The sequence below is a fragment of the Bradyrhizobium sp. 31Argb genome, assembly GCF_043638955.1.
Classification (GTDB): domain Bacteria; phylum Pseudomonadota; class Alphaproteobacteria; order Rhizobiales; family Xanthobacteraceae; genus Bradyrhizobium.
The window spans coordinates 1-57,671 of record NZ_JBEGDB010000012.1 but is presented as its reverse complement, the minus strand read 5'-3'; the positions used below and the strand labels follow the sequence as shown (position 1 = coordinate 57,671).

Here is a 57,671-nt window from a genome sequence, read left to right as displayed (position 1 = left end):
ACCTGTTACGGGGCAACGGCCCGCGCTTCCGCAAGGAATGGCTGGAGTGCCGGATTGAGATTGCTTGGCCGCCAGGCGACTACGTGCTCGATGGTCGGTGCTTTTTCAAGCTTGCGGTGGACCAAATTCGCAATGCCGAACTGCCCCATGGATTGCGGCACCAGGGCAATGCCAAGGTTCTCCGCTACGAGATTCACGATTGTCTGCTGAAGTGCGACTTCGAGCCTGAACGTGGGCTCAAACCCGCCGGAACGACAATAGGCGGCGATCGCCTCGCGCAGCTTCGGTGCGACGTCGGTGGGGACAGCTATCAGGGGCTCGCCATTGAGTTGCTTGGCCCGGACGACCTCATGGTCGGCGAGAGGGTGGCTGACGTGCACCGCCAAGCACAGCCGCTCGCGATAAATCGTCTGCGTCTCGAGGCCGCGAATGGGGCCCGGGTTGAACATGATGGCTGCATCGAACTGCCCGGCCAGCACAGCATCGACCAAAGTGGCGGGAACGACCTCCCGCAATTCGACGCGCACTCCCGGGTGATTGGCCATGTAACGCCGCGCCAGCCCCGGCAGGACGGTGTAGGCCGCGTGCATCATGAAGCCGATGGAAAGCTCGCCCAATTCGCCGCGCTCGGCCAGACGCGCGTTACGACAGGCCTGGTCGAAGCTGATCAGCACCGCGCGTGCGTCTTCCAGGAAGCGCCGGCCGGCATGGGTCAGCGTCGCGCGCCGTGAGTGACGCTCGAACAGGCGGACCCCGAGTTCCTTTTCCAGGGCTGCGATCTGCCGGCTCAGCGGCGGTTGGCTGATGTGGAGGCGCTCGGCTGCGCGCCCGAAGTGGAGCGTCTCGGCCAAGGCCACGAAGTAACGCATCTGCCTGATATCGATCATGATGCCGAAAAGGTATGGATGGGGGCGTCAATCGGTATTGGATGATATCAGAACGGCCGGATAGAGCTAACCGGCAATTTTGAAGTCAGGCTCTCCGATGCTCTCGACCCTCACCACCGTCCTCCCCATTTTTGCGCTCATCTTCGCAGGCTGGCTCACTCGCCGGCTCGGCGTCCTCGGCTCCCACGCGTCGGCGGAACTGAACCGCTTCGTGGTGTATCTTGCGCTCCCGGCCCTACTCTTTGACGTCATCGCGCACGCGCAATGGACCGACGTCTGGCAGCCGGGCTTCATCGCGGCATTCGGCATCGGCGCGGCGCTGGTTTTCTGCCTGACAATTGCCGTTCGTCTGCGCCGCCCGCGACACCTGGCCGATGCCGCGATCGACGGCCTGAATGCAGGCTACGCGAATGTTGGCTTTGTCGGTTTTCCGCTGGCGCTGGTGGCGCTTGGCCGCGACGCATTGGCCCCGACCCTCATCGCCACGATCATCACGGTCTGCATCCTGTTTGCGATCGCCATCGTGCTGATTGAGGCCGGCCTGCAAACCGAAAAGCGACGCAAGCACCTTCTCATCAAGGTGGGCGGCTCGCTGCTTCGCAATCCCTTGCTTGTCGCGCCTGCGCTGGGGGCGATCGTTCCGCTCGCCGGGCTCAGTGTTCCCGCCCCAGCAGAAAGTTTCCTGAAACTGTTGGGTGGCGCAGCCTCGCCCTGTGCGCTTGTTGCGCTCGGACTGTTCCTTGCAGCCAAGCGCGAGACCACGGAGCAGGACATCGGATCGGCAGCTCTCCTCGTCAGCTTCAAGCTTGTCCTGCAGCCGGCCGTCACCTGGGTCATGGCGACCGCCGTGTTCGGCCTGTCACCGCTGCTCACCCATGTTGCGGTTCTGCTGGCCGCTCTCCCGACCGGGACAGGCCCTTTCATGCTGGCGGAGTTCTACCAGCGCGAGGCTGATATCACTTCCAATGTCATCCTTGTTTCCACTGCTGCATCGGTTCTGACCGTGAGCGGGTATCTCGCTTGGGCCGCTAGGGTGTACTCATAACGGCGCAGATGTCGGCTTTTGACGGCTAAGCAGACATCTTCGGCTCGATGGGCGCATTGCCGGTTTTGACTCTTTGCGGACAATCTGGGCTATCGAAGTGCAAGCACCAGCAGGACGTGGTCACGCCGCCCTACCCACGTCGTTCGATCCGGTGCAACCAGCAGCGCCGCTATCTCCTCAGCGTCAAGGAACGTCAGGCTCCGCTTCACGTAACGCTTGTGCGGCATTGAGAGAATGCGCTGGCAATGATATCCGCAGCATAATCGGGAGATACCACAATGCTCGCTTCGGCCCTCGATCTTATCGGGCGTACGCCATTGGTTGCGCTGGATCGGGTGCATTCCGGACCAGGTCGGATAGTTGCCAAGGCGGAGTTCCTGCAACCTGGTGGAAGCGTGAAGGACCGCGCCGCCAAGGCAATCGTGCTGGCAGCGCGGGAAGATGGGAGACTTAAGCCCGGCATGCCCGTAGTCGAGATGACCAGCGGCAACATGGGTGCGGGCCTCGCCGTGGTGTGCGCCGCGCTCGGGCATCCTTTCATTGCAACTATGTCAGCCGGGAATAGCACCGCACGCGCGCGGATGATGGAGGGATTGGGGGCAAGGGTTGTACTCGTCCCCCAGGTCGATGGGACACCGGGACAGGTGACGGGAGCTGATGTCGCCGCCGCCGCCGATGTGGCAGCACAAATCGCCCGTGATGGCGGCGGGTACTATGTCGACCAATTCAATGCATCTGAAGGTATCGTCGCGCACGAGACCACCACCGGTCCCGAGATACTGGAACAGTTCGGCGGACCCGTGGACGGCTGGGTCGCGGCCGTTGGCACTGGCTGCACCTTCATCGGCGTTGCTCGGGCGCTGAAGGCTGCCAATCCAGCAACCTTGTGTGCGGCGGTCGAACCGGAAGGGAGCGAACCCTTAGCGGGGAAGAAGGTCGAAAAAGCGCGACATATCGTGCAGGGCACCGGCTACGGCCTAGTTCCACCGCATTGGGACACCGGACTTATGGACCTGAGCCTGACGGTAACGGACGCCGAGGTCGAGTATTGGCACCGTCAGCTTGCGGTCATGGAGGGACTTTACGTCGGCTACTCTGCTGCCGCCAATGTCTGCGCCGCAGCGAAGCTACTTAGATCTGGTCGATTGAAGGTCGATGCGACCGTTGCCACTGTGCTGTGCGATACCGGCCTAAAATACTGACGCCGCCATGTCCACAAGTCAGCCGCTCGCTCGCTTTCAGGCCTTGCCGATTATGCCGACTACTAACAGGACAATCATGAGCAATTTCAATCGACCCTTTCAAGGATTCGGCATAATCGAGCTTACGGCACAATGAACTGGTCCGCCTTACAGCTTCGCAGATGACTTTGCTCGGCTTGCTGACTGCTTCCGGACCCGAAGCTGACGGCTCGATGACTCAGAGCGAACGTACCATGTCACTTTAATAGAATGGCGCCCAGAGCTCCCGCTCCGTATGGTGGGTTACTCCGCTAAGGAGCGGCTGCTGCAATCGCCTCAATCTCGATCACGAACTCCGGCCGGACCAATCCGGCCACCATGATCAGCGTGGTCGTTGGCGGCGCACCCGGAAATCGCCGGTCGCGCGCCCGTCGGTAGCCCTCCATATGCTCGCGTGCTGTAACGTACACGCTCAGGCGGACGACGTTAGCCATTGTCATTCCGTCTTCCGCCAAGATGGCCTCAATGTTCTTGAAGCAGATTTCAGCCTGTCCCTCGCTATCCGCGGGAATCTTACCATCAAGCTCGATGCCAAGCTGGCCCGCTGTGATGGTAAGCCGGTGGCCCGCTGGCACGGAATACCCGTGGCTATATCGCGCCAAAGGGGGATGGATGGTTGAGGGGGATAGTGTGCGCACGACGGTGATTCCTGGTTTTGGGATCGGCGCGTCCAGAGGTACTCGACGCTGAGGCGTTATGCCAGCGCCCAGCATTCATACCAGGCACGACGGTCCGCTTCTGGCCCGACTCGGACCTCCGGCGATGTCCGCTTTCGCGCCGCTCTTGGTGGCATAGCAGACCTCAAGCGTGCCCTGATCCGCAGCTTCCCGATTTATGAGTACACGCCCCTAGTCGTAAGCATCGGGCAGCGCGACTGTGAGGCCATTCGTATCAGCCCTTGCGCGTCACCGCTTCGTACGCGAGCCGTTTGAACTCGACGACAAATGGATGCCCCATCTCACGCTGTGCCATGATCAAGCCTGCGGTATTCGTTTTAGGCGAAATCCACCATTGGGTGCCACCACGCCCGCCCCAAAAGAGCTCGCCTCCCGCGTCCGGATGGTCGAACGCGGAAGGCTCCAGGATCAGCGCTCCCGCGAGCCCGTGCCCCTTGCCTTGAAGTTCTCCATAACCAGCAAAGCGTAGCCACACACCCTCAGGTAGCTGGTTGCTCATCATCAGCTTGATCGTGTCCGGCTTCAGCAAAGTCGGACCACCCGGCAGCAGGCTTCGAATGAGCTTTACCATGTCCGGCAAGATCGAGACCAACCCACTGCCGCCGCTCTGCCTCGGGAAAGCACGCAGATAAGCCCCCGGATATGGCGCGTCATCTGCGCGAGTAAGTCCCGGCTTCCTGGGGTCGACCAGGTCGGCACCGGCATAATAGGCGACGAGGCGATCGCGATCCGACACCACAAATCCGGTGTCCGCCATGCCAAGCGGGCCCAGAATACGCGATTGAATGAACGCATCGAAGCGCTGGCCGCTGATCACTTCGACAAGACGTGCCAGGACGTCGGTGGCCACCGAGTATTCCCATGACGTTCCGGGATGAAAAACCAGCGGCAGCTCGGCCAATACGTCCATCATTTCCGCAAGCGTGGTCGCCGGATTGAGTACTTTTCGCTCCTTGTACGCATTAAAAATCAAGGTGCCCGGGTCAAGAAGACCGTAGCTCAGCCCCGAACTGTGACTCAACAGATGGCGAATGGTGATCGGCCTGACAGCAGGCTCGGTCTGGTCCAATGACGTCGCGCCGGGGCGCAGCACGCGACGGTCCGCGAGCTGCGGAATGAACCGCTCGATCGGATCATCCAGTTGGAAGCGGCCTTCTTCGAACAAGAGAAGCGCGGCGCAGGATGTGATCAGCTTTGTGTTGGAGAAGACGCGGAATATGTGGTCGACCCGCAATGGTATCTGAGCTTCCTTGTCGGCCCAGCCAATGCATTGCACGTCTACCAAATCTCTGCCGACGAGCACTGCGGAAGAGAATCCAGCAAGAAGATTCTCGTCAACGTACCGCTGCATGGCAGCGTGGGCAGTCCGAAAGTCGTACCCGGTGGCTGTGACTTTCATGTCTTCCATGATTTCACCTCTATGGAGCCTGCAGCCGCCTCGAACGCTTCTTCGACAGGATCAAGCAGTGCCGTCGCTTTGCGGCGTCAAAACGACCCGAACGCGGTGCCGATTGCGATCACAGCGGCGAGAGCGATAACGGAGCTCACGATGCCGACCATCACAATGTCGAGGTAGCTTTTGCGATGCGTCAGGCCGCAGATCGCGAGCAGGCTCACGACGGCGCCGTTGTGGGGCAGAATGTCCAGCGTTCCGGCACCGATCACTGCGACGCGATGTAGAATTCCGGGATCAATCCCCGCCTGCGCGGCAATGCCCATGTAGGTTTGACCGAGCGCATCGAGAGCGATCGTCAAGCCGCCGGAAGCCGACCCTGTCAACGCCGCAAGCATATTTGTGGCGACCGCAAGCGACACCAGCGGGCCGCCCTCTATGCCCAACACCCAATCCCGCACCATGTCGAAGGCGGGGAGGGAGGCAACGACGGCGCCGAAGCCCACGAGACTAGCGACGCTCAATGCGGGCAGGACGGACGCATTGGCCCCGGCATCCATGGTTTGCCGCAGTGCGGGCAGTCGCATCCAGTTGCAGAGGATGACTGTCGCAATTGCGGCCGCCAACGCGACGATGACTGACCAGACGCCGGCAACGGCTGATAGCGAGGTGTTCCCCCAGCGCTGCTCGGCCAGGAAAGAAAAGTCGAGCCGCGGCAGGACGAGGAGCGACATCACGAGATTGACGACGACAACAACGATCAAGGGAAGCATGGCGTTGAAAACCGGCGCCGCCTCTTCGCTGTGGTGCCCGTGGCGGATCTCCGCCGGATCGAATTCCCGCGCGGTCGCAGCCCGCCCGCGCAATCGTTCATCCTCGGCTGCAGATTCGGGAGGTGGCGATGGGGTGTCGCCGTAGCCCTCATTTGCGCGTCGCGCTGCTTTCTCGGCGCGATGAAGCCACCATAGCCCGATGCCGAGCATGATCATCGACGCGATAATTCCGAGGCCCGGAGCGGCGAAGGGCGTCGTGCCGAAGAAGGGCATGGGGATGGCGTTCTGAATCGACGGTGTGCCAGGCATCGCCGACATGGTGAAAGTCGAGGTGCCGAGAATGACCGCGGCAGGCACGAGGCGATGCGGAATCGCCGCCTTGCGAAAAAGCGACTGGGCCATCGGAACGATCACGAAGAACGCGACGAAGAGGCTGACGCCGCCGTAAGTGACCAATGCGCCCGCGAGCACGACGGCAAGGATGACCCGGCGCTCGCCGAGAGCGCGGGTAATGAAGTTCGCGACCGCGACGACCGCACCGCTGTCGTCCATCAGCTTCCCGAAGACGGCGCCAAGCAGAAAGATCGGGAAGAATTGTGCGAGAAATTCCGCCGCGCTGCTCATGAACGTCTGCGTCCAGTTGGCGAGCAGCGGCTGACGATCGAAGGCTGCGGCGATCAGCGCGGCGATCGGCGCGAGCAGGAGGACACTCCAGCCGCGGAAAGCAAGCCAGATCAGCAGACCAAGCCCGACAAGAATGCCGAGAAGCCCCATGGCCTCAGCACTCCGTCAGCAAGATGTCGAGATCGGCAGTCGAACGCACGCCGAGATCGGCGCCGTGCGTGTCGAGGAATTCATTGGCGGCTCGCCGCCCTTCCTCACGCAGCTTGGATGTGAACGCCCATTCGGCGTTGAGCTTTGATGACGCGCCGAACGCCGCAAGCATGTCGCTCTTGATCCGGTGCGTCTTCATCTGTGCCCAACGGGCGCCCTCGCCAGTACCGGGGTCGGCGACCTGACGAAGAAGCGCGATCATCCGCAGTTCCTTCGCCAGCGGCGAATTGAACGAAATCTCGTTGAGGCGGTTGAGGATCTCAGCGGCGGTGCGTGGCTGCTCCGGTCGCTCGGTCGGGTTGATCTGCACGAGGATGGTGTCGCGCGCATCGGTCTCGCGAACAAGCGGCGTGATCGTAGGGTTGCCTGCGTAACCGCCGTCCCAATAGGGCTCGCCGTCGATCTCGATGGCGCGGAACATCGTTGGCAGGCAGGCCGACGCCAGCAGGACATCCGCATTTATCTCCGCATTGCGGAAGATCCGTCCGCGACCGGTCCGCACCCGCGTGGCGGTGACGAAGAGCTTTATGGGCGCGCGAGCAAGACGCTCGAAATCGATGGCCCCGGCCAGTATCTCTCGCAGTGGATTGAAGCCGAGCGGATTGAGGTCGTAGGGCGACAGCACCCGCGACATCAAATCGGTGAAGAGATAGGCGGGAGAGGTGTCGAGCGACCATCGTCCCATGAGATGGTCGAGCGGCGAGCGTTGCAGCGGACTGAATGCAGCGGCTCGCGAGACGCTCCGCCAATATTTGTCCAAGGCGTCGCGTGCCCCGGCAGCGCCGCCCTCCGTCCAGCCATCCGCCAGGACAGCGGCGTTCATCGCCCCGGCGGATGTCCCGGATATGCCCGCAATCTCAATCCAGGGCTCTTCAAGCAGCCGGTCGAGGACACCCCAGGTGAACGCACCATGCGAGCCTCCGCCCTGGAGGGCCAGGTCTATCAGCACCGGGCTTCGGTTCATGAGCCCTCACTTCCGCGGCGTACGGGAGGCTCACTATGTCTTAGGTAGCGGGAACATGCGAGACAAACTTGTGGTCGATGTTTCCAGACCGAATTCGGTTGGCTGCAGATCGGGCTCTGTCAGCACGCAACTTCGGTAGCGCAGTCCAAGGCCAGGCCGCGCTCGCCCCACGGGCGCTAGTTTGGCCCAGTCCATTTGCGCCATTGGGTCGGATGAATGTCGGCGTGCATTCCGCCCGAACGATCGACCCAGTTGGCTCCGTCCCTGCGGCAAGGAAAAGGAAGCGCACGGACCATGCCATCATAATTCAATGTACAGATTTCCAGATCCTCGTCAGAGGGAGCTGTTGAAGCGGATTGCCATTCGGCTGAAACGGAATGCATGGTCAACCTCCAGCAATGTTGCAGGCGAGCACGTCACCATTTTCGCTCGGTCACGATGGCCAGATGCAGCTTCGCCCCTTCAAGCAGCAGTCGCCCGATCCTCCGTCCGGCTGCGATATATGAACGTAGCATGACAGAGCCGACGTTGAATGTGAACCAGTTCGCTATAATGCAACCGAGCTTTCAGAAAAACCGTCGCAACTGATCCCTGGATCGGACCAGGGGAAGATTTATTCCGCCGGGCGAGGTAATGAATCGGCCGACGGCTGCGCCGAAGCCGCTCTGACCTGGCGCGGCGGTCCCATCAGGACCGGCTGGAACAGCACGGCGGCGGCCATTGTGCATAGCAGCGCGAGCGCCATCATCTTGCCCATGCTCGACATGCCCGGATAGCTCGATGCCCACATGCTTCCGAACGCCACCCCGGTGGTCATGGCGCTGAAGATCACCGCGCGCGTCAGGCTGGATTGTAGCAGGCCTGTCTGCCCTTCGCGCCAGGCCATGATGTAGTAGATCTTGAACGCGACGCCGACCCCTAGTAGCAAGGGCAAGGCGATGATGTTTGCAAAGTTCATCGCCGTGCCGGTCAGCGTGCAGATCTCCAGCGTGACTGCGCCGGCCAGCAGCAACGGTATCAGCGTCAACAGCACATCCGTGACACGGCGCAACGCGATCAGCAGCAGGATCGCGATGGCGCCAAGCGCTAGCGCGCCCGCTTCGATGAAAGCGTCGATGACTATCCTGCCCGATTGATAGAGGCTGATCGCGGGGCCGGTGGCCGAAGGCTCCGCGGCCATGACCGCCGTCGCGAAGCCACGCATGACGCTGTTATCCTGGGCATTGCCTTTCGGCAGCGCCTCAACGCGGGCCCTGCCGTCGGGCAACAGCCAGTCGCGAACAAGACTGGCCGGAAGGTTCTGGATGGTCACCGTTTGCGGATCGAGGCTGTTCCGCAACTGGTTGAGATCGTGGTTCAACGGCTGGACGAACGCCAATTCGGCGCTTGCTCGCGTTGCGGTGTCGGCTTGCGCCAGGCGCGTCAGCAAATCGGAAACGTGTCGCGCCGCCTCAGCGCCCGGGCCGGTCGCGGTGCCCGCGACTTTCGAGAGATGTTGCGCGGTCGAGCGGATGGCATCCACGGTGTCCTTGTCCGTCGGCGCCGGATCGCGCGGCGGATTGAGCGCGCCATGGAGGCGTGGGGCGGCGGCCTTGATGACGGCAATCTTCTGATCCTGATCATCAGGAACAAAGCTGTTGAGCGTCATGGTGCGCGAGACCTCGGGGAGCGCCGCCAGCCGCTTGGCGATGCCGTCAGCTTCGCTCAGCGATGATGCCAGCACTTCGGCATCGTCGCCAGAGGTCAGCGGATTGCCCTGCAACTCGCGATAGGTCACGACCGATGCGGCGTGCGGGTTTTGCAGGTTGATCGGGTTGAAATCAAACGGAAGGTGACGGAGCAGCGGCGTTCCGGCGAGGACCACAAGGATGGTGCCGGCGATCACCGCGATGCGATGCCGCTGCAGGAAATCATCCAGCGGCGCGAGGCTGCTGAAACCGACCGGCGCCAGTTCTCCTGGCGGTTTCAGCAGCGCCAGCATCGCCGGGACAAGCGTGATGCTGCAGAGGAAGGCAATCAACATTCCGCATCCGGCAATGAGACCCAGTTCGAACAGGCCGCGATAGCTGGTCGGCAGGAACGAGAAGAACGCCACCGCGGTGGCCGCAGCAGCCAGCGAGAGAGGGGCTCCCACCTTGCGCGCGGCCCGTCGCAGCGATTCCCGCAGATCGCCGCACTCATGCCGTGCGGAGCGGTAACGGACGCTGAACTGGATGCCAAAGTCCACGCCCAGCCCGACAAACAGGACGAAGAATGCAATCGAGATCAGGTTGAACGCCCCGACCATGACGATGCCAAGTGCAGCGGTGACGGCGAGGCCAACGATCACGCTGAAAAACACCGCGGTGACGATCTTCCACGAACGCAGCGCCAGCCACAATATGATCAGCGTTCCGAACAAGGCCGTCAACGTGTCGCGCAGCGCGCTTTGCCGGATCACCGAGAACTGGTCGTCGTTCATGGGCACCGTGCCGGTGAGCTGCACGTTGGCGCCGAACTTCTCGCCCAGTTTCAAATCGGCTGCGGCACGACGGATTCCGTCCGTCGCCTTGCGGCCCGGCTGCAACGCGGAGAAATCCAGGATCGGCTCGACCTCGATGAAGTGGCGCAATTGGTCCGCCTGCGGCTCAGAGCCCTGCACCAGCGCCCGCCACGAAAATGTCGCCGGCTCGCCGGCCAGCACGTCACTCAGGGTCTTGTCGGCAAGCGAGAGCGGCCACGTGAGCTGGTCAAGCTTGATGTCTCCGCCCTCGACGCCGTCGAGCGCATAGCCGAGCGCTTTCGCCACGCCGCGCAGGGTCGGATCGGCCGCCAGCGAGCCGATCAGAAAGTCGGCGCTCGACAATCCCGTGATCGACTTCTTGACGCTGGGCAGCGGTTCGAACAGGAGCCCGTTGCGCTGAAAGAACTCGCCTCCGTCCGGCTGGACAACCGCGCGGAACAAATCCGGATGCTTGGCGAGTTCCTGCGTCAGCGCGCTTGTCGCCGCTTCAGCGTTTTCCGGCGTCGGTGCCGAGACCACCACCAGGATTCCCTTGTCCGGAAATGCCTCGGAAAATGCCGACTGACGCTGACGCCAGGCAAGGTTGTTCGAGATCAGGTTGTCCGTGTCTGTCGTGATCGCGAAGCGCGTGACGTCATAGGCGAGAGCTGCGACCGCGAGCAGGATTCCGATGATGAGAACCCACCAGCGCCGCTGCGCACAAAAATCCACGACTCCGACGATTGCTGATTTCAACATGATGAATCGGCTTTCCCAACGCGCGTATCGCCCTCGGTCACGAACTACGCGTCAATGCTGGATTGATCTTTGGCAGAAACTCGTTCGTGAAATGGTGCGGCTTCGGGCGAAGCGTGTACTGAAGGTTGCGCGGCCAACTGAAATCCTGTCTTCCGAGGTTCGCATGAGCGTTTCAAATTCGCACGGTGCCCGCGGATGCGGCTCGAGCTCCCAGGTACAGACAAAACAGGGGAACGAGAATTCAAACCTAGGTATGATCATTCTTGCGGCCAGACACGATAAAAGTCGGCTCTGGAACGCGGCCTGATGAGGGATGACATGGCGGCCAACACTGGTCCAAAGCAGGGTAGTTTCAAGGCGATCCGCAGCCGGAGAGGGCAGTTCGCACTTGCCGCGGCTGTCGTTGCGTCGGCGCTGATTTTCCTGGCGGATGCGTTGAGCCCGATCGATGGCGCCGTCGCGGTCCTGTACACGGGCGTGGTGCTGACGCTAGCGCCGCTCGGCCGCAGGTTCGTGATCGGCAGCGGCTGTGTCACGGCCGTGCTCACGACGATCGCGTTCCTTATCGGGCATGCGGACGATCCCCTCGGAGGGGCGCACCTGCGCTACGCCGTCAGTCTCGTCGCTATCGCGATCACGGTGCTGCTGTCGCTCAGGGACAGGTCCGCGAGAACCACCTTGGCTGAGCAGGCAAGGATTCTCGAACTCTCGCACGACACCGTCGTCGTTCGGGACCGATCAGACATCATCCGGTACTGGAATGAAGGCGCAGAGAGGCTCTATGGCTGGACGCGTGGCGAGGCGCTGGGCAGGCGCTGCAGCGACCTCCTCGAGCCGATCGTTTCGGCAGAGGAAGTAAATGCCTCTCTTGAGCAGAATGGAACCTGGTCGGGCGAAATCATCCGAACGCGGCGAGATGGCACGCGGCTCATTCTGGCCAGCCGCTGGCTCGAGCGACGAGATCCGGACGGTCGACCCGTCGGCATCATCGAGACCAGCGCCGATCTGACCGAGAGCCGCCGTGCCCTGGCGGAAAGACGGAGCTCCGAGCAGCGTTACAGCACCATCTTCAACTCGGCGGGTTTTGCCGCCCTGGAATGCGACTTGAGCAAGGCCATGCGGCTGATTTTGGACAGCAAAGCGCCGGACCAAGACTGCAAATCGTGGTTATTGTCGAATCCGCAGATTTCGCGCGCGGCGGCCAACGAAATCGGGATTTACAACGCCAATAGCGCCGCGCTCGCAATGTTTGAAGCCGATACGGTGGCCGATCTGGCCGATAGCAATGTCATGCTTGGACAATTGCCGGATTCCGAACCGGCCCTCGCGCACATCTTTGCTTTGCTGGCCGCCGGTTCTTCGCTTGCGGAGATCGAGACGCGGTGCGCCACCCTGCACGGGCGCATCATCGATGCGGTACTGCGCGTATCCGTCCTGCCGGACGGACAGGACTGGTCCAGGGTGCTGCTCATGGCCTTCGATGTCACCGAGCGAAACGAAGCTCGGGCGAAGATCGAGCAGACCTCCGTCGAACTCGCTCACTCCGGGCGCGTGGCCCTGCTGGGCCAGCTTGCGGGTTCGATCGTGCATGAGGTCAACCAGCCCCTTGCGGCCATCATCAACTACGGCAAATCGGGCAAGCGTTGGCTTACCCGGCCCGATCCCAACCTCACGGAGGTGAGCGACTGCCTGGACAAGATCGTCTCGAACGGCAACCGCGCCGCGGAGGTGGTTGGAAGGGTGCGCGCGCTCGCCAAGAAGACCGCGCCACAGGTCAGCTCCGTCGATATGGGCGCCCTTGTCCAGGATGCGGTTTCCCTGCTGGCGCGGGAAACGCGCGCCGCGGCGGCGACCATCCGCGTCGAGGAAGCCAATATCGGGGGCCCGATCGTCTGTGACCGGGTGCAGGTGCAGCAGGTTATCGTGAACCTCTTGATGAACGCGCTCCATGCTACCAGGGGAATCGCCGACCGCCCGCACGAGATCCGTGTCAAGATCGACGGCACTGCCGAGAATTTCATCAAAGTGGCCGTCGAGGACAGCGGCACCGGGATCGAGGGCAACCCTGAGCGTATCTTTGAGCCGTTTTTCACCACCAAGTCCGATGGAATGGGCCTTGGGCTATCCATTTGCAGGACGATCATAGAAGGGCAGGGAGGGCGCGTTTCGGCCTCCAACAATGACGGATGGGGGGCAACCGTGGGGTTCACGCTCCCATTGAACATCCCGGCGGAGGCGCGTTGGTCGAAACCTAATATCTTGATATGATGGGAAAATGGACAGAATCCGGTCATACCGACGGAAACACCGGGCGAATTGCCCGGGAGGAGCTGTCTAGTGCCACAAGGATCCACGATCTGCATCGTTGACGATGACGACGACGTGCGGGAAAGCATATCGAGCTTTTTTCGCTCGGTAGGCCTGCGCGTGGAGAGTTTTGGCGCGGCCGAGAACTTCCTGGAGTCGTCCTCGGTCGCGAACGTCGATTGCGTCATCACCGATTTGCACATGCCGGGGATGGATGGTCTCGGCCTGCACCGGGAACTGCGGCGCCGGGGAGTAGGCGTCCCCGTGATCGTCATGACGGCCTATTCGACGCCGGAAGCGCGCGCCGAGGCAAAGAGCCTCGGAGCCGCGGCTTTCGTTGACAAGCCCGTCGATCCCGAGATTCTGCTCCACGATGTGGAAGCAATCCTGGGCGACCCTTCGCAAGGACCTCCCCCGACATTCCAATGACCCGGTCCTGGACAGCATGAGTGCATCACAGAGCTCGATCAGCACCGCCCTCATTTGCGTCGTCGACGACGACACCGACGTGCGCAATTCGCTCAGCAGCCTGCTGCGTGCCGTTGGCTACTCCGTCGAGACGTTCGCGGGGCCCAGCGAGTTCCTGGCATCCGATGCCATCAACTCCGCGTCCTGCCTGATCCTGGATATCCGGTTGGGAGAAGCCGACGGGCTCGAGTTTCAGGAGGAACTGGTTGAGAGCGATGCCTCCATTCCGGTGATCCTGATCAGCGGATACGGCGACATACCAATGACCGTCCGCGCCATGAAGGCCGGCGCGGTCAATTTCCTTCCCAAGCCGTTCGAAGAGGAGGCGCTTCTCGCGGCCGTCGAAGAGGCCGTCTCCCGCGATCAGCGGCGGCGCGCGGAAGCGCGGCGGGACGAAGACATCCGGCTGCGTTACGATTCTCTTACGCCCCGGGAACGGGAAGTCATGGGTCTTGTCACGGCAGGACTGATGAACAAGCAGGTCGCCTGGCGTCTGTCGCTGAGCGAGATCACGGTGAAAATTCACCGCGGCAACATGATGCGCAAGATGCAGGCCAAATCGCTCGCCGAGCTCGTGCGCATGGCCGATTTGCTTGGCGTTCGGCAGGCGTTGGCGGGTCAGCAGCCCGCCCGGGATTAGCTAGAGCGTTTTCGAGCAAAGCATGCCCTCGGACTTGATCCGAGGGTGGACACCGGTTCGCGTGAAGAAAACGCGTATTCTATCGCACGACTTTGGCCTTGAAGTAGGTACCTGAGATATCGCCCCATCGTCGTCTTCGATCAGCGGGCATCTTTCACTGCTCTAGTCTAAGCGATGCGAACCTGTGCCGCATCCGGTCTTCTGCTGACGACGCGATCATATTGCCGTTGCAGGATCGCCTTCGAGCAGCGCCCTGATTCCAGGGAAACCAAACTGCTTCGGCTTGCCAGTGAATTCAGGGGAGCTTGACGGATGTGGCGCAGGGCAGCGTCATCCGTCCTTTCGATTCCAAACGAGTGAGACGATGCGGGCAGCCACGAGACCAGGATAACCACGAGGCGCCTGATAATGAAGTTTTTCAATCGACGGTTCATGGCTTCCACGCTCCCGATCACCGGGTCACTGCAATGCTTCGATGCAGTGTTTTACGAAGGGCGCGGGATATCGTCGATTATACTGGTTGGTTAAGTCGTGCGGTGCTCGCGACATGCGCAGGTCGTACCCAGTTAACACCAAGGTTTAATGTCCAGGCGCCGCGGCTTGGCTATTTCTATTCCAGAGATGCGATGAAAGGGCAGGTCAGCAGCGACGCGCGGCCAAGATTGCGCGGCGCTGTCGTGGCTATGGATTTTTTCGTGCACGATGCGGCTGCTTGGCCATGGCGTCATGCAATCGAGAGGCCGGCACCGAAAATGCGTAGGGTGGGCAAAGCGAAGCGTGCCCACCACCACGAGCAAAGCACTAGACGGTGGGCACGCTTCGCTTTGCCTACCCTACAGGTCGGCACCATCGCCACGGGCTCGTCAGATCGGCCGAGGTCCCTCGACGGTTCGCTCGTCCGCGCCGATTCTCCTGTATGACGGCAGCAGCGGCTCTGCCGGCCTGCCTTCCCTCCACTTCAAGGGTGTTTGTCCTACGATACGCTTGAAGACGGTGGTGAAGTGCGCCTGGGTGCTGAACCCGACGCTCAGTGCGATGTCGACGATCGACTTGTCGGTCGTTCGCAGCATGTCCTGCGCAGCCGAGACACGCTGCTTCAGCAGATATTGATGCGGCGTCAGTCCGGTTGCGCGGAAGAACAGCGCGGCAAAATGCATCCGGCTCAGCCGGGCTGCCCCGGCCATGTCTGCCAACGTCACTTTCTCATCGAGATGCGCGGCCACGTACTCGACGACGCGCTTGAGGCGCCACTTTGACAACCCGCCGTCCTGATGGGTCTGCGCAGGCGAGGCCGGTTTCGTATCGGCGCTGATCATCCTCGCCACCGTGACGAGCCTGATGGCGTCCGCGTAGATTCCTCCGAACTCTGACTGATCCCGCTCCGCCGCGGCGAGCGCCTCGGAGAGCCTGCGCACCACGGGATCCTGGTCCATTTGCGCTTCCGGGATCTCCCGGATTGCCTTGCCAAGGAGACTGTCGAAGCTCGGTGACGCCTCCACATCCCCTCCCACTGCCGCGATATGCAGAGCGCGCTCGGTCTCAGGCGCTCCTGCATTCGGCACAACGCGTACAGAAACGCCGAGATGCTTGAGATCGATGCCAATGACCGGAGTATCCGGCCGTGCTGCACTTGGCGAACGGTTATCCAGAAGTTCGGCAGCAGACATCGATACGGATCGCTCTCGGAGGAGCAGGGCGGGATGGCACGACATATCTGGCCTCCTGAAATCTCAAGCTCGACTGGCGTCGACTATCGGATGGCTAACAATATGGACCGCTTTGCCTGTTGATGGTGTCATACATTGGTATGGATCATCAGAAGTAACGAGTACGTAATCGGCAGGGTCTTCACGAAGATCTGACGGACGTCATCGTCCCGGTCATCAATTGCAATACGGCAATTCGAAAATTCGAGCGGCGATGTCATACGGAAGCATTTTAGCAAAACGCGCGACGCCGCCGCCGCAATCACGAGCGCATCGTTCGACCTATCGGGACGTTGAACGCTACTTCCGAGATATCGCAAACGCCGCGATCGTTGCGGCATCGATCGCGGCCGTGCACCCCGCGGCTTTGCCGTCTGGTGCCTGTTGGTCACCAGCGCCACTCATTTTGGCATCTCCCGCATCTGCATCAGCGGTTGAATGATCGAGCCCGATGATGCCGCCCAGTTTGGCTCCGCCGGCGGCGTCGGAGAGAAAAATGCTGGATACAAGAACGACCGACGATTGGCAGGCCCTCGATGGGGCGCATCACGTCCATTCCTTCACCGATCCCGCGCTGATCGCCAGCGGCAAGACCCGTGTCGTGGTGCGTGGCGAAGGCTGTCAGATCTGGGACAGCGACGGCCGCCGCTTCCTGGACGGCATGGCCGGCCTGTGGTGCGTGAATGTCGGTTACGGCCGGCAGGAGCTGATCGATGCCGTAACCCGGCAGATGGCCGAGCTGCCATTCTACAGCAACCATTTCCAGAGCACGACGCCGGCCATGACGGCGCTCGCGCATCGGCTGTCGACGCTGACCCCTGAGGGGCTCGATCATTTTCTCTTCACCAGCTCCGGCTCCGAAGCCAACGATACCGTCGTCCGCATGGTGCGCTATTTCTGGAAGCTGCAGGGCGCTCCCCGCAAGCGCATCTTCATCAGCCGGACGATGGCCTATCATGGCAGCACGCTGGCCGCCGCCAGCCTGTGCGGACTGCCGCATATGCACGCCATGGATGGTGGCACGCTGCCGGATTTCGCGCATATCGTGCATCCGCACTGGTACGGCCTCGGCGGCACCCTGGGAAAGGACGAATTCGGTTTGCAGGCGGCGCAGGCCCTGGAGCAGCGCATCCTCGAGCTCGGCCCAGAGAATGTCGCGGCCTTCATCGGAGAGCCGGTGCAGGGTGCAGGTGGCGTGATCGACCCGCCATCGACCTATTGGCCGGAAATCCAGCGGATTTGCCGCAAATACGATGTGCTGCTGGTCGCCGATGAGGTGATCTGCGGCTTCGGGCGCACCGGCTCCTGGTTCGGAGCGCAGACCTTCGGCATCACGCCGGACGTGATGACGATGGCCAAGGGACTGTCGTCGGGCTATCTGCCGATCGCCGCGGTCGCGATGAACCGTCGCGTGTTCGAGACCATCAGCGGCGGCGGGCATCTCGCGCACGGCTACACCTATTCCGGCCATCCCGTCGCCAGCGCGGTGGCGCTTGCGAATATCGACATCATCGCCCGCGAAGGCCTGGTCGATCGGGTCCGCGAGGACATCGGCCCCTATCTTCACGAGACCTTGGCGAGGCTCACCGACAGCCCGATCGTCGGCGAGAAACGCGGTATCGGCGCGCTGGCGGCCTTGCAACTGATCAAGAACAAGGCGACACGGGAACCATTCACGGTCGAAGAAGGCGCCGGCATCTTCTGCCGCGAGGCCTGCTATGCCCGCGGCCTCATCGTCCGCGCCGTTGGCCAATCCATCGTGCTGAGCCCATCGCTGGTCATCACCCATGCCGAAATCGACGAGCTTGCCGAGAAGCTGGCTGACGCACTCGAGGAGACGGTGCGTCATTTCCGCCTGTTATGATTGTTGCAACGTGATTTGGAGAACCGCATGAGGAAGAGAACTGCCCTTGCCGCCCTGCTTGCAGCGTTCACTTTTGGTGGGGCGGCCGCTGCCGAGGAGCCGATCCGCGGCGGCACCATGCGCGTGGTCCTGACGGCCGATATCCGCAGCCTCGACGCCAGTCGCGGCGACAACATCACGGATCTGGTCCTGAACCACATCTATGAGCAACTGGTCGCGCACAAGGACGACATGACGATCGGACCTGCGGCCGCCGAAAGCTGGCAGGTGTCGCCGGACGGCAAGTCGTACACGTTCAAGCTCAAGGAAGGCGCGACCTATCACAACGGTGACAAGGTGCTGGCCTCCGACGTCAAATGGCTGTGGGAACGCCGCATGGGCGCGGCCAAGACCGGCACGCCATGGCTCTGCAATGCCAGTTTCGACGGTTCGCGCGGGCTGAAGGTGGACTCGGTCGAGGCGCCGGATGACCGCACCGTGGTGTTCAATCTCGACAAGCCCAACACCCTGCTCCTTATCCGCCTCGCCGACATCGTCTGCAACTTCTGGATTGCGAGCCCGAAAAATGTCGATGCCGACGGCAACTGGATTGCCGGTTCGGCGATCGGCAGCGGTCCGTTCCAGCTCAAGGAGTGGCGCAAGGAGCAGTATGTCTCGCTCGAGCGCTTCGCCAATTACGTGCCGCTCAAAGCAAAGCGCGACGGCTATAGCGGTGACCGCACCACCTACCTTGATGAGGTGCGCTTCGTCGTCATCCCGGACAAGACGGCTGCCGAAACCGCGTTGATCGCGGGGCAGGTCGATGTCGTGACCTATCTGCAGGTCTCGCACATGGAGGACATGAAGAAGCGCGGTGCGGTCGTCAAGACGGCGCCCGGACTTTCGCTCTCGGCCATCCTGGTCCAGACCAACGATCCGCTGCTCTCCAATGTGAAGATCCGCCGCGCTCTGGCCCACGCGATCGACTTCAAGGAGATGGCCGAGACCAAGCTCGTAGGTCTCACCGAGTTCAATCCTTCCGGCGTGCCGGAGTCGAGCGCCTATTTCGACAAGTCCTTCCAGACCTGGCCTGCCTACGATCCCGCCAAGGCCAAGAAGCTGCTGGCCGAGGCCGGCTACAAGGGCGAGCCGATCAAGCTGCAGGCCAACAAGCGCTATATCGGCATGTATGACAACGCCGTCATGGTGCAGGCGATGCTGGTGGCGGCGGGCTTCAACGTGCAGCTCGACGTCATCGACTGGGCGGCCCAGCTCGACAATTACATGAGCGGCAAGTTCCAGTTGCAGTCGTTCGGCTATTCCTCGCGCGCCGACCCGATGATCATCTATGGCTCGCTGATCGGCAGGAAATCGGTCACGGCTACGTCGCAGTGGGACAGTCCGGACGCGCAGGCGCTCTACTTCAAGGCGTTGGCGACGGCGGATTTCGATGAGCGCAAGAGCCTGTTGAAGCAGCTCCATGCCAGGATGGCGGACGACGTGCCGATGCTCGGGCTCTACTACTATCCCGTGATCGAGGCGGTCTCGCCCAAGCTCGTCAACTACGAGTCCTGGCCGCTCGAGAAGCCGCGCGCCTGGGGCGTGTGGAAGAAGCCGTAACGTCTCCCCGATACGGCGGGCCGAAAGCCCGGTGCCTTGCGGCGGCGCCGGGCTTTTCTTTTGCGATTGGGTGTCGGTTAGATTGCTGATGCCGCAGCCACGCCGTCGAACCTGCGGTCCAGCAGCATGGCCGCATTGAGCAGGCGCTTCGTGTAGTCGTGCTGAGGGCGATCGAAGATGTCGTCCCGGCTGCCGACTTCGACGATCTTGCCGTTCTGCATCACCGCGACGCGATCCGCGACCTGCTCGACCGCGCCGAGATCGTGCGAGACGAACAGGCAGGCGAATCCGTAGCGGTCCTGCAGCGCTCGGATCAGCGTCAGGATTTGCTTCTGCACGGTCATGTCGAGCGCGGACACCGGCTCATCGGCGACGACGAAGGCGGGACGTCTGGCAATGGCGCGGGCGATGGCCACGCGCTGACGCTGGCCGCCCGAGAGCTGGTGCGGCAGGCGCCGCAGAAAATCCGCGGACAGGCCGACCTCGTCAAGCACCTCGCGCACCCTGATGTAGCGAGCCTTGCGGTCCATCGTGGTGTCGAGCCGCAGCGGTTCGGCCACGATATCGCCGACGCGCTGCCGCGGATCGAGCGAGGAATACGGATCCTGGAAGATGATCTGCATCTCCTCGCGCTGCAGCCGCGCGGCGCGGCCGCGCCAGGTCACGATCTGTCCGCCGCGGAACGAGATGCTACCGGCCGTCGGGTCGATGAGGCCAACGGTGGCGCGGCCGAGCGTGGTCTTGCCGGAGCCGGAACCGCCGACCAGTGCCAGCGTCTCGCCATGTCCGATTGTGAGATTGACGCCGTCAACGGCGCGCTTCGCCTCACCGCGGCCGAACAGTCGCGCGCGGCCGGGATAGTCGATCACGACGTCGCGCAGCTCCACCAACGGTTTGGCGTCGCGTGCAAGGCGGATGCCGCCGGCGCTCCGCCGCGGCAGTGCGTCGACCAGCCGCTGCGTATACTCGTGCTTCGGCGTGGACAGCACGTCCGCGCTGCGGCCCTGTTCAACGATCCTGCCCTTGAGCATGACAGCCACATCGCGCACGTAATGCGAGACCATGCCGAGATCATGGCTGATCAGAAGCACCGCGGTGCCGTTTTCTTGCGTCAGCTCCACCATGAGGTCGAGCACGTCGCGCTGAACCAGCGTATCCAGTGCGGTTGTCGGCTCGTCGGCGATCAAAAGATCCGGCTTCAGCAGCATCACCGACGCCAGCATGATGCGCTGGCGCATGCCGCCGGAGAATTCGTGCGGATAGGCGCCGAGGCAATGCACCGGATTCGGAATGCTGACGCGCTTCAGCATCTCCAGGCAGCGCTCGCGGATCTCGTTGCGGCCGAGACGACGGTGGTGCAGCGCGAGCCCTTCGGCCATCTGCCGGCCGATCGTCATCGACGGATTGAGCGAAACCATCGGTTCCTGAAACACCATGCCGATATGTTCGCCGCGGATCTTGCGCAATGCAGGAGGCGAAATGCCGACCAGTTCGGTATGACGGAACTTGATGCTGCTGCCGGGTGCTGCGATCAGCGGTGTCGGCAATAGCCCGAGCACGGCGCGCGCGGCCATGGTCTTGCCGGAGCCGGATTCGCCGACCAGCGCCAGCATGCTCCCCGGCATGATCGCAAAGCTCGCATCGTCGACGATCCTGGTGCCGCCAGGCCCGACGGTGACCGTCAGATGGTCGGCTGCGACGACGGCTTGCTCCGGATTCGACTGTGACGTCATCGATTTCAGGCCTGCATCTTCGGATCGAGCCAGTCGCGCAGCGCATCGCCCAGCATGTTGATGCCCAGCAGCGTCAGCGAGATGCACAGGCCCGGCAGCACGATCAGGTACGGCGCCTGCGTGATGAACGGACGGCCGGAGGCCAGCATGTTGCCCCAGCTCGGCGCCGGCGGCGGGACGCCGAGGCCGAGGAAGCTCAGCGCGCTCTCCGACAGGATCACCCAGCCGAACATCGTGGTGGCGAGCACAGTGATCGGCGCCATGCAGTTCGGCAGCACGTGACGGACCACCGTCACCAGTTCCGAGTTGCCCATCACCCGCGACGCCTCGATATATTCGCGCTCGCGCACCGACAGAACGGTGCCGCGGGCGACACGCACCACGGCGGGCATATAGGCGATGCTCAGCGCGACGATCAGCGCCTCGCGGCTGGCGCCGGCAATCGCCATGATGAACAGCGCCAGCAGCAGGCCGGGGAAGGCCAGCAGCGAGTCGTTGAGGATCATGAGAACGCGATCGGTCCAGCCGCGCAGGAAGCCGGCGATGATGCCGAACAATAGCCCGAAGAAGATCGCGAGCGCGACCGTCGCCAGCGCAATCCAGCCCGTGGTGCGGGCGCCGTACATCAGCCGGCTCAGCACGTCGCGGCCGAACTCGTCGGCGCCGAGCAGATGCGCAGCCGATGGCGCCTTCAATACCGAGCGCAGATGCAGCTTGAGCGGATCGTAAGGCGCCAGCGACGGACCGAACACCGCCAGCAACATCAGAACGGCAACGATGCCGCCACCGATCAGCAAGTTGGCGCGTCCGCGCGCGAGCCGGGGAAGGAATCGTGTCATTGCGCGATCTTGGGATCGAATAGCGGGTACAGCATATCGACGATCAGATTGACCACGACGTAGATCACGCTGATGAACAGGATGCAGCCTTGCACGACAGGATAGTCGCGCGCATAGATCGCCTCGACCAGCAGCCGGCCGAGGCCGGGAATGGTGAAGACCGTCTCGGTGACGGCGATGCCGCCGAGCAGGCCGCCGAGGATCAGGCCGATCAGCGTCCAGGTCGGCGCGAAGGCATTTCGGAACGCGTGGCGCCACATCACCTCCGCCTCGGACAGCCCCTTGGCGCGGGCATGGGTGATGTATTCCAGCCGCGAAACCTCGATGGTGCTGGCGCGCGCCATGCGAACGATCGGTCCGATCTCAACCAGGATCAGCGTAAGCGCAGGCATGAAGATGAACATCAGGCCTTGGCGGAAGTCGTCATGCAGCGACACGTAGCCGATCACCGGGAACCATTCGAGCCACATGCCGAACACCAGGAGGATCATCAGGCCAAGCCAGAAGCTCGGGATCGACAGCAATAGCGTTGATGCCGCCACGAGGCCGTAGTCGGCGAGGCTGCCTTGCCGCCAGGCGGCGAACATGCCGGCCGGCACCGCGATCAACGTGGCGAGCAGCACCGCGGCGACGACGATCGTGGCAGAGACCGCGAAGCGGTCGAGCATCAACGGAAGCACGGGATCGCCCGAGGTGATCGACTTCCCGAAATCGCCGGCCAGGATATGGCTGAGCCAGGTGACGTATTGTGTCGGCAGCGATCCCGACAGGCCCATCTCGCGGCGCAGCGCCTCGACTTGCTCTGACGTCGCGAGATCGCCCAGCATCACCGCGGCGGGATCGCCGGGGATCAGGCGCATCAGGAAGAAGATGGCGACGGAGACGATGATCATCGTCGGCACTGCCTGCAGCAGTCGTCCGAGCAGGAAGCGAATCATGAAAGGGCCCCTCGGCCGATCTGCGGCGCCCGTGTCACGTCTGGCTTACCCGCAAAGTGCACGGCGGATCGCATGCGCGGCGGCGATCGCCTCGCGGGCGCGCGGCACGCTGGTGACTTCGGGCCAGGTCGACAGTTTGACGAAGGCGTATTCGGATTCCGGATCGATGTAAATCAACTGTCCGAAGATGCCGCGTGCCAGCATTGCCCGTCCCTTCGGATCCTCGATCCACCACTTGTTGTGATAGGCGCCGACCGGCAGCGTCTCGCGGAAGAAGCCCTGGAACAGTTCGGTATTGCCGTTGTTGCGGGTCTCTTCGATCCAGGAGGACGGGATCACCTGACGATCTCCGTGGCGCCCGCCATTGATGATGAGCTGGGCGAAGCGGCCATAGTCGCGCAAGCTGGCGCAGAAGCCACCGTCGGCGAGCGCGAAGCCGCCGTGATCGACCGTAAAGTAGCCGTCTTCCTGCGCGCCCATCGGGCCCCACAATTCGCGGCTCACCAGTTCCGACAGCGATGTCGCCGTGACGCGCTCGAGGACGAAGCCGAGCACATCGGTTTCGATCGAGCGATATTGAAACAGGGAGCCGTGCGGACGCTCCTGCTCGGTCAACGTGAGGATCAATTCCCATAGGGTGCGCGGCCAGTCGGGATTGTCGTTCACGCGCCAGCCGCAGGCATAGCCGAGCTTCACCATGTGCGAGCCTGGTGTCGTGTAGGATTCGTCGAACACCACGCCGGTGGTCATGTCGAGCACATGCTGCAGCGTGGCGCCGCTATAGGCCGTGCGCGCGAGTTCCGGAAGATATCGCGTAACCGGCGCGGCCGGATCGAGCACGCCTCTTCTGACGAGGATGCCGGCCACCATCCCGACCATCGATTTAGCCATCGACATCGAGAGGTGCTGGCTGTGCGGCTTCATATCGTTGAAGTAGCGCTCATAGACGATCGCGCCGCGATGCAGCACAAGCATGCCGTCGGTCGCGGTGTCGGCGAGGAAGCCGTCGAAGGTCAGCGCGCGCCCGTCGAAGGTGAACGCGACAGACCCGAGTTCCTGCCTGTTTTCGCTCAAGGGCATCACCGGGCCGGGCCCGCGCCACACCTGCGCGGTCGGGGTCATCTCGCGGATATGCTGGAAGGTCCAGCGATGCATCGGCGGCCGGCTCCAGCCGCTGCGCGGCAGCAGCGGGGCTCCGGGATTGAGCGGGTCGCGGTATCTCGGCCGTTGGAACAGGTCGGGCAGGGCGTGATCCTCGTAAGGCGGCAACATGCTCCCGGCCGCGCAGGCCGCGGGCGCTGTGCCATCGTAAGACAGCCCGAGCGTACCGCGATCGAGAGGTGCCGGAAGATGCCAATGAGGGGCATGGTGGTGCACAGCGCGCACCGTGATAGGCTGTCATATTGCCGCAGCCGCGCGAACCTGCAGGTCGTACAACTGCGGCATGGGTCTTGCTTCGCGAAACGTTTCTTTTCCTGTGCCGTCAGGTCCGCCCGGCGGGCGGCCACTTAACCGAATGCAGATAATAGATGACTAATCCGATATTCATGCATGACGACAAGGGATCGGCGCCCGCACCGGCGCTCAATCCGCCCTCCCGCAAATCGATCCCGCCGTTCGAAGCGCTGCGCGCCTTCGATGCGGTGGCGCGATTGCGCGGCGTGCGGCGCGCGGCACAGAGAGCCTCGGGCGCGATCATGCCGTGATCAGCCGCCACTTGCGCACGCTCGAAGCCTGGACCGGGATCAAGCTGATCGATCGAACGTCATCGAGCATTTCGCTCACCGAGGAGGGCGTCCGCTATCACAAACAGATCGCCGCCGCGATGGATGCCATCGCCAATGCCACCATCGACGTGATGCGCCGTGGCGACAACCGCCGGCTCCTGATCTGGTGCGCGCCGGGTTTTGCACTGCACTGGATGTCGAGCAAGATCGGGCTGTTCGAGAAGGCAAATCGCGACCTCGAGATCGAATTGCGCCCGACCGATCGCCGGCCGGATTTCGCCTCGCACGAGACCGATATCCGCTTCGAGTCGGTCTATGGCAATCCGCTGCAGCTTGCGCCCGGGTTGCGCTGCACCGAGCTCGCGCGCGTGCCGATCGTCGCGGTCGCAAGCCCGGCCTATCTGGCCTCGATGCCGCCGATCGAGACGCCGCGCGACCTGTTGGGCCAGCGTCTGCTGCACGAAGAGGATTTCGACGGCTGGGCGCATTGGCTCGCCGCTCACGGCATCTATGACGAGCTCGATCTCGGGGGGCCGCGGCTCTGGCAAGGCCATATGACGCTCGACGCCGCGATCCACGGACGTGGCGTGACGCTCTCCAATCACATGGTCGTTTCCCATGAATTGGCGTCCGGCCGGCTGGTGGAGATCGGCAAGGGCGATACGAGCTTCCAGCCCTATTCCGATGGCATCTATTATTTCATCACCCGCGCCGACCGTTGGGATTCGCCGCTGATCCGCCGCTATCGCAACTGGCTGATCAACGCCATTGCGGCCGACTGGCCGGAGCTCGGTGTCGCGGCACAGAAGCAGCGAAGCAGGGCGGGCTAGGCGGGCGCTGCGACGCGCGGCGTTCATAGCGTTTTCGGGCGAAGTGGACAGCGGTTGGCGCGAAGAAAACGCATCGAAAAAAGCTGGAGCCCGGTTCTGATCCAATCAACCCATCAGGCTGCTAGCGCAGGGCCTTGACCATCGCATTCCAGAAATCATTGTCGAGCACGGTGGCGGAACCGGTCGGTTTGGGCCGCGCGCTCAGCACCACGCAGATGATGCGGTGCTTCGGATTGATGTAAATGAACTGGCCGAAGATGCCGCGCGCACTGAACGCGCCGTCCGCAAGCGAGCCATCGATCGCCGGCGTCGGCCACCACATGTATCCGTAGTCGACGCGCTGGCCGCCGATCTGCCGTGATGCACCGGCTTCGCGCACCCAGCCTTCCGGCAGCACGCGCACGCCGTCGATGACGCCGTCATCGAGGATGAAGCGGCCGAAGCGCGCATAGTCGCGCATGGTCGCGAACAGGCCGCTGCCGGCGATTTCGAGGCCATCCCTCGATTCCAGCCACCATGCGCCGTCGGCTTCCATGCCGAGTTTCGACCAGATCTTTTCGGAGAGATAGTCGCTGAGCCACCTGCCGGTGGCGGCACGCACCAACGCGCCGACCACATGGGTGTCGCCGGTGCTGTAGGTCCAGACCGTGCCGGGCGCGGCGACGCGCGGGCGCTCCGCCATATAGCGCATGATCGCGCCGGGTTGCTGGGCGATCTGCAGCTCGAGCATGTGACGCCGCTCGGAGGCTGGATTGGTCTGGGTGTCGTCCCAGCGCAGGCCCGAAGTCATCTGCATCAGCATCCTGATCGTCACGCCCTCATAGGCGCTGCCGGCGAGTTCCGGCAGATATTTGGTGACGGGATCTTCGACGCCGGCGATGTAGCCGTCCTGGATCGCGGCGCCGACCAGCGTGGTGCTGACGGATTTCGCGACCGACATCGACAGCCATTTGGTGCCTGCACCGATGCCGAGATCGTAATGCTCGAGCAGCACCTCATCGTTCTGCATCACCAGCAGGCCGGCGATGCGGTTGCGCGCGACATAGTCGTAGATGTCGTAGGTCACGCCGCCCGAGATGATGGGGAATTCCGGCAGCGTCGTACGGGCATGGATCAACGACCGCACCGGTGCGCCGGCGCGAATGATCCGGGTGTCGAAGGTGGTGCCGAAGTTCTGGAAGGTCTGCAGGTGATCGCGGGGCATCAGCCTGCCGCTGTATGTACCGATCAGGGCGTCGACGTCGCTGCCGGTTTTGGTATTGATCGCACCGTTTGCGCTGCCGACACGTCTCAGCATCCCCGTCAAACCCAATGTCCCCTAAGCCTGTCACATGCGGTCGAAGCGCCGAGGTCGCACTATGGCAGTGGAGGCCGGCTGCTGACAGGTGCAAAGGCGGAAGCGCGCGGTGCACCGCGATCACCACGTTACTAGAGAAGCCTCGGCGAGCGCCGATGCCCGCGAGGTCGCCTGCTCGATGGTCGCTGCAACCACGTGCGCCACCACCGATCAATCGAGGATCCGAAGGTGCTCACGACATTTTCACGGCGCGGCCGAGCCTCCCGAAGCCTCGAAAACAAGGCACCGGGGCTTACTCTTGGAGAGAGCCGAAACGTTCATGTAGGGAGAGGAGGAAGCGGATTCAAACGGCAAGCCAGCGTGGCGCTCACGAATGCTCGATTGCCGGCGAGGTTTTCATGAAGACCTACGGGTGCCCGGGCCGCAACAGTCAATTATACGGTCATTGGAAAATTCGAGCGGTGATTTCGTGCGGAAGCATTTTGGCTAAAACGCTCGTCGACGAACGACGCAATCGCCCGCGGACCGTTCGAGTTGTGGGACAGCGGAAAGCTGGGCTTCAGAGAAACATGCTTCGCTCAATCGGAGCGAACCACACCATGGGGCTTGGCTGATTTGAACGATTCTAAGACTGTAAGATAGAACGGCCCGAAGAGCGTCGATGCGTTGAGTGTCGCCGAATCATGCTCCGGTTCAATGCGGCCACAACATCGTGAAGGACCGCGTCGGCACCGACGCGTTCAACGATATTTGATGCCGGATGCGCTCGCTGAAATGTGTGCTGTAGCGTGCAATACTGTGCTCTATACCCCGCGGCCAGGGGGCGTCGGGAGTGACGCAAATGAATTTGAATGCCGCAATTGCCGCGGCTAACCGTAATGGTCGGCCCGAACGTAGTGAAGCAAACGGAGCCGGCGGAAACGGATCCGATCCGAACGTGCGGTCCGATCAGAACCCGAGTGCGGAGCGCGGCCAGCCGACCTGCCTCGTGGTTGAGGACGATCGCACCATGCGACACCTCGTGATGAACTATCTCGAGGAGCACGACATTCGTGCGCTGTCCGCGTCGGGGCGGGACGAGGTCACTGGCCTCTTGGTTACGCGCGAACCTAATCTCGTCATCCTCGACCTGCGGCTTGGCCAGGAAGACGGTCTCGATCTGCTGCGCGAAATCCGTTCACACTCCGACGTGCCCGTGATCATCACTACCGGCCATCGCCGCGACGAGATCGATCGCGTGGTCGGCCTGGAGCTCGGCGCCGACGATTACATCACGAAGCCATTTGGCCTGAGGGAGCTCTTGGCGCGGATCCGCGCGGTGCTGCGCCGGCGCGAAACCGGACAGACCGCGCCGCGCGATCCGGAGAAAGGCCGTTATCGATTCGGCGGCTGGCAACTCGATCGGCGCAGCCGGCGTCTTTCCGATCCGAGCGGCACGCAGGTCGCGCTGACGAAGGGCGAATACGCGCTGCTGGTTGCCTTCCTAGACGCGCCGCAACGGCCGCTCTCGCGCGAGCAGCTTTTGCAGGCCACCCGCGTGCATGAGGATGTCTTCGACCGCAGCATCGACGTGCAGGTGTTGCGTCTGCGCCGAAAGCTGGAAGGCGATCCGAGCACACCGAAGGTCATCCTGACCGAGCGCGGCGTCGGCTATGTGTTCGCGCTGTCGGTCGAGCGGCTCTGACGATGGCCAATTGCGCCGTGCGGCGGATGGTCGCAAGTCCTGCTTCGACGCGTCTCACAGTCAGGGCCGCAGGCGCAGCGGGTTCCATTACAATGGTAGCCCTTAATTCCGGGGCTGGAATGCTGTCGCAACATGCAAGCGGCAATCTCTCGAGGGTGAAAAATCCTCGGGAGATGTCAATGAAATTGGACAGGAAGAGACTGCCCGCCAGCCGATGGCGGGCCGACCGGCGCACGAGCGCCGTCCGCCGGTATCCGATGCGCGCGGTGACGACGCACGCAGGTCCCGCCAGCGAGAGGCCGTCCGCGACTGATGCCTTGTGGTGGCCCTCAAGGCTGATGCTGAAAGTCGTCGGGACGTTCGCCGTCTGCAGCGACGTTGCATTCCACAGCGTCATTCTCTCGGTGATGTCCTGGACGGTTGCCCAGGTGTTGGAGGGCTGCGCCGCCTATGCGCAAGGTATGTATCCTTACGTGCTGGAGCCCGACGAGCTGCGCGGCCACCATCCGCCTGCCGTCATCGAGTTGCGAAGCCTCGAGAGCCGCGGCGACGCCGAGAATAGCAACATCGCATATCTGGAAAGCCGCGGGAATCGTCGGCAATGATGCGGTTATGGTCGCTGGCCGGATATCGGCGAAGCCGAGCGAATCTTGGGGCTGCGCAGGCGTCCGCCATGCCGGAAATGCTGCGCGCGCGCCGCTGGCCGCCATGGGCTTGCGCAGCGCTCCTGCTGATCGCCACCGGCGCAGCTACGCAAACCATTCCGACCGCTCCCGCCTCGCGCCCAATTCCCATCGCCGATCAGGAACCGAGCACGCCCATTCCAGAGCCTACCGCGACCGATCCGCTCAAGCTTGCCCTCGGAGAGCGGTTGTTTGCGGACACCCGTCTGTCGAAAGACGGGAAGCTGGCGTGCTCCTCTTGCCATGACATCAATACCAATGGCGCCAGCCGCGATTCCGCGAGGGTGAGACATGACGGTTCAAATGCTCCATTTGATACATTGACGATCTTCAACGCGGCGCTCAGCTTCCGCCTGAACTGGGAAGGCAATTACCGCACGCTCGAGTCGCAGGCCGAATCGTCCCTGGAGAATCCGGCCAATATGGCCACCAGCCTGGAGGACGTCGTCGCCAGGCTGAATGCCGATCCCAACATCGTACGGCAATTTCGCGCCGCCTATGGCCGCGCGCCGGACCGCGCGTGCGTCCTCGACGCATTGGCGACCTTTGAGAAATCGCTGATTACGCCGGGAAGCCGTTTTGATCGCTGGCTTGCCGGAGATACGTCCGCATTGTCGGCCGCGGAGCTCGGCGGTTACGAGATATTCAAGTCGTTTGGCTGCATCTCCTGCCACCAGGGAGTCAATGTCGGCGGCAATCTGTTCCAGCGCCAGGGCATATTCCGTCCGCTGGTCCACGCGAAGCCCGATGTCGTCCGCGTGCCGAGCCTGCGCAATGTGGCGACGACGGCGCCCTATTTTCATGACGGCAGCGCGGCCACGCTCGAGGAGGCGGTGCGCAAGATGGCGGCAGCGCAGCTCGACCGCAGCTTGACGGATGACCAGGTAACCGCGCTCGTCGCGTTCCTGCAGACGCTGACCGGAAACTATCGTGGCATACCCGTCAAGGGAACGCCGCCGTGACGCCGCTTCGCGCCCTGGCGATCGTATTCGCGCTCGTCCTGCTGCTGACCTGGCTGTCGCTGCGCGCGATCAATCCGGAGGCCGAGCAGTTCGATCGCGCGCTCGCCGAGCTTGATCGTTTTGCGGCGCTGGACAGCTCGCTCTATCGCGACGTCTTCACCGCACGTGCCGGCACCTTGCGCAATTACGATCCGCTGGTCCGTGAGATCAATGCGCTGCACAAATCGCTCGACCGTTTGCGACAGTCAGCGGCGATCGATGCCGATACGAGCGAGGCGGTGGGCCTCCTCGAGGCGTCGCTTGCGCGGCAGGAGGAACTCGTCGAACGATTCAAGAGCGACAATGCGCTCCTGCACAATTCGCTGACGTTCTTCGAACGCTTCAGCCTTCACGCGACGGCGGCCGATCTCGGGCCTTCGATCAGCGCCGCCGCGGCGGCGATGCTGCAGCTCACCCTCGACACGTCGGACAGCGCGGTGCGCGAGGTCAAGGATCGACTGGACAGCCTCGCTGATCAGGCACGCCCGTTCGACGGCGATGTCATCGGCCCATTGCTGGCGCATGGACGGCTGCTCCAGGGCCTGCTGCCCGCGGTCGATGGCGTGCTGAAGGAGATGCGGGCGATCCAGCCGAGGTTCGAGCAGGATCAGCTCCGCAACCTGCTCCTTGTGCGGCAAAACGAGTCGAGAACCACGGCGCGGGAGTTTCGCTGGCTGCTCTACGTGACATCGCTGGTCCTTGTCGCGTTCCTGGTGCACCTCGGCCTTCGCGTGCGTTCGCATGCCAGGGCGCTTGAACGCCGCGCCACGTTTGAGCACGTGATCGCGGGCATTTCGATGCGCTTCATCGACGTGCTGCCGGAGAACCTGGATGGCGAGATCGAACGGGCGCTCGCCGACTTGATGCTGTGCACCGGCTGCGACCGTACGTATGTGGTGTGGTCCGGGGCGACCCCCCGGCTGTACGGCTGGTCGAGGGCGGGCAGGGACTTTCCACCCGGCTGGCCGGAAGGCGCGCCGGCACTTGCGGCTCGGTTCGCGCCCACCGTGGATGGCGTGGTCCACATCCCAAACGTCAATGCGTTGCCGGTCGGCGCAGACAGAAGGGCGTTGATGGATGTTGGCCTCGGTGCATGGGCCTGCGTGACGGGCGTCGACCAGGAGGGCACCAGCGTTGCGCTGGGGTTCGATACGATCGGTCGCCCCTGCCGGGTCACGGATACGGTCGAACTCAGTCTTTTGCGCATGGCGCTCGATATCATCATGTACGCCGTTGGGCGGCACGCGATGGAACGGGAACGATGGCGCCTCGAGGAGCGCCTACAGCAGGCCCGCCGCATGGAGCGGATCGGTACGTTCACCGGCGGCATCGCCCATAACTTCAACAACATCCTGGGCGGGATCCTCGGCCATTCCGAAGTGATCGAGGAACAGCTCGGCCAGAACAACCGCTTCGCGCAGAATCTCCGTGCGATCCGCCGCGGCGCAGAGCGGGCGCGCGACCTGGTCGAGCAGATCCTGCTGTTCGGACGGCACCGCGACGCGCGGCGCAGGCCGCTCAGCGCGCATAGCCTCGTGACGGAAGCGGTTTCGCTGCTGAATGTCTCGCTGCCCAGCAACGTCGATCTCGCGATCCGCGAGCCGCTGGCGACCGCCATCGTGTCCGGCGAGCCTGCGCAGTTGCAGCAGGTGATTCTCAATCTCTGCAACAACGCCGCGCAGGCGATCGGCGATCACGGCCGTGTCGAAATAGCGATGGACATCCGCGAAATCACCGAGCTTCGCTCGCTCAGTCACGACACGCTTCAGCCGGGCCGCTATGTCTGTATCGTGGTCACGGATACCGGCCGCGGCATGGACGATGCGACACTGGCGCGGATCTTCGAGCCGTTTTTCACCACCCGTTCCTCCGGAAACGGATTGGGACTGGCGACGGTGCGCGAGATCGTACATGAGCATGGCGGGGCGATGAACGTGCAGAGCGTTCCCGGCAAGGGCAGCCGCTTCGAGGTTTGGCTGCCTTGCGTGGCGATGGCCGCGCCGATTTCGGACATCAAGCCGGCGATGCTGCCGGTGGGAAAGGGCGAGACCGTGATGATGGTCACCAGCGATCAGGCGCGATTGCTGCGGGACGAGGAAACGCTGGCGGCGATCGGCTACGAGCCGGTTGGATTCGGCACGGCTGCCGCGGCGTGCGCCGCATGCAGCGCCAAGCCCGACCGGTTCGATGCGGCGATCGTCGGCTATTTCGGATCGGCGGCGGCGTCGCTGGAAGCGGCGGCGGCGCTGCATGCGGCGGCGCCACAGCTTCCAATCGTGTTGGCGGCGAGATCGACCGAGGAGATCGGCGCCGACACTTTGGTGGCCGCCGGCATCAGCGACGTCGTGCATTGGCCGCTTGTCACTTCGGAAGTCGCGGCTGCGCTCAGCAATTGCGCGGCACGCAGGGAGCCGGAAGCAAAACCGCAGGTCCGCTCATTGCGTGCGTCGCGTCCCGAACCCACGGACGCGGGCACGGGCTCGCCATCGCTGTCGTCGCGGCTACGGCGTCCGATCGGCCCGCGGCGGCAGCCTTATGCCAAGTCTTAATCCCTAGAGCATGATCCGGAAAAGTGGATACCGGTTTTCCGAGAAGATCATGCTCAAACAAAAAGATAGAGCGGGATGATGATTCGAAGAATAATCATCCCGCTTTAAGCCACCATATCGCGGACCAGCGGCACCACCTTGCGACCGTAGAGCTCGATGCTGCGCATCAGCCTTTCGTGCGGCAACGGGCCGGCCGAGTATTTGAGCTGGAAGCGCGCGATGCCGAGCGCCTTGACGGTGGCGGCGATCTTGCGTGCGACCGTCTCCGGCGAACCGACATAAAGCGATCCGTGGTCGGCCTCGCGCACGAACTCGTCGCGGCCCATCGGCGGCCAGCCGCGTTCCCTGCCGATGCGGTCGCGCATGGCCTTGTAGTCGGCGAACAGCTCCTCGCGCGCCTGCTCATCGCTGTCGGCGACATAGCCCGGCGAATGCACCCCGATCGGCTTGACCGGGCGGCCGAGCTGCTTGAAGGCGCGGTGGTAGAGTTCGACATAGGGCGCGAACCGCTTGGGATCGCCGCCGATGATCGCGAGCATCAGCGGCAGGTCGTAACGCGCGGCGCGCACAACGGACTCCGGGCTGCCGCCGACGCCGATCCAGGTTTTCAGCCGGCCATGCTCGATCGGTGGAAACACGAGCTGGTTGTTCAGCGGGGCGCGCAGCTTGCCCTGCCAGGTGGTGCGCGCCGCGATCGCCGCCAGCACCACTTCGGGCGCGGAGATCGCGAAATCAGCGCGATGGTGCTCGCCAAGGCCGATGAAATCGATCCCGAGCTCGTCGGCCAGGACCGCCTCGTCAATGACATTGCGGATCACCTGCGCATGCGACAGCGGTGCGCCGGCGGCATCACGGGTGACGTCGCCAAAGGTATCGAGCCCAAATTCCAGCGATGTGGTCATTGTCATATTCCGGTTTGGCACGGCCTGGCGCAGCGCGCCGCGAGCTTCCAATCTTTAGAAAAGGGGAGGGCCGGCCCGGACGGGCAGGCAGTTGGCTTCACTGCGACATAGTGACTGGCCAGTGGCTGGCAAGGCCATGCGCCGAAACGCTTGGTTTCCGCTCTTGCTCTCCTGGCGGGGACCGATGACGTTGCGATCCGGTCTGCCGACGAGACCGTTCTGCTCGTTTCCGGTCCTGCGCATGGAAGAGCAGCGGCGTCACGGCCGCAAATTTGGACAGCCATTTCATTGACCAACACGGGCTTTCGCCGGATATTCGATGTAGCAGGTTGTGCTGCTCGGGGTTGCCGCATGAGAGCAAGAGAAAGGAAAGTGGTGGGCGATATGCGCAAGCGCATGACCCGTCGCTGCGTCTCGGCGGCGACCGGAGCCTGTTGCTGATTCCCGCCTAATTACCGACCTCAACCATGCATCAGACGGGAGCGCCGCAGCAGCGGCGAATGAGCACGCATGTCCAAAGCCTATGTCATCGAAGTTTCCAACCGGACCGCCGGCATCGTCGTGAGTGACGAGCGTGGCTTCAGGTTCTTCTCCTCCGAGCGCGCCTTCGACAGTCTCGAGGGCGGCCATTTCGGCTCGGCCCGCGCCGCGGAGCGCGCCGCACGGGCGCTGATCGAGCGGCGGCGCCGCCCCGACAATCGAACGGCATACTGACCGCACGGGAGTTCACCTCTCCCGCAAGCGGGAGAGGCGGCACAGCAATCTTTCAATGCGCGCCACCTGTTGCGGCGCCGCCCTTCGGCTTGCCGGTCAGGAGGATCGCGATGCCCGCGAGCACGAGCACGAAGCCCAGCACGGCGAATGTATCGCTATATCCCATCACCAGCGCCTGGCGTTTGACGGCGTTGCCGAGCGCGATGATCGCCTGGTGTCGCGCGGCTGCCGGATCGCTCATGCCGTGGGCCATGAAGTAGTTCGTCATCTCGGCGATGCGCTGGCGCACCTCCTCGCGTGCGAGGTCGACCGACTGGCCGATGATGTTGGAGTGGAACTGCTCGCGCTTGGTGGCGATGGTCGCAAGCAGCGCAGTGCCGATCGCGCCGCCGAGATTGCGCATCATGTTGGAAATGCCGGAGGCCGCCGCCGCGTCCTGCGGCGCGACGCTGCCGAGGCTCACGGCGCTGAGCGGCGCCAGCATCAGGGCCTGGCCGATGGCGCGGATGATATTGGGAACGAAGAGCTGGTCGCCGGCATAGTTGAGCGACATCTGCGTGTTCATGAAGCAGCTTGCCGCGAACAGCGCCATCCCGACGGCGGCAATGTAGCGGGCATCGAAGCGCTGCATCAGTTTCGGCACCAGCGGGATCAGGATGAGCTGGGGCAGTCCGGTCCACGCCAGCACCTGGCCGATCTGCTCGGCGTTGTAGAGCTGCACCTGGCCGAGATAGGCCGGCAGCAGATAGACCGAGCCGAACAGCGCAAAGCCGACGAACACCGCTGAGATCGTGCCGAAGCCGAAGCTGCGCTGCGCGAGCAGCCGCAGCCGGATCAGCGGCTTCTCCACCACGAGTTCGATGATCACGAACAGCGTCAGGCTCGCCGCGGCGACAATCGCAAGCTTCACGATGAAGGGCGAGCCGAACCAGTCGTCCTTGTTGCCTTCCTCCAGCACCGTCTGCAGCGCGGAGAGGCCGATCGCCATGGTCGCGATGCCGAACCAGTCGCCCTCGCGCAGCAGGCCGAACTGCATCGGCTGCCGCTCCAGCGTGAAATAGAGCATGGTCACCATGACCGCGGTCGGCACCACGTTGACGAAAAAGATGGTCTGCCAACCATAGTTCTCGGTGAGATAGCCGCCGATGGTCGGTCCGATCGCCGGCGCAAAGGTCACGGCGATCGAGAACATCGCAAGGCCAATCGGCTGCTGCGCCTTGGGCAGCTTGGTGAACACCAGCGTGAACGCCATCGGGATCAGGACGCCGCCGAAAAAGCCCTGCAACGCCCGCATCGCGATCATCGACGGCAGGTCATGAGTGAAGGCACAAGCCACCGAGAACGCCGCGAACAGCGTAGCGTGAACGATCATGATGTTGCGGAACGAGAACACGCGGCTGAGATAGTCGGTCAGCGGGATCACCACGATCTCGCCGATCAGGTACGACGTCGAGATCCAGGAGCCGTTGTCGACGCCGGTGCCGATGCCGCCCTCGATGTTGAGCAGCGAGGCGTTGGTGATCTGGATGTTGAGGATCGCCATGAAGGCGCCGATCATGGCGGCGAGCACGGAGATCCATACCGTGGCGCTGGCCCGGTCCGGATTGATGGCCGCACGCGGCAGGGGTGCTGTGGCCGATAGTGTGAGGTCCGACATGGCATCACCTCTGGGCAATCGAACTAGCGGGCTTCGGCGTTGCGACCGGCTGCTGGATGGCGTCGCCATGCGACTGCGTGTCGATCGTCGGGATCACCGACATGCCCGGACGCAATTCGACGGGCGTGGAGTCGAGCACGATCTTCACGGGGATGCGCTGCACCACCTTGGTGAAATTGCCGGTGGCGTTGTCAGGCGGCAGCAGCGCGAACTCCTGGCCGCTGGCGGGCGCGAGTGAATCGACGTGGCCGTGCACGACCTGGCCCGGGAACATGTCGACGGAGATGTCCGCCTTCTGTCCCTTGCGGACGTCGGTGAGCTGGGTCTCCTTGAAGTTCGCAACCACATAGGCGCCGGTCGCCGGCACCAGCGACATCAGTTGCGTGCCGGCCTGCACGAACTGGCCGACGCGCAGCGTGCGGTTGCCGACCACGCCGTCGATCGGCGCTGTGATCGTGGTGTAGCCAAGGTTCAGCTCGGCCTGCTGTTCGATCGCCTCGGCGCGCGCGGTCGCCGCCACCGCTTGCGTGATCTCCGCCTTCAGCAGTTCGACTTGCTTTCGCGCGGAAGCGAGGTTGGCGATGTCGCGCTGAACCGCGGCTTGCGCGCTGGCGTGGCGCGATTGCGCCTGTTGCGCGTTCTGCACGCTGCCATAGCCTGTGGTGGCGAGGTCGGTGTAGCGCTTGTTCTCCTGCGCGGCGAAGGTCTGCGTCGCGGTGTCGACGTCGAGCGTCGCCTTCGCGGCCTCGATCACCGCCTGCTGGACATCGAGTTGCGCATGCTTGCTGGCGACGGCGGCCCGCGCGGCCTCGACATCGGCCTTGGCCTGATTCAGCGCCACCTTGAAATCGCGCTCGTCGATCCGCGCCAGCACCTGGCCGGCCTTCACACGCTCATTGTCGCCGACCAGCACCGCGCTGAGATAGCCCGAGACCTTCGGCGCGATCGTGGTGTTGTCGGCTTTGACATAAGCGTCGTCGGTGGAGACGAGGAAGCGACCGACGGTCCAGTAGTCCCAGCCATACCAGGCGGCGCCGGACAGCGCGGCGATGGCGAGGCCGGTAAGAGCGATCCGCCGTAGCTTGCCCTTGATCGATGCCGAGGCAACGGGGGCGGGGACCACCGGCTCCGGCGCCGGCGCGAACCGCTGCACTTCGGCGGCGGATAGCGGGCGCTCGATCTCCAAGGACGCGGAATGCTGGTTCATGACGGCCCTCCTGAATTTCTATCCCGTTGCCAGGACTGGATAATTTCCATCGGATGGCGCGGGCTAATTAGGAAACTTGATGTTTTCCAAAATAGGCGCCATATTGTGTCTGTCAATGGAATGACAGGCGTCATATTAAAGCATGGCTCAGTGGCATGACGGTCACGACAAAGCAGGGCAGAGCGGACAAAGGCGGTGCGGCACCCGAGCGCCGCAGCCGGGGCAGGCCGCCGCTGCGCTCCGATGATGAGACGCGGACGGTGATCTACGAGGCCGCGCGGCGCGAATTTGCCGCCAGCGGCTTCGCGGCGACCAGCATGGATGACGTGGCGCGCCGCGCCGGCGTCTCGACGAAGACGCTCTACCGGCTGGTTTCCGGCAAAGAGGCCCTGTTCGAGGGGATGGTCGCGGACCGGATGGACCGGTTCATTTCGGGCGTACGGCTCCGCGCCTGCGACGGCAGCAACATCAGAGGTGCGCTACGCGAGGCTTGTCTTGCCTGCGCCGAACTTATCCTGGATGGCGAGGTGATTGCGCTGCAGCGCCTGGTCCTCGCCGACAGCGATAAATTCCCCGATATCGCGGAGACCTTCTACAAGAGTGCGATGCGGCGAACGGTGACCACGCTGGCAAATTGGTTGCGGACGCAACACGAGCGCGGCCTGATCGCGCTTCGGGAGATTGATCCGGAAACGGCGGCCGGCATGCTGCTTGGCATGATCGTCTTCGCGCCGCAGCGTGCCGTATTGTTCGGCCGTCAGGCGCCGCCCGATCGTGTCGAACTCGAGCGCCGCGCTGAGGCCTGCGCGACCCTGTTCCTCGAAGGGTGTGCGGTCCGGCGCTGACCAGAGCATGATCCGGAAAAGTGGGTACCGGTTTTCCGAAAAAGATCATGCTCGAACAAAAAGATGGAGCGGGATGACGTTTCGAAGAATAATCATCCAGCTCTATCCGATCCTGTGGACGGCGTGTCCCAATCGGGTCCATGCATGGAACTTCATCCGGGGTTCCCGGTTTGTCAGAGTTGGGGTCTGGCGTCACGGCACGGACATGGCTCGCACAAATTTGGTTTGGACTTCGGTCCTGACAATTCTCCTCGTCGTCCCAACGGGAACCCTGATGGCCCGCGACGATGGACGCTATTCCAATTCGCCACTCAAACCCTGGTTCGACAGCCTGAAGAGCAGGCTCGGGCCTTGCTGCTCGGATGCCGACGGCGTCGCGGTGGCCGATCCGGATTGGGAATCGAAGGACGGGCACTACCGGGTCCGTCTGGAGGGACAATGGATCATGGTGCCCGATGAAGCCGTGATCACCGAGCCGAACCGCGCCGGCCGGACCATGGTCTGGCCGATGAAGGGCACCACGGGAATCACGATCCGCTGCTTCATGCCGGGCAGCATGACGTAAAGGTTTTGTGCGCGTAGCCCGGGTGAAGCGCCAGCGTAACCCGGGGCGTGTGCATGCGTTGTCGGCCGGCCCCGGGTTACGCTGGCGCTTCACCCGAACTACGGCGCTTTGCCCGCCCTACAATTTGCTAAAACGACTCCGCCCAGGGACGGAGGTCAAGCTCGTGGGTCCAGGCGCTGCGGTGCTGATGGTGCAGCACCCAATAGGCCTCGGCGATGGCGGCGATGTTGAGCAGGCCGTCCGGACCGCGCTCCTCTTTCAATTGTGGGAGAAAAGTCAGGAGCCGATCGCCCTCGATGCCGCCATCGATCACGACATGGCCGACATGGATGCCCTGAGGTCCGAATTCCCGCGCAATGCTCTGCGCCATCGCGCGTAGCGCGGCCTTGGCGGCGGCAAAGGGCGCGAAATGGGCCTTGCCGCGCAGCGAGCCGCTCGCTCCCGTGAACACCAGCGTGCCGCCGCCACGCGACAGCAGCGCTGGGATTGCCGCCTGCGCCAGGTGAAAACCGCCGAGCGCATGCTCGCGCCAATGTGACTCGAACTGTTCCTCGCTCACCTTCAGGAAGGGCGCCCACCGGTTCGAGCCGGCATTGTGCACCGCCATCGCAAGCGGCGCGAGCTTTTGCGCCGCCGCGACGAAGCGCGCGACATCGGCGGGCTTGGAGACATCACCGACGACATGGGCGACCTTGGCGCCGGCGGCCGCGAGTTCCCCGGCGGTCGCCGCCAGCTTCTCGGCATTGCGGCCCGCGATTGCGACCGGGTATCCGCCTGCGGCGAACCGGCGAGCGATCGCCGCACCCACCCCCTGGGTCGCGCCGACGCCCGCGATCAGCACGCTGCCTTGCGCGGCCGTCGGTTCGAGAATGGATGGGCTAGCCATGCTGGATTCCCCGGCTTTGAATGACAGGCATAGTACAAGCAGGGGCTGATATAGGCGGGCCTCCCGTCAATGCGAAGCTCTGGCGATCACCTTTTTGGGAAAGCTCCAGTCTGTAAGGTGGGCAAAGCGAAGCGTGCCCACCTTTTCTTGCTCTGATCGTGAATGGTGGGCACGCGGAGCCTGTCATCGGGCGCGCGTTCGCGCGACCCGTTGGCTTTGCCCACCCTTCAAGTCGCTTGGCCTGCATAAAGCGCTTTCGAGCGAAGTGGATACCGGGTCGCGTTAAGAAAACACGTCAAGACGAGAATCTAAAGCTTCGGTTCTCATTGGCCGTCATTGCGAGGAGCGAAGCGACGAAGCAATCCATGCCGCAGCCGGCGGAGAGATGGATTGCTTCGCTTCGCTCGCAATGACGGCCAATCAAAAATCGCAGCCCTAGGCGTCCTCCGGCTTCTGCGGATTGCCGAGCTTGGCGAACAGCACCGCGAGGATGCATCCTGTGACGATGCCGAAGGTGAGATCCTTGAAGATCGTCAGGGCGAAGGTCGGCACCAGCACCACGCCGCTCCGCCAGTCCTTCACCAGCCGGACGAACTCCTCCTTCTCTGCCATGTACCAGCAGACCACGACCAGGACACCGGCGAGAGCCGCGAGCGGGATGTAGCGCGCCAAGGGGGCGGCAACGAGCATGAACAGCAGGAGATAGACGGAATGCAGCATGCCGGAGAGCGGGCTGCGGCCGCCGGCGCGGATATTGGTCGCCGTGCGCGCGATGGTGCCGGTGACGCTGATGCCGCCGAACAAGGCGGAGGCGATGTTGGCAATGCCCTGTGCGACCAGCTCCATGTTGGAACGGTGCTTGCGGCCGGTCATGCTGTCGGCGACTTTGGCCGACAGCAGGCTCTCGACGCCGCCGAGCAGCGTGAACGAGAGCGCCGCAGGCAAGACCTTCAGCAGGAGGTCGTATGAGAACTCCGGCACCTGCGGCGCTGGCAGGCTGTGGGGGATTTCACCGAAACGGGTGCCGATGGTCTCGACCGGCAGTTGCAGCACCAGCGCCAAGACCGAGGCGATCGCAATGGCGATCAGCATTCCCGGCCAGGTCGGCCGCCATTGCCGGAGCACGAAGATTATCGCGGCCGTGCCTGCGCCAATGCCGAGTGCGGCCCAGTTCAGGGTCGGAAGCGCCCGGCCAAGCACGATCAGCTTGGCGAGCAGGGGCCCAGGCTCGGGACCGGCAAGCGTCAGGCCGAACAGGTCCGTGATCTGGCTCGCAAAGATGGTCACGGCGATTCCGCAGGTAAAGCCGACGGTCACGGGATGCGGCATGTGACGGATCAGCGAGCCGAGACCCGTCGCGCCGACAAGGGTCAGCATGACGCCGGACACCAGCACGGTCAGCAGCAGGCCGTTCACGCCGAGCTGGGCGACGGTCGCCGCCACCAGCACGATGAAGGCGCCTGCCGGTCCGCCGATTTGAAACCGGCTTCCGCCGAGCGCCGAGACCAGGAAACCGCCGACGATGGCGGTGAAAAGCCCCCGTTCCGGCGTCACGCCGGAGGCCACCGCGATCGCCATCGAGAGCGGCAGCGCAACCACGGCCACGGTGAGACCGGCAACGGCATCCTGGCGGAACTTGTCGGGACTGTAGCCTTCGCCCAGCGTGGTCATGAGTTTCGGGCGATAGAGATGGGCCGTCGAAGAACCGTCGGGCATGCTGTCAACCAGGAGAAATGCGAGTTTCTTGAATGGAAACTAGCCGAATCGTGCGGTGCAAGAAAATGCGCTCGATCAACAAACCTGCCCGGACAAATACGGGGTTGACCGCAATAGCTAGAGCGTTTTCGAGCGAAGTGGACACCGGTTCGCGTGAAGAAAACGCGTCAAAATAAGAATCTGGAGTTTCGGTTCTGATCCAATCAGAACCGAAACTGTCCTAGGCTGCAATCCTGCGGTATGCGACCGCAGCGCGCCGGAGCAGCCGCTCTTTTTCCTTCTTGTCCAGCAGCTCGAGCGGTTTCCGCTGGCGGCCCGCGCGGCTCGTCTTGATGCGTTGTTGCAGCTCTGCCGCGAGCGCCCGCGCAGCCTCGGCGTCGTGCAGTTCGCCGAGAATCTGCTGTGCCTTGCGTAGCTGCTTCACGATCGCGCGCCACCGCGCAAAATCGTCCTTCGGCAGCACGTCTTCGGAGAACTCGATCGCGTAGCGCAGCCGTTTGCTGGCCAGGCGGACCCGGTGCTGCTTGCGCCCGCCCATTCCCTGCAGGCCGCGGCTCCTCTTGACGAGCTTTTCATGCCAGCCGGTGAGCCGGCGCGCGTGGTACTCGCAGGCCGGCGATGCCCGGAGCCGCACCAGGCGGTGGTCGCTCATATGAGACCAGGGACCATGGTTGACCCAATCGACGATATCCTTGAACCACCGGCGATAGCGGTCCGACGTCAGCGCCCGTCTCAACTGGCGCTGACTCTCGGCCCGGGCTGTCCTAAACAGCCGTTCGCGCGGAGCGTTCCCGATCGCGACATCAAGGTCGCGCGTGGCGCCAAGATATCCGTTGAGCCATTTCAGCTCGGACTTCAGGCGCGTCCATTCGGGATCCTCCACCATGGGTCCGAAGAAAGCGATGGCCGCGCGAAAACGGGTCAGCGCCACGCGCGTCTGATGCACTGCAACGGTATCGCCATTGCGGGCGCCGCGATGGTGAGCCTTGATATCTTGGAGGCAGGCGGAACCCACCAGACGAAACACGGTCGCGCAGGGCATTTCGCCGCTCAACTGCGCGCGGGCCCGCTTGGGGCGGGATATACGCGCCTTCGCGGACCTTTTCGATCGCTTCATATGTGGCTCACGTCCCGGATTCGGATCTACAGACTTCGCCCGACGGTTCCCTGCCTCGATCAAACGGTTTCTGGAGGCAGGCTGTCAAATAGGCATTGCGCCAGATCAAGCAGCAATGCGTCGCACCTGCGAAGACTGTCGCGCGGTGCGTTAGCCAGCCTCGCATCTAATCACATTCGTGCGAGCAACCTCGACCTTCGCGTGCGCGGTGCTGCTCTGCTTCGGCTGGTCTGAGCAACGCGGCGTCTCGCTGTCGATCGAGAGTGCCCAGGCGCGAGTCGGTCGTCCCTTGACTCCAATGAGCGTTGCGGTTTTGCACGCCGACAAAATCGGCGCGCTGCGTTGAGCTATTGTTGTTGCGGAAGATTCTTTTGCGCATGCGCAGCTGGCAGAATTATGCCTTCTTCGAAGCGGTGTCGGATATTGCGCCCGCTTACCAGCCGCGGACGGAGGTGATCCAGAAGCCGGAGCAGATGTTACTGGCGCATCCGAACAACTACATTCAACCTTCAACGAGGCTCGAAGTATGACAGTCTCACTGTCAATTTTTTCGCCGGATTTCTGAAGCGCAGGAGTATATGATGGCGGTCCTGCAAGTCGTCTGCTGTTGCCGTACCAACATGCAGAGATTTACGCCGATGTGCCGGTTCATCCCGTCGAGTACAACCTTTTCCGGTTGAACCTTCATTGCTTCAACTCTGTGCGGGCAATCTCTCTGACCCGCGCAATGCGTGCCAACACCAAAAGACGTCGCAAAAATGGGGCAGAAAAAATGGAGGAAGCAATATGACGCAGACCACTGTGACAAAAGTTGCCATTGCGATCTCGACCTTCGCCTGTGCGGCGCTGCTTTCATTCAACTGGTCTGAACAGCGCGGCGTGACGCTGTCGGTCGAGAGCGCCCAGGCACGGGTCGGTCGCCCGTTGACGCCCGTGAGCGCTGCGGGTGTTGCGCGTCGGCAAACACGGCGGGCCGCATACGGTGCCGGTATGGCAGGCGCCGCGGCGGTCGGAACGGCTGCGGCAGTCGGAACGGCTGCGGCGGTCGGTGCCACCTCACCCTCCTGGGGATGGGGAGGCAGCCCTTACTACACAGGGACAGGCTACTATGGCGGTGGCCCCTACTATTCAGGCGCTTACGGTGCCCGTCCGATGTACTCGAACGCATTTGCGGGTCCGCCTCCGGTCGGCTGGCAGGGCGGTATGAGCAGCCAAGACCGCGACATGTATTTCCGAAATCTACGCGACTCCGGGTACGACAAGAAGAAGGACTTCAACGCAACCGGGAACATCGTGAATCAATAGCGTCTGATCTCTCGTCGTCCATCTTCGTCTTGCCCTCACCTCAGGCTGGGATGACAGCATCTTGGGGTGAGGCAAGGGTTGTTGAGGGCGGGGCGGTGGCCGTGCGCGTTGAGCGCTGTTTATAGACGGAGCGAGAGAGGCGGTTATTTGGAGTGAGGGGCTGCTGGCGTTCGATCTATCACGACCGGACGCCAGTATTCGGCACGAGGGAAAGCCGGTCTCCGTGTTTCCGGTTCATGCTCTAACGCTCACGCTCACTTCTCGATCCAGGCGTCGCGAAAGCCGTCATTGACGCCGATCGCTGTCGTGATGAGGTTTTTCACCTTGCAACGGGTGATGGTCGGAAACTGCAATTCCAGCATCCAGGCAACCGGCACGTCCTCGACCAGGATCTTCTGCGCCTTCTCGTAAATCTCCTTGCGCTTGGAGTCGGGCGTTGCGATCGCGCCTTCAGCGAACAGTCTGTCGATCTCGGGGTTGGAATATCCCTCGACATTGTTGAACATCTGGCCCTTGGCGATGGCGCTGGAGACGTAGTTGCGGCCGACGCCGAGCGCCGGATCGCCGTACTGATAGAGATAGGTGAACGCGATGTCGTAGTCCCAATCGCTGATCTTCTGGTTGCCGCCGGGTACGTCGGTCGCGATCATCTCGATGTTCATGCCGACGTCGACCAGGTTCTGCTTCACGGCTTCGCCCCAGCGTTGCCAGGTCTCGCCATAGGCGAGCGGCAGCAGGCGGACTTTCTCGCCATTGTAGCCGGCCTCCTTCAACAGCGCCTTGGCCTTGGCCGGGTTGAAGTCGTATTTCGGCACGTCGTCGGTATAGAACTTGATGGCCGAGGACGACGGGCCGGTCGCGACCTTGCCGAGCCCGTTCCAGATCACGTCCTTGGCGAAGTTGCGGTCGATCGCGTACATGATCGCCTGACGCACCTTCTTGTTCGCGGTCGGGCCCTGGCGGTTGTTGAGCCACAGCCACGCCAGCGGGCTGAAGAACTCCCAGCCGGCGCCGGTCACGCAGGTGTCCTTGAGCTTCGACAGGCGCGGCACGTCGAAATTCTCCACGGAGCCGCCGGGCAGCACGTCGATCTTTCCGGTCTCGTAGGCGACCGAACGCGCCGCGGCGTCGGGAATGATTTGCCAATAGATCTCATCGAGATAAGGCTTGCCCTTCTCGTGATAGTTCGGATTCTTCACCAGACGGATGTAGGAGCCCTTCTTCCACTCCTTGAACATGAAGGGACCGGTGCCAATAGGCGCATTGTTATAGGGGTTGGTCTTGAAGTCGGTGCCCGCATAGAGATGCTTCGGGATCATCGGCATCGAGCCGACCTCGAAAATGCCGAGGAACGGACCGAACGGTTCCTTGAGCGTGAACACCACGGTGAGGTCGTCGGGCGCCTCGACCTTCTCGACCTGCAACAAATTGTTGCGGGCGCGCGCATGGGTCTGTTTCAGCATGTCGATCGAGAACAGCACGTCGGCCGAGGTGAACGGCTTGCCGTCGTGCCAGGTCACATCAGGCTTGAGCTTGAAGGTGTAGACCTTGGCGTCCGCGCTGACCGTCCAGCTTTCCGCGAGGCTGGGCAGCGGCTCCAGTTTCGGGCTGTAGCGCAACAATCCCTCGAAGATATTGCCTGATACCATCTGGGTCGGGCCGTTCTGGATCATCGCTAGCATCAGGCCGGGCGGTTCCGGCTGGATCACGGTGTTGATCACGCCTCCCATCCTTGGCGATTCCTGCGCCATCGCGGTACCGACGCTTGCGGTGGTAAGGAGGAAGGCAAACAACAGCCGTTTGAACATGACCCGTCTTTCTCGTATCGGAACAGCCGCAATTCGCCGGGAACAGCGGCTTTCCAAGTTCGGTGGTCGGGAGGCTCACATACCCGCGATTGCCGCGGCAAGATGAAAGTCTCGACATCGTCAGCTTAAAAAATATACAGAGATTGGCGCGCTATCCCCGCGAGGTCAGACGTGAGCACAGACACCCACATCATCCGCAGCGACGGTATCACCGCGACGATCAAGGCCGCCGGCGCCGAGCTCTGTTCGTTGAAGAATGCAGACGGGCTCGAGCTGTTGTGGCAGGCCGGGCCGGAATGGCCGCGGCATGCGCCGCTGTTGTTTCCGATCGTCGGTCGGCTGAAGAACGATGAGCTGCGCCACAAGGGAAAGACCTACCCGATGACGCAACACGGCTTCGCGCGCGATCAGCGGTTTGAATGGGTCTCGCGTGAGGCCGCGTCCTGCAAGCTGGCGCTGGCGGACAACGACGCGACTCGCGCCCGCTATCCCTTCGCCTTCCGCCTGGAGGTGACCTATGCAGCACGGGGCGCCGATCTGGAGGTGACGTTCGAGATCGCCACCCCCGGCAATGAGACGCTGCCGGCCTCGCTCGGAGGACACCCCGCCTTCAACTGGCCGCTGCTTCCGGGCCTTGCGAAAGAAGCCTACACGCTGACCTTCTCGAATGATGAGCCCGCGCCGGTCCGCCGGCTCGATGGCGGCCTGATGCGGCCGGACGCGCAGCCATCTCCTGTCAAAGGGAAGGTACTCGCATTGTCGGAGCGGCTGTTCGACGATGACGCTGTGATCCTCGATCATCTCGCCAGCACTTCGGTGCGCTATGCCGCCGATCGCGGGCCGTCGATCGAAATTTCGTGGGACGGCTTTCGCGAACTCGGCATCTGGTCAAAGCCCGGCGGCGCGCCGTTCCTGTGCATCGAGCCGTGGCACGGCTTTGCCAGCCCGGTGGATTTTGACGGCGAGTTCACAGGCAAGCCCGGCCTGATGCAGATCGCGCCCGGCGCGAGCCGATCGCTGAGCTACCGAATTCGCAGCGCTGCAGCCGCGTAGGGTGGGCAAAGGAGCGCAGCGACGTGCCCACCATCTAGCACTCCGCTCGGGGTGGTGGGCACGCTTCGCTTTGCCCACCCTACAGATTGTGGCGCGCTAGTTGAACGCCATGCCGCCGCTCATCGCGACGGTCTGGCCGGTCATGTAGGCGTTGCCGATCAGCAGCATGACGGCCTGCGCGACTTCGTCTGCCGTGCCGAAGCGACCGAGCGGAATCCGGCCGACCAGGTTAGGCTGGCCCTTCATCATGTCGGTCTCGATCAGCGAAGGCGCGACCGCGTTGACGGTGATGCCTTCCTTGACGAGGCGTGCCGCATAGCCCCGCGTCAATCCCTCGACGCCGGCCTTCGATGCATTGTAGTGCGGACCGATCGCGCCGGCGCCGCGCGCGGCACCCGAGGAGATGTTGACGATGCGGCCCCATTGCTTCGCGCGCATTCCCGGCAGCACCGCCTGCGTGCACAGGAACACCGATTTCAGGTTCACCGCGATGGTGGAATCGAAATCGGCCTCGGTGAGATCGTCGACGCCGCTGACGATTGCGATGCCGGCATTGTTGACGAGGATGTCGATCGGGCCGAGTTCGGCGGTAGCGCGCTGCACGAGCTGCGCGACCGCCGCGCCTTGCGAAACGTCCGCGCCGATCGCAATCGCCTTTCCGCCCGCGGTCGAGATCTCCTTCGCCAGCGCATCCGCATCGCCCGCACGCTCGCGATAATTGATCGCCACAGCCGCGCCTTGCTCCGCCAGCGCGCGCACGATCGCCGCGCCGATGCCGCGCGAACCTCCGGTCACGAGCGCCACATGGCCGCGCAATGTCGCTGTCGTCATCATTCTCTCCCGTCTGAAGGTTGCGAGGTCATGTTACACGAAAAGGCCGACCGCGATGTCCGCGGCCGGCCTTTGTTGCGTTCAGCCTCGATCGGCTCAGCGGCCGGCGGGTGCCGACCAGCCACCAGTGAAGACGCTCGGCGGGTAGTCGTACATCTCAGGGGACGGAGCAGGCCAGGCTGCATAGGAATTGAAGGGCGGCGGCTGCTGGCGCACCACCACTCGGTCCGACTTCTTGCAGTGATGCCGCTGCTGCGCTGCCGCAGCGAACTGGACGGATGACGCAATAATCAAAACTGACCCAAGGATGGTGAGGAATGTCTTCATGTGGTTCTCCCGGCTTTATTACGCTTCGTCTGCGAGGCCTGTGCGGCTCGCACCTCAGCGCTAAAGAGGGAGATAGCGATGTGCGCTGACGGTTAGTACGGTTGTGCCCATCACGAAGCGGCGAGCAAATTTCTTGGTCACGGCTAAATATTCAGCAGGTATTACAGGCGGTTCGCGCTATCATGGAGTGACCGGTGCCGGTCCGGTTCAATAAGGCAAAGGATTCCCAACGAGTGAGGCCGATGAAGAAGTTTTTACCAGTGTTGCTGTTGGTCGCCGCGCCAGTCTCCTCGCTGGCCGTGGCGCAGACCCAACTGGTGCCAAAGGAGACCAAAGGTGCGACAAAAGGCGCGGTCGCGCGGGCGGACGATTGCGCTCCGATCGGCCGCACTGCGAAAGGCGAACTGGTCTACTCCTTGAAATGCGAGAACCTGCCGGCGCCGCCTGCACCGCCGCCGCAGGCCGAGGCCAAGGAGGCGCCGCCGCCCGAGCCTGAGACGCAGCGCAGCGGCCTGTTCGGCTGGTCGTACGATCGGAGAAACTAGGCCAACGCTGCCTCTGGAATGGTCCTTGCTTCCGATGCCGCGCTGCAATGCGGTAGCGAGAGGCGGTTCCCAGCTACACAACAGCAGAGATCCAAGAGAAGAGATCGATGAGCAAACTGATTGTCCATGCCGGCGACTTCAAATTCGACGCGCGCTTTGAGGAGGCGCTGGCGCCGAAGACGGTTGCGGCGTTTCGCAAGGCGATGCCGTTCGAGAGCCAGGCGATCCATGTCCGCTGGAGCGGCGAGGGGGTCTGGATGCCGCTCGGCGATCTCGACTTCGGCGTCTCCTACGAGAACCACACCAGCTATCCGGCGCCCGGCCAGATCATCCTCTATCCCGGCGGCATCAGCGAGACCGAAATCCTGCTCGCCTATGGCGGCGTGCATTTCGCAAGCAAGATGGGCCAGCTTGCCGGCAACCACTTCGTCACGCTGACGTCGGGGCTCGAGAACCTCGTCACCTTCGGCAAGACCGTGCTCTGGAAGGGCGCGCAGAAGATTCGTTTCGAGGAAGTGTAGTGGCTGACGCAGCATATCCGCGCGATCTCCGCGGCTATGGCCGCAACCCGCCCGATCCGAAATGGCCGGGCAATGCCCGCATCGCCGTGCAGTTCGTGGTGAATTTCGAGGAGGGCGGCGAGAACAACATCCTGCATGGCGACAGTGCCTCGGAGGCGTTCCTGTCTGATGTGCTCGGCGCACAGCCGTGGCCGGGCGAGCGCCATGCCAATATCGAATCGATGTTCGAATACGGCTCGCGCGCCGGCTTCTGGCGGCTGTGGCGGATGTTCGGCGAGCGGAGATTGCCGACCACCGTGTTCGGCGTCGCGACGGCGCTGAAGCGCAACCCTGAGATCGTCGCCACGATGAAAGAAGCGGGCTGGGACATCGCAAGCCACAGCCTCAAGTGGGTCGAACACAAGCACATGTCGGAGAACGAGGAGCGCGCCGAGATCGCGGAAGCGATCCGCGTGCACACCGAGGCGACCGGCGCGCGGCCGCTCGGCTGGTACACCGGGCGATCCTCGATCAATACGCTCCGGCTTCTGATGGAAACGGGCGGCCTCTCCTATCTCTGCGACGCCTATGCCGACGATCTCCCGTACTGGATCAAGGCGGCGGGCGTTGAGCCGCATCTGGTGATCCCGTACACGCTCGACGCCAACGACATGCGCTTCGTCAACCCGCAGGGCTTTGGCGGCGGCGATCAGTTCTTCAGCTATCTGAAGGACAGTTTCGATGTGCTCTATGCCGAGGGCGAAACCTCGCCGAAGATGATGTCGGTCGGACTGCATTGCCGCTTGGTCGGTCGTCCCGGCCGCGCCGCGGCGCTGATGCGCTTCCTCGACTACGTCACGAAGCACGACCGCGTCTGGGTGCCGACGCGGCTGCAGATCGCCGAGCATTGGCACGCCAACCACAAGCAGCTCGCCGAACAGGCCTTCAGCATCGGATAGGATGTCGATCACAACAGCCGATCTCAACAGTCTTGGCCGCGACGAATTCGTCACGGCGCTTGGCAACATCTTCGAGCATTCCCCGTGGATCGCCGAGCAGGTGGCGTTGCAGCGGCCGTTCGCCGGCGTCAACGCGCTGTTCGCGGCGATGAAGGCCGCGGTCGAACGCGCACCGGCTGAACTGCGGCTCGCGCTCATCAAGTTGCATCCCGATCTCGCCGACAAGACCCAGCGCGCCGCGGGCCTCACCGCGGAATCCGATGCCGAACAGAACAGCGCCGGCCTCGACCGATTGTCGGATGCCGAATATGATGCGTTCGAGCGCGTCAACAACGCCTATCGCTCGAAATTCGGCTTCCCCTATATCGTCTGCGTGCGCCGCCACACCAGGGATTCGATCCTGCGCGACTTCGAGCGGCGATTGCCGAACGATGTGCCGGCCGAGATACAGCGATCGGTCGAGGAGATCTGCCGCATCGCCGCGCTGCGGCTCGATCAGCTCGTGACGGCGGAGGACAGACTTCCCGTGCACGGCCGTCTCTCGACGCATGTGCTGGACACGCATAGTGGCAAGCCGGCCGCCGGCATCGCTGTCGAATTGATCGAATTGTCCGATCTCGGCTTAAGCCGCGTCGTGACGCGCGCCGTGACCAACGCCGACGGCCGTACGGATCAGCCATTGATCGGCGGCCGCCCGGTGCCATCAGGAAAGTACGAGCTGCTGTTCAGCGTCGGCGAGTATTTTGCGAGCCGCCAGGTGCCGCTCTCCGATCCGCCCTTCCTCGACCGCATCCCCCTGCGTTTTGCGGTGAGCGAGCCCGAAGGCCATCTCCACGTGCCATTGCTCGTGACGCCCTGGAGCTACACCACGTATCGCGGCAGTTAAGTTGTAGGGTGGGCAAAGCCAACGGGTCGCGCGAACGCGCGCCCGATGACAGGCTCCGCGTGCCCACCATCCACGGGCGGTGCAAGAAAGGTGGGCACGCTGCGCTTTGCCCACCCTACGACTGCCGGCCCCTCATGGTGAGGAGCGCCGTCAGGCGCGTCTCGAACCATGAGGCCCGTATCTCGCCCGCGGCCATCCTTCGAGACGACCGCTGCGCGGTCTCCTCAGGATGAGGCCAGTATGTGCGGGACGACGTATACCCGATGCCGCTGATGAAGGCCGCGGCAAGGATGGCGAAGATTGTGGCAGCGGTGGCAGGTCACACCAACTCACGTTGCCGTGCCCGAAGCTTGCCCGGTGGCATAAACGTTGCTCATTATGTGTAGATCGGGCGCAATGCCCGTTTGAATTTACCGGCTCAACGGGAGGCTTTCACGTGCCGCTGATCAAGAACCGCTACGGCAAGGGCCGCGTCCGCGTGATGCGCATTCATCGCGATGGCGACAGGCATGAGGTCAGCCAGCTCAACATCAAGGCGATGCTCGAAGGTGATTTCGCCCGCACCTATACCGATGCGGACAATTCCAACACGGTGTCGACCGACACCATCAAGAATGTCGTCAACGTCGTCGCCCGCGAGAATACCGGGCTCTCCCCGGAAGAATTCTGCCAGGTATTGGCGCAGAAATATTTCGACACCTATCCGCAGGTGTCATCGGTATCAATCACCTCGCACGAGACCAAGTGGAACAGGCTGAGCTTCGGCGGCAAGCCGCATCCGCACAGCTTCGTGCTCGACGGCAACGGCAAGCCGACCGTCGAACTTACGGCGACGCGTGGCAGACCGATGACGCTCGCCTCGGGTATCGACGGCTTCGCCTTCATGAAGTCGACTCAATCCGGCTGGGAGAATTACCTCAAGGACCGCTACACCACGCTTTCTGAGACGCATGACCGCATCTGCGCGACCAGCATGGTGGCGTCGTGGAAATGGTCGGGCAAGCCAGCGAGCTATCCGGCGACGAATGCGAAGATCCTCGATGTGCTGCTCGAGGTGTTCTCGACCACCTATAGCTGGAGCGTGCAGGACAGCCTCTACCGCATGGGCGAGGCGGCGCTCGCGGCGGTGCCCGAGATGTCCGAGATCAGCATGGCCTGCCCGAACATGCATTTCATCCCGATGAATCTCTCCGCCTTCGGGCTCGACAACAACAACCAGGTGTTCCTGCCGACTGACGAGCCGCACGGCCAGATCGAGTGCACGGTGGGGCGGGGCTGACGATGTCGTTCCGGGGCGATGCGAAGCATCGAACTACGATGTGCGATTGCACATCGGAGAACCTCGAGATTCCGGGTTCGCGCTCCGCGCGCCCCGGAATGACAGACGGGGGCGTAGGGTGGGCAAAGCGACCCACTCGCTGTGACCTGTCCACGGGCGACGGCGGAAGCGTGCCCACTATCACGCATTCCGCTCGTGAAGGTGGGCACCACCCTACACACTCCGTCATTGCGAGCGAAGCGAAGCAATCCATCTCTCCACTCGCGGAGATATGGATTGCTTCGTCGCTTCGCTCCTCGCAATGACGGCGGAGAGCAACGGTGCGACATTCGCGACTACCCATACTTCTCATGCAGCGCCGGGAACAGGCGGTCGGGCTTGAACGGCACGCTGGTGAAGCGGATGCCGGTGGCGTTAGCGATTGCATTGCCGAGTGCGGCGGCGACGGGGTTGTATGGACTCTCGCTCATCGACTTCGCGCCCATCGGCCCGACCGCATCTGATGTCTCAGCAAAGAAGACGTCCGTCCGCGGCACGTCGGCATAAGAGGGCAGGTGATAGTCGCGGAACCTCGGATTGATCACCCGTCCGCCATCGTCGATCACGAGCTCCTCGTAGAGTGCGGCACCGAGCGCTTGTGCGACGCCGCCTTCGACCTGCGCGCGGCATTGCATGGGGTTGGCGACGCGGCCGGCGTCGGCCGCCTGCACGCTCTTCAAGATCCTGACTTCGCCGGTGCCCCTGTTTACGGCGACGCGAAAACCCTGCACGTTGAACGCGACCGAGCGCGGGGTACCATGCGCGCTGCCGCTGGCCTCCAGAGTGCTGTCACGCTCTTTCGCGGCTTTCGCAAGGTCGGCAAAGGACAGGCGCCGCTTGCCGCAGACGACGTTTTCATTGTCCAGCAGGCATAAGTCGGCATCCACTTCGCATATCTCGGCCGCAAACGCCTTGATCGCGACCGCGAGATTTTCCGCTGCATGTTGCGTCGCGCGCCCGGCAACGAAGATGCCGGCGCTGCCATAGGCGCCGGTATCGTGGCCGCCATGCGCGGTGTCGGATTGCTTCAGGATGATGCGATCGACCGTCGTCGCCAGCGCGCTCGCCGCGATCTGGCGATGCACCGTGCTGGTGCCGTTGCCGAACTCGGCGGTGCCGACCGTCAGCTCGAAACCGCCATCCTCGCGCAGCGCGATTTTGGAATCGGAGAGATGCCCGGCCGGCGGAACGGTGTCGATCATCGTCAGCGCCATGCCGGCGCCGAGCAGCCACTCAGGCGACAATCCATGCCGCGACGTGTCCTCGGCCATCGCGCGCTCGACCAGGTCGAGGCACTGGTCGAGTCCGTAGGAGCCATAGAGCACGTCGTGATATTGCGAAGGCGGCGGCGAGAGCATGGGGTCGCCGGGCTTCACGACATTGCGGCGGCGGAAGTCGAACGGATTGATGCCGAGCTGTCTTGCCAGTTCGTCGATCGCGGCTTCCACGGCGAACAGGCCTTGCGGCAGACCGTAGCCGCGGAAGGCGCCGGCCGGCAGCGTGTTGGTGTAGGCGACGACGGCGTCGACCTTCTTGTTCGGGCAGTTGTAGACGCTGACCGACTCCGCCACCGCATGGAACAGCACCGGGCCGGCGTGGTTGCCGTAGGCGCCGGTGTTGGAGAGCACGTCGAGCTGCAGCGCGGTCAGCTTGCCGTTCTTGTCGGCGCCGGCCCTCACTTTGACGCGCATCGGATGCCGCGTCGACGTGCCGATGAACTGCTCCTCGCGGGTGAATTCGAGCTTGACGGGGCGTCCGGTCTTGAGCGCGGCCAACGCAAGAATGTCCTCGACGAACATCTCCTGCTTGCCGCCGAATCCGCCGCCGACACGTTCGCAGAACACCCTGATCTTATCGGATGGTAGATCGAAGATCTGCGACAGCCCGCGTCGGGTCAGGAACGGCACTTGCGTGCTGGAGCGGACATTGAGGATGCCCTCTGTGTCGATCCAGGCGAGCCCGCCATGGGTCTCCAGCGCCGCATGCTGGACGCGCTGGGTCGTAAACGTCCCTTCATAGGTGACGGCAGCCTCCGCCAGTCCTTTCGCGACGTCGCCATATTCGCCATGCGTCTCCGCGACGAGGTTGCGCGTGGGGTTGGTGATGCGATGTTCGACCGTTTTGTCGCCATGAAGGACCGGCGCCCCCGGCGCGATCGCCTCGGCCGGGTCGAACACCGCGGGCAGCAGCTCGTAGTCGACCTTGAGGCGGCGGCAGCCTTCTTCCGCCGCGGCCTCGGTCTCCGCCACGACGGCGGCGACTTTCTGGCCGATAAAGCGGACGACGTCGTCGAGCACGCGGGTATCCTCGGGGTCCATCCAGTCCTTCTCATGCCGCGCGGTCGAGAACAGAAGTTTTGGTGCATCCTCATGGGTCAGCACCGCATGCACACCGGGCACCGCGAGCGCCGCACTCTTGTCGATCGAAACGATCTTCGCGTGCGGATGCGGCGAGCGCAGCAGCTTGACGTGCAGCAGACCTTCCACCTTGGTGTCGAACGTGTAGCGCGCTGCTCCGCGCACCACGAGCGGTCCGGCCGGCGCCGGCAGGCTGCGGCCGAAGGCGGTCCCGGCGCCGTCGTCCTCGATGTTGCACTTGCCGTCGAGCGCATCCTTGATCGAGCGATAGCCGGTGCAGCGACAGATATTGCCCTTCAGCGAAGCGCCAAGGTCTTGCCGCTGCGCCTGGTTGAGCGATGCGCAGGTCAGGATCATGCCGGCCGTGCAGAACCCGCACTGGAATCCCTGTGCGTCGAGGAAGGCCTGCTGCAGCGGATGGGTGCCGCCGTCAGGTGCAAATCCCTCGATAGTGGTGACGGCATGCCCTTCGGCGCGGAACGCCGGGATCAGGCAGCTATGCACCGGTTCGCCATCGAGCAGCACGGTGCAGGCGCCGCAATCGCCGGCGTCGCAGCCTTTCTTGACGCCGAAATGCCCGAGGTCGCGCAGGAAGGTGCGCAGGCATTGTCCGGCCCGCGGCGCTTCCGAGAATGTCTTGCCGTTGATGTCGAAGGTCATGGCTGCGCCTTGAGTTCAGCGCGGATCTCTTCCGCGAGCCGCACCGTCATGTGCTTGCGCCAGACCGGTTTGCCGTGGATGTCGGTGTGGTAGAGATTGTCCGGGAGGCGCCGCAGGATCGTCTCGCGCAATTCCTCCTGCTCTGGGATAGTGGCAAAGACCAGCCTGATCGGCCGTATCGTCGAGGCGGTCACGGTCAGCGCAAAGCTGCCCTCGCTGTCGGTGCTTCCGATCAACAGCGCAGCCGAGCGGCCGACCGGCGTCAGCGAGATCTGGCGAAACGCCGAACGCCGCCGCAGCGCCGCGAGCGGAATGTCGATCTGCCGCAGGAGGTCGCCGGGCCGAAGCAGGTTCTGCTGATTGCCGGTGATGAAGTCGATGATGCGAGTCTTGCGCTCGCCGCCATCGGTCTGCCAGATCGTGGCGAGGCCGTCGAGTGCCGACGTCAGCGAGATCATCGGCCCCGCCGGCAGCGACATGCAGATATTGCCGCCGACGGTCGCAGTCTTCCAGATCTTGAAGGAGGCGAGGAACGAGCGGCAGCATTGGTTGATCAGCGGCGAGGCGATCCAGTCCGGCGGGCAGGCAAAGCCGTCAAGCTGGGCCACCGTGCAGGTGGCGGCGATGGTGAAGTTGTCGTCGCCAATTGTCAGCGCCGGCCATTTCAGATCGGAGAGATCGATCAGCCGCCTCAGATGCGCCTGCGGCTCCGAGAACAGCCAGGTGCCGCCCGCCAGCCAAGCATCGCCTGCTTTCCAAACAGGCAGTTGCGCCCGGGATTTCGGATGGGCGACTTCCGTGATCGTGTTCAGGTCCATCGATACGCCGACGCTTTCAACAGGATGCATCCTAGCTTAAGAGTCTTGCTCACTTAAGAAGCCTTGCAAGACCGACGCCAATTGTTGGCCATAATTGGGACGGTCCTTGCATCGAACCAAACACCGATGCTTCTCTATAGATGGTGGAATCATGGACCAAACGCACCCGATCTGGATCAAGGATCCGCTTTCCATTCTGGCCGAAGGCGCCGAACGCGGCGTCGTGGTGAAGGATGGCAAGATCGTCGAACTGGTCGGCCGCGGCAAGGAGCCAACGGCTACGTCGGTAACGGTGTTCGACGCAGCCGAACACGTTGTACTGCCGGGATTGATCAACACCCATCACCACTTCTACCAGACACTCACGCGGGCGCTCCCGGCTGCACTCGATCGCGAGCTGTTCCCCTGGCTCAAGGCGCTTTATCCGGTATGGGCGCGGCTGACGCCGGAATCGCTCCAGCTCGGTGTCACCGTTGCAATGTCGGAACTGCTGCTGTCGGGCTGCACCACGACGACCGATCACCACTATGTGTTTCCCGCCGGGCTCGAGGACGCCGTCGATATCGAGGTGGCCGTTGCAAAGCGCCTCGGCTTGCGGGTGCTGCTCACGCGCGGCTCGATGAATCTGTCGGTGCGCGACGGCGGCCTGCCGCCCGATAGCGTCGTGCAGGATGAGGACACCATTCTGGCCGACAGCGCGCGCGTCGTCGCAAAGCATCACGCACGCGGCGAGCAGGCGATGGTGCAGATCGCGCTGGCGCCATGCTCGCCGTTCTCGGTGACGACCTCGCTGATGCAGAAGACCGCCGAGCTTGCCGACAAGCTCGATGTTCGCCTGCACACTCATCTCGCCGAGACCGAGGACGAGAACAGGTTCTGCGAGGAGATATACCGCTGCCGGCCGCTGGATTATCTCGAGCGATGCGGCTGGCTCAATGGGCGCACCTGGCTCGCGCACGGCATCCATTTCAACGCCGATGAAATGGCGCGGCTCGGCAAGGCCGGGACCAGCATCAGCCACTGCGCCTGCAGCAACCAGGTGCTGGCCTCGGGCTGCTGCCCGGTCTGCGAGATGGAGGAAGCCGGCGTCGGCATCGGCCTTGGCGTCGACGGCTCAGCCTCCAACGACGGCTCCAATCTGATGCAGGAGGTGCGCGCCGCCTTCCTGGTGCAGCGGGCGCGCTACGGCGTTGGCCGCGTCAGCCACAAGGATGCGCTGCGCTGGGCAACCAAAGGCTCCGCCGCCTGCGTCGGCCGTCCCGAGCTCGGCGAGATCGCCGTCGGCAAGGCCGCCGATCTCGCTTTGTTCAAGCTCGACGAGTTGCGCTTCTCCGGCCATGGCGACCCGCTCGCCGCGCTGGTGCTGTGCGGCGCGCACCGCGCCGACCGCGTGATGGTCGGTGGCAACTGGGCCGTGATCGACGGTGCGATTCCCGGGCTGGATGTCGCCGACCTGATCCGCCGCCACACCGCGGCCGCGCGCGCGATGCAGGTGGGGTGAGATCGCAACCCGCTCTCTCCGTCATTCCGGGGCGCGCGCAGCGCGAGCCTGGAATCCATTCCTCCGCCTGGTATGTGGCCCGATGGATTCCGGGCTCATCGCTTCGCGATGCCCCGGAATGACAGCGTGTGCTGTGGCGCGAGCTATGCAAAAACTGCCCGACGGGCAAATCACCGAAAGTCTGTCCAGCCCTCACACAAAAAACATTCCGCTTTCGCCGTCGGGCAAATCAGTGATTTAACTCCGCGCGTCTCACCCGAATGAGGGGCGGCTC

At 63.2% G+C, this 57,671-nt stretch carries 48 protein-coding genes and 1 pseudogene; 25 read left to right on the top strand and 24 right to left on the bottom strand.

Translation table 11 applies throughout. The features are described 5' to 3' along the window. Window positions 1-5: 5 nt before the first annotated feature. Complete coding sequence (locus AAFX91_RS04285; protein WP_130578000.1) at window positions 6-887, bottom strand: LysR substrate-binding domain-containing protein; 882 nt, start codon at window positions 885-887, stop codon at window positions 6-8. Window positions 888-984: 97 nt separating this feature from the next. Here AAFX91_RS04285 and AAFX91_RS04280 point away from each other — a divergent pair, with 97 nt between their 5' ends. Both AAFX91_RS04280 and AAFX91_RS04275 read left to right on the top strand, forming a co-directional pair. Then, window positions 985-1,932 (top strand): AEC family transporter, encoded by a 948-nt coding sequence (locus AAFX91_RS04280; protein ID WP_130577999.1) that lies wholly within the window; start codon window positions 985-987, stop codon window positions 1,930-1,932. A 278-nt stretch (window positions 1,933-2,210) separates the two neighbouring features. Beyond that, window positions 2,211-3,134: a PLP-dependent cysteine synthase family protein gene (locus AAFX91_RS04275; RefSeq protein ID WP_394565643.1), complete on the top strand. Its 924-nt coding sequence runs from the start codon at window positions 2,211-2,213 to the stop codon at window positions 3,132-3,134. A 290-nt stretch (window positions 3,135-3,424) separates the two neighbouring features. On the opposite strand, the gene AAFX91_RS04270 is transcribed toward AAFX91_RS04275, so the two are convergent. The 5 genes from AAFX91_RS04270 to AAFX91_RS04250 all read right to left on the bottom strand — a co-directional run bounded on the left by AAFX91_RS04270 (window position 3,425) and on the right by AAFX91_RS04250 (window position 11,055). Next, window positions 3,425-3,811: a RidA family protein gene (locus tag AAFX91_RS04270; RefSeq protein WP_245475802.1), complete on the bottom strand. Its 387-nt coding sequence runs from the start codon at window positions 3,809-3,811 to the stop codon at window positions 3,425-3,427. Window positions 3,812-4,064: 253 nt separating this feature from the next. Then, window positions 4,065-5,258: a serine hydrolase gene (locus AAFX91_RS04265; protein WP_245475801.1), complete on the bottom strand. Its 1,194-nt coding sequence runs from the start codon at window positions 5,256-5,258 to the stop codon at window positions 4,065-4,067. Between the two features lie 77 nt (window positions 5,259-5,335). Beyond that, window positions 5,336-6,790 carry a GntP family permease gene (locus AAFX91_RS04260; protein WP_394565641.1) on the bottom strand — a complete coding sequence of 485 codons (1,455 nt, stop codon included), beginning with the start codon at window positions 6,788-6,790 and terminating at the stop codon, window positions 5,336-5,338. Window positions 6,791-6,794: 4 nt separating this feature from the next. Continuing rightward, window positions 6,795-7,814: a patatin-like phospholipase family protein gene (locus AAFX91_RS04255; protein ID WP_130577995.1), complete on the bottom strand. Its 1,020-nt coding sequence runs from the start codon at window positions 7,812-7,814 to the stop codon at window positions 6,795-6,797. 613 nt (window positions 7,815-8,427) lie between these two features. Then, window positions 8,428-11,055, bottom strand: a complete 2,628-nt coding sequence (locus AAFX91_RS04250) for an MMPL family transporter (protein ID WP_130577994.1) — start codon at window positions 11,053-11,055, stop codon at window positions 8,428-8,430. A gap of 318 nt (window positions 11,056-11,373) precedes the next feature. Between AAFX91_RS04250 and AAFX91_RS04245 the strand changes: the two genes are divergently transcribed. The 3 genes from AAFX91_RS04245 to AAFX91_RS04235 all read left to right on the top strand — a co-directional run bounded on the left by AAFX91_RS04245 (window position 11,374) and on the right by AAFX91_RS04235 (window position 14,470). After that, window positions 11,374-13,323, top strand: coding sequence for a PAS domain-containing sensor histidine kinase (locus AAFX91_RS04245; protein WP_130577993.1), 1,950 nt, complete (start codon window positions 11,374-11,376; stop codon window positions 13,321-13,323). A gap of 69 nt (window positions 13,324-13,392) precedes the next feature. Continuing rightward, the gene (locus AAFX91_RS04240; RefSeq protein WP_207234422.1) at window positions 13,393-13,791 is read left to right on the top strand and encodes a response regulator transcription factor; all 399 of its coding nucleotides are present in this window, start codon (window positions 13,393-13,395) and stop codon (window positions 13,789-13,791) included. A 16-nt stretch (window positions 13,792-13,807) separates the two neighbouring features. Next, on the top strand, window positions 13,808-14,470 hold the full coding sequence (locus AAFX91_RS04235; protein ID WP_130577991.1) for a response regulator transcription factor: 663 nt from the start codon (window positions 13,808-13,810) through the stop codon (window positions 14,468-14,470). A gap of 167 nt (window positions 14,471-14,637) precedes the next feature. On the opposite strand, the gene AAFX91_RS04230 is transcribed toward AAFX91_RS04235, so the two are convergent. Together AAFX91_RS04230 and AAFX91_RS04225 are read right to left on the bottom strand one after the other, a co-directional pair. Next, window positions 14,638-14,904 carry a hypothetical protein gene (locus AAFX91_RS04230; protein WP_282531321.1) on the bottom strand — a complete coding sequence of 89 codons (267 nt, stop codon included), beginning with the start codon at window positions 14,902-14,904 and terminating at the stop codon, window positions 14,638-14,640. A 429-nt stretch (window positions 14,905-15,333) separates the two neighbouring features. Next, a complete protein-coding gene (locus AAFX91_RS04225; RefSeq protein ID WP_245475800.1) occupies window positions 15,334-16,137 on the bottom strand; it encodes a helix-turn-helix domain-containing protein in 804 nt (267 codons plus the stop codon). A gap of 535 nt (window positions 16,138-16,672) precedes the next feature. Here AAFX91_RS04225 and AAFX91_RS04220 point away from each other — a divergent pair. Together AAFX91_RS04220 and AAFX91_RS04215 are read left to right on the top strand one after the other, a co-directional pair. Next, complete coding sequence (locus AAFX91_RS04220; RefSeq protein ID WP_394565639.1) at window positions 16,673-18,040, top strand: aminotransferase; 1,368 nt, start codon at window positions 16,673-16,675, stop codon at window positions 18,038-18,040. A gap of 27 nt (window positions 18,041-18,067) precedes the next feature. After that, window positions 18,068-19,639, top strand: coding sequence for an ABC transporter substrate-binding protein (locus AAFX91_RS04215; RefSeq protein WP_394565638.1), 1,572 nt, complete (start codon window positions 18,068-18,070; stop codon window positions 19,637-19,639). 77 nt (window positions 19,640-19,716) lie between these two features. On the opposite strand, the gene AAFX91_RS04210 is transcribed toward AAFX91_RS04215, so the two are convergent. Genes AAFX91_RS04210 through AAFX91_RS04195 form a run of 4 tightly spaced genes read right to left on the bottom strand, consistent with a single transcriptional unit; the run spans window position 19,717 to window position 24,421 of the window. Then, window positions 19,717-21,372, bottom strand: a complete 1,656-nt coding sequence (locus tag AAFX91_RS04210; protein WP_130577986.1) for a dipeptide ABC transporter ATP-binding protein — start codon at window positions 21,370-21,372, stop codon at window positions 19,717-19,719. 5 nt (window positions 21,373-21,377) lie between these two features. Next, on the bottom strand, window positions 21,378-22,211 hold the full coding sequence (locus AAFX91_RS04205; protein ID WP_130577985.1) for an ABC transporter permease: 834 nt from the start codon (window positions 22,209-22,211) through the stop codon (window positions 21,378-21,380). Beyond that, window positions 22,208-23,149, bottom strand: a complete 942-nt coding sequence (locus AAFX91_RS04200; RefSeq protein ID WP_130577984.1) for an ABC transporter permease — start codon at window positions 23,147-23,149, stop codon at window positions 22,208-22,210. The genes AAFX91_RS04205 and AAFX91_RS04200 overlap by 4 nt, the downstream gene beginning before the upstream one ends. A gap of 45 nt (window positions 23,150-23,194) precedes the next feature. Beyond that, the gene (locus tag AAFX91_RS04195; protein WP_394565637.1) at window positions 23,195-24,421 is read right to left on the bottom strand and encodes a serine hydrolase domain-containing protein; all 1,227 of its coding nucleotides are present in this window, start codon (window positions 24,419-24,421) and stop codon (window positions 23,195-23,197) included. A gap of 257 nt (window positions 24,422-24,678) precedes the next feature. Between AAFX91_RS04195 and AAFX91_RS04190 the strand changes: the two genes are divergently transcribed. Together AAFX91_RS04190 and AAFX91_RS04185 are read left to right on the top strand one after the other, a co-directional pair. Continuing rightward, a complete protein-coding gene (locus AAFX91_RS04190; protein ID WP_394565636.1) occupies window positions 24,679-24,855 on the top strand; it encodes a LysR family transcriptional regulator in 177 nt (58 codons plus the stop codon). After that, entirely contained in the window at window positions 24,852-25,706 is an 855-nt protein-coding gene (locus AAFX91_RS04185) for a LysR substrate-binding domain-containing protein (protein ID WP_394565635.1), read from the top strand. The genes AAFX91_RS04190 and AAFX91_RS04185 overlap by 4 nt, the downstream gene beginning before the upstream one ends. Before the next feature lie 121 nt (window positions 25,707-25,827). On the opposite strand, the gene AAFX91_RS04180 is transcribed toward AAFX91_RS04185, so the two are convergent. Next, window positions 25,828-27,003, bottom strand: coding sequence for a serine hydrolase (locus tag AAFX91_RS04180; RefSeq protein ID WP_130577982.1), 1,176 nt, complete (start codon window positions 27,001-27,003; stop codon window positions 25,828-25,830). Window positions 27,004-27,940: 937 nt separating this feature from the next. On the opposite strand from AAFX91_RS04180, the gene AAFX91_RS04175 reads away from it, so the two are divergent. The 4 genes from AAFX91_RS04175 (at window position 27,941) to AAFX91_RS04160 (ending at window position 32,920) form a co-directional block, all read left to right on the top strand. After that, entirely contained in the window at window positions 27,941-28,687 is a 747-nt protein-coding gene (locus AAFX91_RS04175; protein ID WP_282531312.1) for a response regulator, read from the top strand. Between the two features lie 179 nt (window positions 28,688-28,866). Then, window positions 28,867-29,292 (top strand): hypothetical protein, encoded by a 426-nt coding sequence (locus AAFX91_RS04170; protein ID WP_130577981.1) that lies wholly within the window; start codon window positions 28,867-28,869, stop codon window positions 29,290-29,292. A 68-nt stretch (window positions 29,293-29,360) separates the two neighbouring features. Further along, a complete protein-coding gene (locus tag AAFX91_RS04165; protein WP_394565634.1) occupies window positions 29,361-30,332 on the top strand; it encodes a cytochrome-c peroxidase in 972 nt (323 codons plus the stop codon). Continuing rightward, entirely contained in the window at window positions 30,329-32,920 is a 2,592-nt protein-coding gene (locus tag AAFX91_RS04160) for a two-component system VirA-like sensor kinase (RefSeq protein WP_394565633.1), read from the top strand. Before AAFX91_RS04165 ends, AAFX91_RS04160 begins: the two co-directional genes overlap by 4 nt. 104 nt (window positions 32,921-33,024) lie before the next feature. On the opposite strand, the gene AAFX91_RS04155 is transcribed toward AAFX91_RS04160, so the two are convergent. Next, a complete protein-coding gene (locus AAFX91_RS04155; protein WP_394565632.1) occupies window positions 33,025-33,822 on the bottom strand; it encodes an LLM class flavin-dependent oxidoreductase in 798 nt (265 codons plus the stop codon). Between the two features lie 510 nt (window positions 33,823-34,332). Here AAFX91_RS04155 and AAFX91_RS04150 point away from each other — a divergent pair. Next, on the top strand, window positions 34,333-34,536 hold the full coding sequence (locus AAFX91_RS04150) for a hypothetical protein (protein ID WP_282531310.1): 204 nt from the start codon (window positions 34,333-34,335) through the stop codon (window positions 34,534-34,536). Between the two features lie 52 nt (window positions 34,537-34,588). Here the strand turns inward: AAFX91_RS04150 and AAFX91_RS04145 are convergent, their stop codons facing one another. Further along, entirely contained in the window at window positions 34,589-36,193 is a 1,605-nt protein-coding gene (locus AAFX91_RS04145; RefSeq protein WP_394565631.1) for a DHA2 family efflux MFS transporter permease subunit, read from the bottom strand. Between the two features lie 4 nt (window positions 36,194-36,197). After that, window positions 36,198-37,400, bottom strand: coding sequence for an HlyD family secretion protein (locus tag AAFX91_RS04140; protein WP_130583874.1), 1,203 nt, complete (start codon window positions 37,398-37,400; stop codon window positions 36,198-36,200). A 155-nt stretch (window positions 37,401-37,555) separates the two neighbouring features. Here AAFX91_RS04140 and AAFX91_RS04135 point away from each other — a divergent pair, with 155 nt between their 5' ends. Both AAFX91_RS04135 and AAFX91_RS04130 read left to right on the top strand, forming a co-directional pair. After that, complete coding sequence (locus AAFX91_RS04135; protein WP_282531307.1) at window positions 37,556-38,245, top strand: TetR/AcrR family transcriptional regulator; 690 nt, start codon at window positions 37,556-37,558, stop codon at window positions 38,243-38,245. Window positions 38,246-38,519: 274 nt separating this feature from the next. After that, entirely contained in the window at window positions 38,520-38,810 is a 291-nt protein-coding gene (locus AAFX91_RS04130; protein ID WP_394565630.1) for a hypothetical protein, read from the top strand. A gap of 127 nt (window positions 38,811-38,937) precedes the next feature. Here AAFX91_RS04130 and AAFX91_RS04125 read toward each other — a convergent pair whose 3' ends face one another. From AAFX91_RS04125 to AAFX91_RS04115, 3 genes and pseudogenes are all read right to left on the bottom strand, one after another. Beyond that, complete coding sequence (locus AAFX91_RS04125; protein ID WP_394565628.1) at window positions 38,938-39,696, bottom strand: SDR family NAD(P)-dependent oxidoreductase; 759 nt, start codon at window positions 39,694-39,696, stop codon at window positions 38,938-38,940. Window positions 39,697-40,170: 474 nt separating this feature from the next. Continuing rightward, window positions 40,171-41,412, bottom strand: a pseudogene (locus AAFX91_RS04120) (SulP family inorganic anion transporter); the annotation flags it as partial. 220 nt (window positions 41,413-41,632) lie between these two features. Next, a complete protein-coding gene (locus AAFX91_RS04115) occupies window positions 41,633-42,454 on the bottom strand; it encodes a CHAD domain-containing protein (RefSeq protein ID WP_394565626.1) in 822 nt (273 codons plus the stop codon). Window positions 42,455-42,906: 452 nt separating this feature from the next. On the opposite strand from AAFX91_RS04115, the gene AAFX91_RS04110 reads away from it, so the two are divergent. Continuing rightward, window positions 42,907-43,059, top strand: a complete 153-nt coding sequence (locus tag AAFX91_RS04110) for a hypothetical protein (protein WP_394565624.1) — start codon at window positions 42,907-42,909, stop codon at window positions 43,057-43,059. Window positions 43,060-43,315: 256 nt separating this feature from the next. Further along, a complete protein-coding gene (locus tag AAFX91_RS04105) occupies window positions 43,316-43,834 on the top strand; it encodes a hypothetical protein (protein ID WP_394565622.1) in 519 nt (172 codons plus the stop codon). Window positions 43,835-44,088: 254 nt separating this feature from the next. Here AAFX91_RS04105 and AAFX91_RS04100 read toward each other — a convergent pair whose 3' ends face one another. Then, entirely contained in the window at window positions 44,089-45,642 is a 1,554-nt protein-coding gene (locus tag AAFX91_RS04100) for an ABC transporter substrate-binding protein (protein ID WP_394565620.1), read from the bottom strand. 171 nt (window positions 45,643-45,813) lie between these two features. Between AAFX91_RS04100 and AAFX91_RS04095 the strand changes: the two genes are divergently transcribed. Further along, window positions 45,814-46,695 (top strand): aldose 1-epimerase family protein, encoded by an 882-nt coding sequence (locus AAFX91_RS04095; RefSeq protein ID WP_394565618.1) that lies wholly within the window; start codon window positions 45,814-45,816, stop codon window positions 46,693-46,695. A gap of 96 nt (window positions 46,696-46,791) precedes the next feature. On the opposite strand, the gene AAFX91_RS04090 is transcribed toward AAFX91_RS04095, so the two are convergent. Further along, window positions 46,792-47,526, bottom strand: coding sequence for an SDR family NAD(P)-dependent oxidoreductase (locus AAFX91_RS04090; protein ID WP_394565617.1), 735 nt, complete (start codon window positions 47,524-47,526; stop codon window positions 46,792-46,794). A 96-nt stretch (window positions 47,527-47,622) separates the two neighbouring features. Continuing rightward, the gene (locus AAFX91_RS04085) at window positions 47,623-47,853 is read right to left on the bottom strand and encodes a hypothetical protein (RefSeq protein ID WP_394565616.1); all 231 of its coding nucleotides are present in this window, start codon (window positions 47,851-47,853) and stop codon (window positions 47,623-47,625) included. A gap of 242 nt (window positions 47,854-48,095) precedes the next feature. On the opposite strand from AAFX91_RS04085, the gene AAFX91_RS04080 reads away from it, so the two are divergent. The 5 genes from AAFX91_RS04080 (at window position 48,096) to pucL (ending at window position 52,022) form a co-directional block, all read left to right on the top strand. After that, the gene (locus AAFX91_RS04080) at window positions 48,096-48,398 is read left to right on the top strand and encodes a hypothetical protein (protein ID WP_130230108.1); all 303 of its coding nucleotides are present in this window, start codon (window positions 48,096-48,098) and stop codon (window positions 48,396-48,398) included. A 107-nt stretch (window positions 48,399-48,505) separates the two neighbouring features. Then, a complete protein-coding gene (locus AAFX91_RS04075; protein WP_394565614.1) occupies window positions 48,506-48,919 on the top strand; it encodes a DUF3830 family protein in 414 nt (137 codons plus the stop codon). Next, window positions 48,919-49,857 (top strand): allantoinase PuuE, encoded by a 939-nt coding sequence (puuE, locus tag AAFX91_RS04070; RefSeq protein ID WP_394565613.1) that lies wholly within the window; start codon window positions 48,919-48,921, stop codon window positions 49,855-49,857. Before AAFX91_RS04075 ends, puuE begins: the two co-directional genes overlap by 1 nt. A 1-nt stretch (window position 49,858) precedes the next feature. After that, window positions 49,859-50,743: a 2-oxo-4-hydroxy-4-carboxy-5-ureidoimidazoline decarboxylase gene (uraD, locus tag AAFX91_RS04065; protein WP_394565612.1), complete on the top strand. Its 885-nt coding sequence runs from the start codon at window positions 49,859-49,861 to the stop codon at window positions 50,741-50,743. Between the two features lie 436 nt (window positions 50,744-51,179). Then, window positions 51,180-52,022 (top strand): factor-independent urate hydroxylase, encoded by an 843-nt coding sequence (pucL, locus tag AAFX91_RS04060; RefSeq protein ID WP_394565611.1) that lies wholly within the window; start codon window positions 51,180-51,182, stop codon window positions 52,020-52,022. 335 nt (window positions 52,023-52,357) lie between these two features. On the opposite strand, the gene AAFX91_RS04055 is transcribed toward pucL, so the two are convergent. Continuing rightward, entirely contained in the window at window positions 52,358-55,078 is a 2,721-nt protein-coding gene (locus AAFX91_RS04055; RefSeq protein WP_394565610.1) for a molybdopterin-dependent oxidoreductase, read from the bottom strand. Next, entirely contained in the window at window positions 55,075-55,896 is an 822-nt protein-coding gene (locus AAFX91_RS04050; RefSeq protein ID WP_394565608.1) for an FAD binding domain-containing protein, read from the bottom strand. Before AAFX91_RS04050 ends, AAFX91_RS04055 begins: the two co-directional genes overlap by 4 nt. Window positions 55,897-56,047: 151 nt before the next feature. On the opposite strand from AAFX91_RS04050, the gene AAFX91_RS04045 reads away from it, so the two are divergent. Further along, a complete protein-coding gene (locus AAFX91_RS04045) occupies window positions 56,048-57,397 on the top strand; it encodes an 8-oxoguanine deaminase (RefSeq protein WP_394565607.1) in 1,350 nt (449 codons plus the stop codon). Window positions 57,398-57,671 lie beyond the last annotated feature (274 nt).

Coding starts and splice junctions, on each gene's coding strand:
- AAFX91_RS04255 (WP_130577995.1), bottom strand. CDS start 7,814: ATGAACCGAAGCCCGGTGCTGATAGACCTGGCCCTCCAGGGCGGAGGC.
- AAFX91_RS04210 (WP_130577986.1), bottom strand. CDS start 21,372: ATGACGTCACAGTCGAATCCGGAGCAAGCCGTCGTCGCAGCCGACCAT.
- AAFX91_RS04190 (WP_394565636.1), top strand. CDS start 24,679: ATGACTAATCCGATATTCATGCATGACGACAAGGGATCGGCGCCCGCA.
- AAFX91_RS04195 (WP_394565637.1), bottom strand. CDS start 24,421: ATGTTGCCGCCTTACGAGGATCACGCCCTGCCCGACCTGTTCCAACGG.
- AAFX91_RS04275 (WP_394565643.1), top strand. CDS start 2,211: ATGCTCGCTTCGGCCCTCGATCTTATCGGGCGTACGCCATTGGTTGCG.
- AAFX91_RS04150 (WP_282531310.1), top strand. CDS start 34,333: ATGTCCAAAGCCTATGTCATCGAAGTTTCCAACCGGACCGCCGGCATC.
- AAFX91_RS04110 (WP_394565624.1), top strand. CDS start 42,907: ATGCGCAGCTGGCAGAATTATGCCTTCTTCGAAGCGGTGTCGGATATT.
- AAFX91_RS04140 (WP_130583874.1), bottom strand. CDS start 37,400: ATGAACCAGCATTCCGCGTCCTTGGAGATCGAGCGCCCGCTATCCGCC.
- AAFX91_RS04285 (WP_130578000.1), bottom strand. CDS start 887: ATGATCGATATCAGGCAGATGCGTTACTTCGTGGCCTTGGCCGAGACG.
- AAFX91_RS04055 (WP_394565610.1), bottom strand. CDS start 55,078: ATGACCTTCGACATCAACGGCAAGACATTCTCGGAAGCGCCGCGGGCC.
- AAFX91_RS04200 (WP_130577984.1), bottom strand. CDS start 23,149: ATGATTCGCTTCCTGCTCGGACGACTGCTGCAGGCAGTGCCGACGATG.
- AAFX91_RS04155 (WP_394565632.1), bottom strand. CDS start 33,822: ATGACCACATCGCTGGAATTTGGGCTCGATACCTTTGGCGACGTCACC.
- AAFX91_RS04145 (WP_394565631.1), bottom strand. CDS start 36,193: ATGTCGGACCTCACACTATCGGCCACAGCACCCCTGCCGCGTGCGGCC.
- AAFX91_RS04265 (WP_245475801.1), bottom strand. CDS start 5,258: ATGGAAGACATGAAAGTCACAGCCACCGGGTACGACTTTCGGACTGCC.
- AAFX91_RS04130 (WP_394565630.1), top strand. CDS start 38,520: ATGGCCCGCGACGATGGACGCTATTCCAATTCGCCACTCAAACCCTGG.
- AAFX91_RS04050 (WP_394565608.1), bottom strand. CDS start 55,896: ATGGACCTGAACACGATCACGGAAGTCGCCCATCCGAAATCCCGGGCG.
- AAFX91_RS04170 (WP_130577981.1), top strand. CDS start 28,867: ATGAAATTGGACAGGAAGAGACTGCCCGCCAGCCGATGGCGGGCCGAC.
- AAFX91_RS04245 (WP_130577993.1), top strand. CDS start 11,374: ATGGCGGCCAACACTGGTCCAAAGCAGGGTAGTTTCAAGGCGATCCGC.
- AAFX91_RS04260 (WP_394565641.1), bottom strand. CDS start 6,790: ATGGGGCTTCTCGGCATTCTTGTCGGGCTTGGTCTGCTGATCTGGCTT.
- AAFX91_RS04045 (WP_394565607.1), top strand. CDS start 56,048: ATGGACCAAACGCACCCGATCTGGATCAAGGATCCGCTTTCCATTCTG.
- AAFX91_RS04135 (WP_282531307.1), top strand. CDS start 37,556: ATGACGGTCACGACAAAGCAGGGCAGAGCGGACAAAGGCGGTGCGGCA.
- AAFX91_RS04205 (WP_130577985.1), bottom strand. CDS start 22,211: ATGACACGATTCCTTCCCCGGCTCGCGCGCGGACGCGCCAACTTGCTG.
- AAFX91_RS04235 (WP_130577991.1), top strand. CDS start 13,808: ATGAGTGCATCACAGAGCTCGATCAGCACCGCCCTCATTTGCGTCGTC.
- AAFX91_RS04220 (WP_394565639.1), top strand. CDS start 16,673: ATGCTGGATACAAGAACGACCGACGATTGGCAGGCCCTCGATGGGGCG.
- AAFX91_RS04075 (WP_394565614.1), top strand. CDS start 48,506: ATGAGCAAACTGATTGTCCATGCCGGCGACTTCAAATTCGACGCGCGC.
- AAFX91_RS04280 (WP_130577999.1), top strand. CDS start 985: ATGCTCTCGACCCTCACCACCGTCCTCCCCATTTTTGCGCTCATCTTC.
- AAFX91_RS04230 (WP_282531321.1), bottom strand. CDS start 14,904: ATGAACCGTCGATTGAAAAACTTCATTATCAGGCGCCTCGTGGTTATC.
- AAFX91_RS04100 (WP_394565620.1), bottom strand. CDS start 45,642: ATGTTCAAACGGCTGTTGTTTGCCTTCCTCCTTACCACCGCAAGCGTC.
- AAFX91_RS04085 (WP_394565616.1), bottom strand. CDS start 47,853: ATGAAGACATTCCTCACCATCCTTGGGTCAGTTTTGATTATTGCGTCA.
- AAFX91_RS04180 (WP_130577982.1), bottom strand. CDS start 27,003: ATGCTGAGACGTGTCGGCAGCGCAAACGGTGCGATCAATACCAAAACC.
- AAFX91_RS04115 (WP_394565626.1), bottom strand. CDS start 42,454: ATGCCCTGCGCGACCGTGTTTCGTCTGGTGGGTTCCGCCTGCCTCCAA.
- AAFX91_RS04105 (WP_394565622.1), top strand. CDS start 43,316: ATGACGCAGACCACTGTGACAAAAGTTGCCATTGCGATCTCGACCTTC.
- AAFX91_RS04215 (WP_394565638.1), top strand. CDS start 18,068: ATGAGGAAGAGAACTGCCCTTGCCGCCCTGCTTGCAGCGTTCACTTTT.
- AAFX91_RS04125 (WP_394565628.1), bottom strand. CDS start 39,696: ATGGCTAGCCCATCCATTCTCGAACCGACGGCCGCGCAAGGCAGCGTG.
- AAFX91_RS04225 (WP_245475800.1), bottom strand. CDS start 16,137: ATGTCTGCTGCCGAACTTCTGGATAACCGTTCGCCAAGTGCAGCACGG.
- AAFX91_RS04250 (WP_130577994.1), bottom strand. CDS start 11,055: ATGTTGAAATCAGCAATCGTCGGAGTCGTGGATTTTTGTGCGCAGCGG.
- AAFX91_RS04090 (WP_394565617.1), bottom strand. CDS start 47,526: ATGACGACAGCGACATTGCGCGGCCATGTGGCGCTCGTGACCGGAGGT.
- AAFX91_RS04080 (WP_130230108.1), top strand. CDS start 48,096: ATGAAGAAGTTTTTACCAGTGTTGCTGTTGGTCGCCGCGCCAGTCTCC.
- uraD (WP_394565612.1), top strand. CDS start 49,859: ATGTCGATCACAACAGCCGATCTCAACAGTCTTGGCCGCGACGAATTC.
- AAFX91_RS04165 (WP_394565634.1), top strand. CDS start 29,361: ATGCCGGAAATGCTGCGCGCGCGCCGCTGGCCGCCATGGGCTTGCGCA.